The sequence below is a fragment of the Crossiella sp. SN42 genome (genome assembly GCF_023897065.1).
Classification (GTDB): Bacteria; Actinomycetota; Actinomycetes; order Mycobacteriales; family Pseudonocardiaceae; genus Crossiella.
In genome coordinates this window covers 1-57,671 of the sequence record NZ_JAMHIV010000027.1, presented here as the reverse complement: position 1 = coordinate 57,671, position 57,671 = coordinate 1, and the positions used below count along the sequence as shown (strand labels likewise).

Sequence of the window (57,671 nt, the reverse complement as noted above, 5' to 3'; positions counted from 1 at the left end):
CGATCCTGGCGGGCGCGGCCGCGCTGCCCGCGGCGAACACCGCGCACGGGTTCGCCGGTTCGCACTGACCTCGACCGGGCAGGGGGCCGTCTCGCTCCAGCGGCGAGGCGGCCCTTGCCTTGTGCCACAACGAAAGGGAAGAGCGCTGTCCGCCAAAGACCGGATCCTGGCCGCCGCGGAGACCCTGTTCGCCGAGTCCGGCTTCGACGCCACGCCCACGTCCAAGATCGCTGAGGCGGCCGGCGTGCCCAAGGCGCTGGTGCACTACTACTTCCGCCGCAAACCGGACCTGCTGGCCGCGCTGGTCGAGCGCCTGCCCGAGCATCCGGTTGACCTGGAAACCGTTGTCACGCCGGGAGATGTGGCCGCCAGCCTGCGCGCGCTGGTGGCCGAGCTGGACGCCCACCACGACGACTCCACCCTGCTGAGCCACCTGCTGTGGCGGGAGGCCGACACCCACCCCGCGGTGCGCGATGCCCTGCACGCCCGGTTCGGGCGCACCGAGGGGCACGCCAGGGCGGTGATCACCGCGGCCCGGCCGGACTGCCCCGCGGCGGCGGCGGAGGCGGCGGCCACCCTGGTCGCGCTGGCCGTGGGCTACCGGCACGCGGTGGCCCGGCACCACCCGGACTGGCCCGCCGCCCAGGCGGACCGGCTGGCCGCGGAGGTCGAGCTGATCGCCCGCGCGATCAACACCTTTGATCCACTTGTCAAGTAGGACTTAACAACCCCAAAACCGCCTGGCTCGTCACTTTGCGTACGGCTATCAATGGAGTCGTGTCCTTCCGTCATCCGATCAGGTGAATACGGACACGAACTGGGGCTGAGTTCTGCATGACACGCACAACACGATTCTTCTTGCGAGGTAAGAGAAAGGGGGCGTTGCTGCTGGCAGGCGTGCTGGCAGCTGGTGTGATCGGACCGAGCGCCCTCGCCGAACCAGCGGTGGCGCGGAACACCACCACGTTCCAGATCGCCGGGCTGACCGCGCCGGTGCGCACGGTGCTGGACAAGTGGGGCGTGCCGCACATCTACGCCACCAACACCGCCGACGTGTACCTGGGCCAGGGCTTCAACGCCGCCAGGGACCGCCTCTTCCAGCTCGACCTGTGGCGCCGCCGCGGGCTGGGCACGCTCTCCGAGGCGCTCGGCGGGGTCTACGCCGACCTGGACAAGGGCGCCCGCGCGATGCTCTACCGGGGTGACCTGGCCAAGGAGTGGGCCGCCTACCCGCCGCAGGCGAAGGAGGTGGCCACCAAGTTCGTCGCGGGCGTCAACGGCTACATCGAGTGGCTGGAACGCCACCCGGAGTCGCTGCCCGAGGAGTTCAAGGTGCTCGGCCACCGCCCCGCGCGGTGGCAGCCGGAGGACGTGGTGCGCATCCGGCACCACGCGCTGGTGACCAACGCCTACTACGAGGCACTGCGGGCGCTGACCACCTGCGCGGCCGGTCCGGAAGCGGACGCGATCCGGCAGAACCTGGAGCCCAAGCACGCCGTCACGGTCCCCCAGGGCCTGGACACCTGCGCGCTGGCCCAGGTGGTCGAACCGCTGCTGACCGCCTACGGCAACGCGGTGCTGCCGGTGACCTTCGACGCGGGCACCGGCAAGATCAGCACCACCCAGAAGCCGCCGGCCCAGGGCAGCAACAACTGGGCCATCTCCGCGGCGAAGTCGGCCACCGGGCGACCGGTGCTCGCCGATGACCCGCACCGGCTGATGAGCCTGCCCGCCTCGCGGTACCTGGCGCACCTGTCCGCGCCGGGGCTGGACATCATCGGCGCAGGTGAGCCGATGATCCCGGGGCTCTCCCTCGGCCACAACGGGACCTCGGCCTTCGGGCTGACCATGTTCCCGGCCGACCAGGAGGACCTCTACGTCTACGAGCTCGACCCGGCCGACCACAGCCGGTACAAGTACGGCAACGGGTACGAGGCCTTCCGCACGGTGACGGAGAAGCTGGCGGTCAAGGGCGAACAGCCCCGTGACCTCACGACCTCCTTCAGCAGGCACGGGCCGATCCTGTTCGTGGACGCGCAGCGCCACCTGGCCTACGGGTTGCGCAGCGTGTGGCTGGAGCCGGGCACCTCGCCGTACTTCGCCGCCCTGGGCTACCAGAACGCGAAGACCGCGGAGCAGTTCGGCGAGGCGCTGAAGAAGTGGCGCGCGCCCGGCGCGAACCACGTCTACGCCAACACGGCTGGTCAGATCGGCTGGCTGCCCGGCGCGCTGGTGCCCAAGCGGCCCAAGCACGACGGTCTGCTGCCGGTGCCCGGTGACGGGCGCTACGAGTGGAACGGCTTCTACTCCGGCGACGACCTGCCGCGCACGATCAACCCGGCCAGCGGCTGGGTGGCCACCGGCAACGAGATGAACGTGCCTGCCTCGCACCAGAACCTGGGGCTGGGCTACGACTCCTGGTCGGATCCGTACCGCTACCAGCGGATCGCGGAGGTGCTCAACAGCAAGGCCAAGCTGTCCTTCGAGGACTCGCTGAAGCTGCAGAACGACTTCCTGTCCATCCCGGCACGCAAGATCACCGGGGTGCTGAAGTCGCTGAGCAGCGAGGACCCGAAGGTCAAGGCCTCGCTGGCGCTGCTGACCGGCTGGAACCACGTGGCCGGTCCGGAGTCGGCCGCGGCCGCGCTGTACGAGCCGTGGTTCACCAAGCACCTCGGCCCGAAGTTCATCCAGGCGGTGCTGCCGGGCGTGGACTTCATCCAGCGGCCGGACACCCAGGTGCTGATCGACGCGCTGGAGCACCCGGAGAACTACTTCGGCGCGGACGGCAAGGCCAAGCGGGACAAGCTGCTGATCGACACCCTGGTCAGCGCACGGGCCGAGGTCGAGAAGCTGCTCGGCGCGGACCAGGCGAGCTGGCAGTGGGGCAAGCTGCAGCACACCAAGTTCGAGAACCCGGTCTCGCCGCTGGTGGACGAGGCCACGCGCAAGCGGCTCAACGTCGGGCCGTTCCCGCGCGGCGGGGCCTCGGACACGGTGAACAACTCCGAGTACGAGTCGGCCGACTTCCGGCACATCGGCGGCGCCTCGCTGCGAGTCGTCATCGACGTGGGCAACTGGGACGGCTCGAAGGCGGTCAACGCGCCGGGCCAGTCCGGCAACCCGGCTGACCCGCACTACAAGGACCTGGCCGAGACCTGGCGGAAGGGCGAGTACTTCCCGCTGGTCTACAGCAAGGTCGCGGTGGAGCGCAACGCCGAGCGGTACCTGATCCTGGTGCCGAAGTCCTCCTGAGTGATGGTGGCGTTCCCGGTGCCTGCCGGGAACGCCACGCCCAGGTCAGTGGCCGTGCTCGGCCGGTTGCACCAGCTCGACCAGCACGCCGCCGGCGTCCTTGGGGTGGATGAAGTTGACCCGGCTGTTCGAGGTGCCCCGCTTGGGCTCCTCGAACAGCACCCGCAGGCCCTTGGCCTTGATCGCCGCGCAGGCCGCGTCGATGTCGCTGACCCGGTAGGCCAGCTGCTGCAGGCCGGGGCCGCTGCGGCCGATGAACTTGGCGATGGTCGAGTCCGGCCGGGACGGCGCGAGCAGCTGGATCTGGGTCGCGCCGGAGACGTCGCCGGGCGCGCGCAGCATGGCCTCGCGCACCCCCTGCTCGTCATTGGTCTCCTCGTGCGCGACCTCCAGGCCGAAGGTCTCCCGGTGGAAGGCGATGGCCTCGTCCAGGTCGGGCACCGCGATGCCGACGTGGTCGATGGCGGTGACGAAGCTCTGGAGTTCTTCCTGCATAGGGGCAGACTAGTAACGGAGCGACCGGGATACGGGCACTTTCTGTGTGCGTCCTCACAAGGCCGGTTCCCGCATACCCCCGGTATGGTCCAAGAAACTCCCAACAGACCAATTCCCACCCGCAGTGTCGCTGGAGGCAGCCGTGTCTGGTTCGGTCATCGTCGCCGGAGCCCGTACCCCCATGGGACGGCTGCTCGGCTCGCTCAAGGACTTCTCCGGCGCCCAGCTCGGCGGGGTGGCCATCAAGGCCGCGCTGGAGCGGGCCGGGGTCGCGCCGGAGGCCGTGCAGTACGTGATCATGGGCCAGGTGCTCACCGCGGGCGCGGGGCAGATGCCCGCGCGGCAGGCCGCGGTGGCCGCGGGCATCCCGATGAGCGTGCCCTCGCTGACCATCAACAAGGTCTGCCTCTCCGGCCTGGACGCGATCGCGCTGGCCGACCAGCTGATCCGCGCCGGTGAGTTCGACATCGTGGTGGCCGGTGGCCAGGAGTCGATGACCCAGGCCCCGCACCTGCTGCCGAAGTCCCGCTCCGGCTTCAAGTACGGCGATGTGACGCTGACCGACCACATGGCGCACGACGGCCTGTTCTGCGCCTTCGACCAGGTCGCCATGGGCGCCTCCACGGAGAAGTACAACGCCCGCTACGGCCTGACCCGCGCCGAGCAGGACGCCTTCGCCGCCCGCTCGCACCAGCGCGCCGCCGCGGCCGCGGCCAACGGGATCTTCGAGCAGGAGATCGCGCCGGTGGCCATCCCGCAGCGCAAGGGCGACCCGGTGCTGTTCAGCACGGACGAGGGCGTGCGCGCGGACACCACCGTGGACACCCTGGGCAAGCTGCGCCCGGCCTTCGCCTCCGACGGCACCATCACCGCGGGCTCGGCCTCGCAGATCTCCGACGGCGCGGCCGCGGTCGTGGTGATGAGCAAGGCCAAGGCCGAAGAGCTGGGCCTGACCTGGCTGGCCGAGATCGGCGCGCACGGCGTGGTCGCCGGTCCCGACGCCAGCCTGCACGAACAGCCCTCGAACGCGATCAAGGCGGCCTGCGCCAAGGAGGGCATCGACCCCTCGGCGCTGGACCTGATCGAGATCAACGAGGCCTTCGCCGCGGTCGGCGTGGTCTCCGCCCGCCAGCTCGGCCTGGACGAGGCCGCGGCGGATGCCAAGGTCAACGTCAACGGTGGCGCGATCGCACTCGGCCACCCGATCGGCATGTCCGGCGCCCGCGTGGTGCTGCACCTGGCGCTGGAGCTCCAGCGGCGCGGTGGCGGCGTCGGCGCGGCCGCGCTGTGCGGCGGCGGCGGCCAGGGCGACGCGCTGGTGATCCGGGTACCGTCCGTGTAATGGTCGTCCCTGGCAAGCAGGACTCCGTCTGATGGTGGACATCACCGACCTCGTCGAGCGAGCACGGGAAGGTCAGCCGCGCGCGGTCGCGCGGCTGATCTCCCTGGTCGAGGACGCCAGCCCGCAGCTGCGCGAGGTGGCCGCAGCGCTGGCCCCGCACACCGGCCGGGCGCAGGTCATCGGCCTCACCGGCTCGCCCGGCGTCGGCAAGTCGACCTCCACCTCCGCGCTGGTCAGCGCCTTCCGCAAGGCGGGCAAGCGGGTCGGTGTGCTCGCGGTCGACCCCTCCTCGCCGTTCTCCGGCGGCGCGCTGCTCGGCGACCGGATCCGGATGCAGGAGCACGCCACCGACCCCGGCGTGTTCATCCGCTCCATGGCCACCCGCGGCCACCTGGGCGGCCTGTCCTGGGCCACCCCGCAGGCGCTGCGGGTGCTGGACGCGGCGGGCTGCGACGTGGTGCTGATCGAGACCGTCGGCGTCGGCCAGTCCGAGGTCGAGGTGGTCGCGCTGGCCGACACCACGGTGGTGCTGCTGGCCCCCGGCATGGGCGACGGCATCCAGGCGGCCAAGGCGGGCATCCTGGAGGTCGCCGACGTGTTCGTGGTGAACAAGGCCGACCGCGACGGCGCGGAGGCCACCGTCCGCGACCTCAAGTACATGATCTCGTTGGGCCGCAAGGAGATCCGCGGCGCGATGTGGCGCCAGCCGATCGTCAAGACGGTGGCCAGCCGCGCCGAGGGCGTGGCTGAGGTGGCCGAGGCCGTGCTCGCGCACCGCACCTGGATGACCGAGCACGGCGAGCTGGACCAGCGCCGCCGGCGCCGCGCCGAGGCCGAGATCGAGGCCATCGCCCTGGCCGAGCTGCGCAGCAGGCTGGGCGATGTCCGCGGCGGCACCGCGCTGACCGACCTGGGCAAGCGGGTCGCCGCGGCCGAGCTCGATCCCTACACCGCCGCGGACGAGCTGCTGGCCGGACTGCGCGGGTGAGCAGGCGCGCGCTGGTGATGCCACCCCGCGTGCGCGCCACCAGCCGGCCCCTGGTCGCCGCCGCCGAGGCCAGAGGCCTGCCGGTGACCACCCCGGACCAGGCCGTCCCCGGCCACTGCCACTACTACGGCGGTCCCGGCGTGGCCGACTCCCTCGCCCTGGACCTGGCCCTGCTCGAACCCCCGGACAGCTGGCTGCCCAGCGGTGCTGGACATCGGCCTGACCGGCCCACCGGCGGACCCGCGGCGCCGGCCGGCCGTGGTGGAGGCGAACCTGGCCTGGTTCACCGAGCCCTACCAGTCCGATCCGGACCGGGCGCTGGAGGTCATTCTGCGTGCGGCTGGTCCACGGGCTGACCTGCGTGGTCGCGACGCGCGGTTCGTGCGCGGCTGACCACTGTCACCGTGCCCAGGCCCTGTGGATGGAGCCTGCCGAGGCGATGTTCACCCGGCTACCCTGAGGACATGACACGGATGACTGAGGACCAGGAAGGAGGCCGATGAGCGAGCAACCGATCAGCGTCTCCGCGGACGACCTGCACGTGGCCAGCCAGCAGGCTGCCCGCTGGGAGGAGGCTGTCCGTCGCGCAGAACGCGGTGAGACCGTGGCCGTGATCGCCCATGGCGAGCATGTCGCCGACGTCGTGCCCTCCGGCGAACTCGATCGGCTTCGAGAGACCATCGAGGTGCTTTCCGACCTGGAGACCATGCAGGACCTGCGCGACACCGAACCTGAAGTGATCGGGATCGACGCCATCCGTGCCCTGGTCGCCGAACGACGGGCGCGCGAGAGCCAGTGACCGATCAGCACCATCGATACGAGGTCGACCTCACCCGAGCTGCTCGGCGTGCTCTTGCCGAACAGCTTCCGATGGACGTGGTGATGGGCGTCGCGGACTTCCTCGCCGGACCTCTGGCCGACAACCCACAGCGAGTCGGCAAGCCCCTCAACCCACCCCTGGGTGACAAGTACTCTGCCCGCCTTATGCGGGAGTACCGACTGCTGTACACCATCGACGAACAGCAGCGCCGGGTGAACGTGGAGAGCATCCGCCACCGTCGAGACGCCTACCGGTCGCCGTAGGCGGCTCCGCCCCCTCGTTGGCGCGCCACCACCGTCACCGCGACCAGCCCCGCCACCAGCACCGCGGTCAGGTGGATCGGCGCGCCGGAGAACGTCGACCCCAGCACCAGCACCGCGGTCACCGGATACCCGGCCGCGGCCACGCCCCGGTTGCGCGGTCCGATGTGCAGCAGCCACACGCTGAGCAGGAACACCGCCACCGGCACCGTGGTGGCCAGCCCGGCGGCCACCGTGGGGAGGTGCGCGCGGTGCAGGTCGTAGTCCACCGCCACGGACAGGCCCGCGCCCACCGCCGCGGCTGAGGCGAAGATCAGGTAGTGGCCGTAGCCCCAGCTCAGGGCCTTGCCGAGGCGGTCCAGGCCAGCGGGGGCGGGCTGGTCGAAGTAGAGCCACCACAGCGAGAACAGGATCACCAGGCCGGCGATGGCCACCGAGATCAGGATCGGGATGTGCTCCTGTGCGGCCAGGCCCGCCCGGATCGCGGTGGTCGCGGCCAGCACCGACTCGCCCAGCATGATCAGCGTGAACAGGCCGTAGCGCTCGGCCACGTGGTGCGGGTGCCAGCTGGTCGGGCCGCGCCGCTCGGCCCAGACCGGGACCAGCAGCTCCAGCGCCGCGAGCAGCAGGAACCCCGGCAGGAACAGGGACTCGGGCAGGAACAGCCTGCCGATCCAGCCCAGCTGCACCAGCGTGATGCCCAGCGCGAACCGGTGCGCGCAGGCCCGGCGCGGCGGGTCGGACCTGGCCGCGCGCAGCCACTGGACCACCATCGCCACCCGCATCACCAGGTAGCCGATGGTGATCACGGTGAAGTTCTGCTCGAAGGCCTGCGGCACCCCGGCGGCCATGATCAGGCCACCGGCGATCTGCACCAGGGTGGTCAGGCGGTAGGGGACGTCTGCGGAGCCCTGCTTGCCAGGGGCGACCATGCGCTCAGGGTCGTAGCTGGAGGCGAACCAGGTGAAGTTGATCCAGGCCCACCAGATCGCGAAGAACACCAGGGCGTAGGCGAGCACGGCGGAGCCGAGGTGGTTCTCGCTCAGGCCGTGGTGCAGACCAGCCGCGGCGGCGGCCACCGCGACCACAAAACACAGGTCGAACAACAGCTCCAGCGGCGTGGCCGCGCGGTGTGGCTCGTGCGCGTCGCGGGCGGCCATCGGCCGGTACCAGGTTCGCATGTGGTGATTCTGCGGCAGTTTCCGGCGATTGTCCTCTGTGGACACAACACCGGGCGACCGACGAAAGTCGGGGTGGAAAGCCACGAGCATCACGCGCGAGCACCCCTCGGACGGGCCTATGCTAGAAGGGTGAGTGGGCAACAGCGGGTATCGCAGGCGGACAACGTGACGGTCAGACTTCCCAAGGCGCGGCCCCGATCTCCTTATCCCACAACGAACTTCGGCGGCCGCGCGCCCGTGCACGTGCCCTCCGGCAACCCGCTCGGCCCGCGCGTGCCCACCGCGTCCACCGGCGTGCTGCTCGACCTCAGCTCCGGCTCCCGGCGCAAGGTCTTCGCCGGCGCGGTGATCGCCGGGGTGGCCGGTCTGCTCACCATGCTGCTGGCGATCTTCGGCGTGATCGGCGAGGGCGGCGTGCTCCGGGTGACCACCGGCGCGCTCGGCGCCGGGTTCCTCGGCCTGTCCCTGATCGCGGTCATGTGCTGGCGGGTGATCTCCCGCGAGCGGCGGCTGCGCGTCTCCCCGCACGGCCTGCGCTGGGACGAGGACCACGGCTCGCCGTTCAGCCTGCGCTGGGCCGAGCTGGGCGCGGTCGAGCTGACCCGCGGCGAGCGCCGCAAGCTGACCCTCGACCTGTACCCGGGCGACTCCGCCTTCCGTCAGCGCCACCCGGAGATGGAACACCTCTGGGGCGCCTACGGCATCGAGAACGGCTACCGCATCCAGCTCGGCGACTCGGTCCAGGTGCTGCCCCCGGTCGAGCTGGCCCTGCGCCGCTACTGCCCGACCCTGTACCGCGGCGTCCACTGACCCTGCGCGATCAGGCGATTACGCAGGTCAGACCCTGTGGATAGCGGCTCCGGCACTGGCCTGAACCGAGGTATGTTGAAGGTTCGAAGTCCAGCGCAAGACCGGAGCGGGAGCAAGACGACGATGAGCGCTATGTGGTGGGTGCTGCTGGCCTTGCCGGTGGGCCTGGCACTGGCCGTAGTGGTGCTGCGCCTCTGGCCGGCCGACCGCACCGGTCCCGGCCAGGTCTCGGTGGAGGAACTGCGCGAGCGGGAGGACGTCGACGCCCTGCCGTACTACCCGCCGACCACGACCGGGACGTTTCCGATCCCGAAGCTGGATGCGGAGCGGCTGAAGGAACGGCTGGACGAACGCGAGCCCGAGCGGGGCTGAGCACCCCACCCGGGCTCGCCGGTCACGCGGGCACTCAGCAAGCCGTCTTGTAGATGTACTGCTGCTTTGAGTCCAGGTCGTCCTTGGTCAGGGCGATCAGGTTGGTCTCGATCTCCTTCTGGGTGGGCTTGCCCTCCAGGGCGTTGACCACCTGCTGGACGCCCTGGCGGCCGATGCCTGCCGGGTCCTGGGCGATCAGGGCCTGGACGTCGCCGTTGCGCAGGCCGTCTACCTGCTTCGGGCTGGCGTCGAAGCCGATCAGCTTGACCTCGCCGCGCTTGTTCGCGTTGCGCAGGCCTGCCGCGGCACCCTCGCCGGAGTTGAGGTTGGTGGCGAAGACCCCGGCCAGGTCCGGGGTGGCGGCCAGCTGGGCGGAGACGATGTTGGCGGCCTGCGAGGGCTGGTTGTCGCTGTACTTCTGGCCCAGGTACTTGATGTTCGGGTACTTCTTGATCTCCTCCTCGAAGCCCGCGGCGCGGGCGTCCGTGGTGGAGGTGCCGGCCTTGGTGTTGATCACCAGTACCGAGCCCTTCTCACCGACCAGCTTGGCCAGGGTCTGCGCGGCGAGCTGTCCGCCCTGCTTGTTGTTGGAGGAGACCGCCGCGGCCGCGATGGAGCGGTCCTTCAGCTTGGTGTCCACCTCGACGACCTTGATCCCGGCGCTGGTCAGCTGCTTCATCGGGGTGCCCAGCGCGGTGTCGTCGGTCGGCGCGATCAGCACGCCGGAGGGCTTGGCGGCCAGCACGCTGTTCACGATCGGCACCTGCAGCGCCGCCTCGAAGGACTCCGGCGCCTGCACGCTCAGCTCGTAACCGAGCTTGCCCGCCTCCTCCTTGGCCCCGCACTCCATCGAGATGTAGAAGGGCTCGCCCTTCAGGCCCGGCAGCAGCGCGAGCTTCTTGTTGTTGGCCGGCTGCTGGCCGCCGGGGGTCTCCCCGATCTTGCCTCCGCCGCAGGCCGCGAGCGCGAGCACGGCAGCCAGCGCGGCACCCATCTTCAGCGCGGTCCGTGGTGCGTTCATCTTGTCCACCTTCACACTTCGTTGTGCTCCGAGACTCTCGTCATCTGCTGTTTCGCGCCCGTCGGCGAACCTGGTCGAACCAGACCGCCGCGACGAGCACCGCGCCGATCGCCACCGGCTGCCAGAACTGCGGGACGTCGATGATCAGGAAGCCCTTCTTCAGCACGGTCGGGATGAACACCCCGATCACCGTGCCGATCACCGAACCGACCCCGCCGAACAGGCTGGTGCCGCCCAGCACCACCGCCGCGATCGCGTTGAGGTTCTCCGTGGTGTGCCCGCTGATGGTGGTGGTGCCGTAGTAGGCCAGCGACATGAAGCCCGCGAGCCCGGCCAGCGCGCCCACGTAGGTGTAGATCAGCACCAGGTGCCGGTCCACCTTGATCCCGGAGCGGCGGGCCGCCTCCGGGCTGGAGCCGATCGCCAGGGTGTACCGGCCGAACCGGGTGGTGGCCAGCAGCCAGGCGCCGACCGCGGTGACCAGCACCGCGACGATCACGATGTTCGGCACGATCCAGGTCGCGCCGAAGCCCAGCCAGTCGCGCAGCTGAGCAGGCACGGTGCGCACGTCCACGCCATCGGTGAGCAGCTGGGCCGCGCCCAGCGCCGCGCCGAAGGAGCCGAGGGTGACGATCAGCGGCGGGATCTTGGCCTTGGCGATCAGCAGCCCGTTGAGCAGGCCCCAGGCCGCGCCGCCGACGATGGTGACTACAAAACCGACCAGGATGACCTCGGCGCCCGCGTTGGTGGCGTCGCCGCCGGGGCTCATCGCCTCCATCACCTGCGCGCCGACCACCCCGGCGAAGACCAGCACCGAGCCCACCGACAGGTCGATCCCGGCGGTGATGATCACGTAGGTCATGCCCACCGCGAGCACCAGCAGCACCGAGGCCTCGATGAACAGCTGCTGGAAGTTGAACAGGGTGAGGAAGTTGTCCGGCCGCAGCGCGCTGAAGACCACCAGCAGCGCGAGCAGCACCAGCGCGATCCACAGCGTGTTCGCACTGGCCAGCCGCTTGACCAGCGGACGGGTCTCGGTGTTGATGAACTGGCCGTCGCTCATGCCGCGTCCTCCTGGGTCAGCGCGCCGGTCATCGCGCCGACCAGTTCCTCCAGCGTGGTCTGCGCCGCGGTGAACCGGGCCACCCGGCGACCCAGCCGCAGCACCTCGATCCGGTCCGAGACCTTGAGCACCTCGGGCATGTTGTGGCTGATCAGCACCACCGCGATGCCGTTGTCCCTGACCCGGCGGATCACGTCGAGCACGCGTTCCCGCTGCACCACGCCGAGCGCGGCGGTGGGCTCGTCCATGAACACCAGCTTGCTGGCCCAGGCCACCGAGCGGGCCACCGCGACGCTCTGCCGCTGCCCGCCCGACAGCGAGCCGATCGGCACGTCCAGGCTCTGCAGGGACACCCCGAGCTGGGTGAAGTGGGTGGCCGCCTGGCGGCGCATCTCCTTCTTGTCCAGCATGCCGAGTGCGCCGAGCAGTCCCTTGCGGCGCAGCTCCCGGCCCAGGAACAGGTTGGCCGCCGGGTCCAGGTCCGGCGCGACCGCCAGGTCCTGGTAGACGGTCTCGATGCCCAGCTCCCGCGCCGCGGTCGGCCGGTCCAGCTGGACCTCCTTGCCGTCCAGCAGGATCTGCCCGGAGTCCGGCTGTTCCGCCCCGGAGAGGCACTTGACCAGGGTGGACTTGCCTGCGCCGTTGTCGCCGATGAGTGCGACGACCTCGCCCGGCCGCAGCTCGAAGGACGCGCCGCGCAGCGCCTCCACCGAGCCGTAGTGCTTGACCAGGTCGCGCGCTTCCAGCAGCGCGGTCATGACTGAGTACCTCCCACGATCGGCGGACGGCAGCGCACCAGCACCAGGTCACCGTCCACCCGGGACGATCCGGCGGCGTGCGGGACCAGCACGGTGTTGCCCCTGACCAGCTCCAGCGACCCGCCGTCGCTGGTGGACAGCCGCCCGCTGCCGTCCAGGGTGACCAGCACGGCGAAACCGGGCTCGAGCTCCACCGGCGACTCGGTGTGCACCCGGTCCGCGCGGAAGAACGTCAGCGACTGCTCGCCGAGCAGGTCCACCGAGGGACCCCGCTGGTCCGCGGTGTGCCGGATCAGCGGCTCCAGACGGCCGGGACCCCAGCCGGAGCGGTCCACGCAGCCCAGGGCGGCCTCGAAGCCGAGGCCCAGGTGCACCGAGGAGTCGCCCTCCTCGGCGAAACCGGTCCACTCCATCAGGACCGAGAAGTCGGTGGGCTGCTGCAACTCCACGATGAACACGCCCGCGCCGATCGCGTGCGGCAGCCCGGCAGGCACGAACACGGTGTCACCCGGCTTGACCGGCACCTCGTTCAGCGCGCCCAGCATGGTCGAGGTCTCCTGGCCCGCCACCCAGGCGGCCACCACCTCCGCGGGCACGTCCTCCCGGAAACCCACGTACACCACCGGGTTCGCCCCACTGGTGCCAACCACCACCCATGCCTCGGTCTTGCCGAAGCGGCAGTCCAGGTGACTGGCGGCGAAGGCGTCGGAGGGGTGGCAGTGCACCGGCAGCCGCTGCCCGGCGTCGAGCAGCTTCACCAGCAGCGCCGGGTTCGGGCCGTACTCGGCCACGTGCTCGGCCCCCAGCCAGGCCTGCGGCGCGGCCTCGATCGCGCTGCGCAACAGTTCGCCGCCGGGCAGCGCGGACAGCCCCGCGGTGTGCTGGCCGAACAGCGTGGTGGTGGAGCCGACCCAGTCCTCCGGCCCCCACTCCTCGGCGTTGCCAGCCCCGCGCAGCTCGGCGATGGCCGCACCGCCGCGGTAGAACCGTTCGGGCTGGTTGGCATCCAGCAGGACGGGCTTCACAGTCAGCGCCTGACCTCTCCTGATCCACGTGCGACTAACCGCGCCGGGAGAACCACCCGGCGGGGAGGTGAGTTGTCACCGTCGAGCCGGGCGAACAGCAGTTCCGCCGCGGCCCGCCCGAGCAGCGCGACGTCGTGCGCCACCACCGAGACCGGCGGGGAGAGCAGGTCGGCCAGCTCGAAGTCGTCGAAGCCCACCAACGCGGGGCGCTGCGGGCGCTGGGCGAAGTTGCGCAGCAGCAGCACGGTGATCCGGTTGTTGCCGGAGACGATCGCGGTGGCCGGGTTGCGGCCGTCCAGCAGCCTGCGCAGCGCGCTGGCCACGCTGTGCTCGTCGTGCGGGCCCATCACCACCAGGTCCTCCGGGTACTGCAACCCGGCCCTGGCGCAGCCCTCGCGGAACCCGCGCAGCCGCTCGGCCGCGGTGAAGATGTCCGGCGCGTCGCCGAGGAAGGCGATCCGGCGGTGGCCCTGCTCGGCCAGGTGCCGCACGGCCTCGGCGGAGCCGCCGATGTTGTCCACCAGCACCGTGTCCGCCACGACATCGCCCGCGGGCCGGTCCAGGAAGACCACCGGCATGCCCGCGCGCATCTCCGGCACCAGGTAGCCGTGCTGCATGCCGGCGGGCACCACCAGCAGGCCGTCCACCCGGCGCGCGCAGAACTCCAGCGCCAGCTCACGCTCCCGGCCGGGGTCCTCGTCGGAGGAGCCGGTCAGCACCTGGCGGCCGTGCGCCCGCGCGACCTCCTCCACCGCCCTGGTGAGCTGGGAGTAGAACGGGTTGGCGACGTCCTCCAGGATCAGCCCGAGGGTGCCGGTGGAGGAGCCGCGGCGCAGGTTGCGCGCGGACAGGTTGCGCCGGAAACCGAGTTGATCGATCGCGGCGAGCACGCGCTCAGCGGTCGCCGGATGCACTCCCGGCTCGTCGTTGACGACCCGGGACACCGTCTTGATGCTCACGCCGGCCAACCGCGCCACATCGCTCATGGTGGCGCGGCGCACTCGGCGGGCTCCTTCGGACAACGTTGTCATTTGACGCCGGATTGGACAGGGTCGCGCTGGGGGTTGTCAACGGTTCCGGGGTGACTCGTTACGCCGAACGGGATCTCAATCGGTTCCGTTCACCGGGCGGACAAGGATTGACCACCCATCGGCGCTTGACGTCGATCTCACACCATCACCAGGGTGTCGATCAGGGCCGAGCCATCCGACAAGGTTGTCAGGTGGGCCTGGCGACGTGGCCGGTCCCTCGGGAGGCGATCGACAAGATGACCGCTCGAAGAGTGCGCCTGCGCACGGCCTGCGCGGCCCTGCTCGGCGTGCTGGTGACCGTGGCGGGCCTGCCGGCCGCCGCCGCACCGGCCAACCGCGCAGCCGAGGACCTCGCGCAGTGGGTGAACCCGTTCGTCGGCACCAAACCCGGCGGCCCCGACCACGGCACCGGGGGCGGCGCCGGCAACAACTTCCCCGGCGCGGTGGCGCCCTTCGGCATGATGCAGTGGAGTCCGGACACGGTCACCCACCAGCACGGCGGCTACTACTACGACGACAACCGGATCAAGGGCTTCAGCCTGACCCACCTCTCCGGCGCGGGCTGTTCCACCTACCAGGACATCCCGATCATGCCCTTCGCCGGCGAGGTCACCACCTCACCGGCCACCGACCCCGGCCGCTACGTCTCGACCTTCTCCCACGAGAAGGAGAAGGCCAGCCCCGGCGCGTACTCGGTGCAGTTGGACGCAGGCCCCAAGGTCGAGCTGACCGCCACCCAGCGCACCGGCCTGGGCCGGGTCACCTTCCCCGAGGGCCGCCCCTCGACCATCCTGGTCAACTCCTCGGGCTCCATCGCCGGGGCCGACGACGCCGAGACGATCATCGGCAAGGACTCGGTGAGCGGCTGGGCCAGCAGCGGCCGGTTCTGCGGGCAGCAGCAGAACAAGTACCGGGTCTACTACCACGTCCAGTTCGACCGGCCGTTCGCCTCGGTCGGCACCTGGAAGAACGGCTCGGTCAACACCGGCCAGACCCGCGAGCGCGGCGGCTCGCAGCCCAAGGTGGACCTGGCCGCGGTGGACGCGCCCAAGGCCACCGCGAACAAGGGCAAGCGCTCCGCGCCGAAGGCGATGGCACCGCAGGACACCGTGGTCTCCGGGCCGGGCAGCGGCGGGTTCGTCACCTTCGACCCCTTCGACGGCGACACCGTGCACATGCGGGTCGGGCTGTCCTTCGTCTCGATGGACGGGGCCAGGAACAACCTGCTGGCGGAGAACACCGGCAAGTCCTTCGAGGGCATCGCCGCGGAGACCCGCGCGGCCTGGAACGAGCGGCTGAACACCATCCGGGTCAGCGGCGGCACCGACGCCCAGCGCACCACCTTCTACACCGCGCTCTACCACTCCCTGGTGCAGCCCAACGTGTTCTCCGACGCCGACGGCCGCTACATCGGCTTCGACGGGCGGTTGCACTCGGCCGAGCCAGGGCACGCGATCTACACCAACCTCTCCGGCTGGGACATCTACCGCTCGGAGATCCAGCTGCTCTCGGTGATCGCGCCCGCGGAGGCCTCCGACATCTCCCGGTCGATGATCGCCTTCGCCGAGCAGGGCGGGTCCTGGGACCGGTGGACGGTGGCCAACAGCTACACCGGGGTGATGGTCGGCGACCCGTACCACATCATGGTGGCCAGCTCGTATGCCTTTGGCGCCAAGGACTTCGACGCGCGCAAGGCGCTGCTGCTGATGCTGCGCGGAGCCACCCAGAAGACCCAGGGCTATGAGGAGCGGCCGGGGCTGGAGGACTACCTGAAGATCGGCTACGTGCCGCTGGGCGCGCCGAACGCCTGGGGCCCGCCCGCCACCACCCTGGAGTACACCAGCGCCGACTTCGCCATCGCGGACCTCGCCCGGCGGCTCGGCGACGGGGCGACCTGGAGCACCTTCAGCAAGCGGTCGCAGTACTGGCAGAACCTGTTCAACCCGGCCACCGGCTACATCCAGGCGCGCAACCGGGACGGCTCCTACGCCGAACCGTTCAACCCCGGCGACTCCAACAACTGGGTGGAGGGCAACGCGGCCCAGTACACCTGGATGGTGCCGCACAACGCGCAGGGCCTGTTCACCGCGATGGGCGGCAACGAGAACGTGGTGAAGCGGCTGGACCACTTCTTCACCAAGCTCAACGCCGGGCCCAACGAGCCGTACGCGTTCCTGGGCAACGAGCCGATCATGCACGCACCCTGGCTGTACAACTTCGCCGGCGCCCCGCACCGGACCCAGGAGGTCACCCGGCGCGCGGTCAACGACCTGTTCGGGCCCGGTCCGAACGGGTTGATGGGCAACGATGATCTCGGTCAGATGTCGTCCTGGTACGTGTGGGCGGCGATGGGCATGTACCCGGTGATCCCCGGCCGGGCCGAGCTGGTGCTGAACAGCCCGCTGTTCCCGGAGATCACGGTGCAGCGGCCGGGTGGCAGCACCTGGACCATCAAGGCTCCCGGCGCGGCGGCGAAGAACCAGTACGTGAGCGGGGTCAAGGTGAACGGGCGGGCGGTCAACAACACCTGGCTGCCGGAGTCCTTTGTGGAGCGTGGCGGCACGGTGGAGTTCGCCTTGCAGAACACGCCGAACACCAGCTGGGGCAGCAAACCGGAGAACGCGCCACCCTCCTTCCGCGAGGGGGAGACCGGGGCGCGTGGCTCGGTGGAGCCCGGGCGGCTGGTGCTGCCCGCCGGTGGGTCGGCGGCCGCGGTGATCGGGGCGCAGGACTTCTCCGGCAAGGGGACCAAGGTTCGGTGGGCAACGCAGGCTCCGGCCGGGCTGAGCGTCACTCCGGCCAGTGGGGAGCTGACGGTGCCGCCCGGCGGGAAGGCGGGGGCTACCGTGACGGTGGCCGTCGCGGCGGGCACACCTGAAGGGGCGCAACGGATTCCGGTTACTTTCACGGGACCTGGTGGCGCGAACATGTCGCCGGGGGCGTTGCAGGTGCTGGTGGCTGAGCCGAACAGTCTGCGGGCGGCCTACAACAACGCGGGTGTGTCGCCGGATGACGATCCGGCCTCGGCCAACTACGACGGGGGTGGGTGGAGCTACTCCCGGAATGCCTTGGCAGGGGCGGGTGTCCGTCCTGGTGGGACGGTCACTGTGGACGGTCTGGCGCACCAGTGGCCGGACATTCCCAAGGGGGAAGCCGACAACGCGACCATGGCCGGGCAGACGGTGAAGGTCAACGCGCCGGCTGGCGCTACCAAGCTGGCCCTGTTGGGTAGCGCCACCAACGGGAAGTCGACCGGCACGCTGTCGCTGAACTACGCCGACGGCAGCGTCGAGCGGGCCGACATCGCGTTCAACGACTGGGCGGTCAACGCCTCCGCGATCGAGTTCGGCAACCGGATCGCGGCCACCATGCCCTACCGCAACAAGAACGACGGACCGCAACAGCTGACCGTGCACCTGTTCGCGACAGCGCCGATCCCGCTGGCGGCAGGGAAACAGCTGGTCAGCGTGACCCTGCCGAACTCGGCGCAGGGTGGTTTGCTGCACGTTTTCACGGTGACAGCGGGGTAGCGGGCGTCGGGGGACTGAGCGTGCTCGGTCCCCCGATGTCAACCTACGAAGAGCCCTAACAAGACATGAATCTGTTGACTAGTTTCTTTCCTGTACCTGCTGCGGCGCGGGCCCAGAGGGCATAGACGCCCGTAGCAGCCACAGACTGCGGGCTGGGCCGGTCAACTATGGCGGCGGGATCGGCCCAGCCCGCACCTGTCACATTGGCGTGCTCCGCACGCGGGATTTTTTCGCTCCTGAGTCGTGCGTTCGTGACCCCGACACACGCGAAGCAAGCTTCGGAGTGTCGGGGTCACGAACGCACGACGCGAAAAAATCAACCCCACCGCGGAAGTTAAGAGCCCGGCGTGTCGCTGACGCGCCACGCCTCTTTCGCAACAAGTGTCGCTTGGTCTCTTGGCGCAACAAGTTGTCGCTGGGGCTCTTGGCGCGGCAAGTTTTTTGCTGGTTCTCTAGTTGTGCCAACGGTTCTCTAGCTGCACAGCACCAGGAGCGGGGTTACCACTGTGCAGCTCTTTGAGGCGGTGTTGTTGGCGGGGTTGGGGTCTGTGGGGGTGGAGGAGGTCAGGGTTACCGTGACCTTTTTTGCCACGCCGATGGTGAGCAGGCTCAAGGGGACTCTGAAGGTCACCTCGTCCGAGGCTCCTGCCGCGAGGCTGCCGCCGCCGCAGGTGACCGTCTGGCCCGCGATGGTGCAGCCGGGGTCGGCCTGGCTGGCGGTGAGGCCTGCGGGGAGCTGGGCCTTGACCACTACGCCCGAGGCGGTGCCGGGGCCCAGGTTGGTGGCCTTGACCGTGTACTCGATGGCGGGGATCACGACGCCCAGGATGGGGTTGGTGGACAGGCCGATCTTGATGTCCGGGCCTGCGGCGGGGGCGGCCTGGGCGGCTGGGGTGAGGATCGCGGCCAGGGCGAAGGTGCAGCCGATGGCCTTGGCGGGCAAGGAGAAGCGCATGAGATCCCTTGGGTTCGGTGTGTGACCGCGCCGGACCGCGGTGACGCTCTGCGTTCGGACGTGTTCACTCTGCTAGCAGGTGCGGCCGGGAACAAGCGACCATCCGGTCCCCGTGTGGTGCCTGCTCGCGGCGCACGGCCTAGCCCGCGAGCATTGCCGCGACCCGTCTGGCCTCGGCGGCCGCCTCGCAGGAGCGCAGCACCTCAATGGCCTCTTGCCAGCTGGTGCGGGCCGTGTGCGAGTCCGGGGCAGTCAGGCCGTGCACGGTGAGGGCCTGGCCGAGGAACAGGCGCTGGCCGGTTTCCCTGGCCAGTTCGACACTTGCGGTGGCCAGCCCGGTCGCGGCGCTGGTGTCGCCCTGGGCGAGCTTGGTGTGGGCCAGTTCGGTGAGGATGGGGGACTCCATGAAGCGGAGCTGTCCGGCGCGGGCCTCGGTCAGGGCTTCCTCGGCCAGGGCCAGTGCCTCGGTGGGTCTGCCGTCCTCGCGGGCGATGGTGGCCAGGTTGGTCATCGCGTGCACCCGGCCGGCCCGGAAGCCCATCTCCTCGGCGATCCGGATCGCGAGCTGGTAGTAGCCGGTGGCCACCGAGGTGTTGCCGCGCTTGCGGTGCAGCGAGGCCAGGATGCTCAGGCCGTTGGCCTCGATCCGGCGGTCGCCCAGCTCCCTGGCCAGCGCCACCGCCGAGGCCGCCAGGTGTTCGGCCACGGTGAGCTCGTCGCGGTCGCGGTGCACCGCGGCGACGCAGCTCAGCGTGGCGGCCTCGCCGACCCGGTTCTGGCGTTCGCGGTAACCGGTCAGCGCGAGGTCCTGCTGGGCCAGCGACTCCGCGGGGCGGCCCACCGAGGACAGCGCCACGCCGAGGTACAGGCGGGCGTCGGCGTTGCCCAGGGCCACGGCCTGCTCGTGCAGGCGGATCGCCTCGGCGAAGCGGCCCAGCTGCTGGTGCACCGCGCCAAGGTTGTTGAGCGCGCTGGCCTCGCCCGCCTGGTCGCCGGCTTCCCGGTACAGCACAAGGGATCTGGCCAGCTGTTCGGCCGCGGTCTGGGCCTGGCCGAGGCGGTGGTGGGCCAGGCCGAGGCCGTCCAGCGCGGCGGCCTGACCGCGTGGATCGCGCAGGGACCGGTACAGCTCCAGGGCTTTCCGCTGGTGCTCGGCGGCGGCGCGGAAGCCGCCCAGCCTGGTCTGGAACTGGCCGAGCAGCGCGTGCATCCCGGCCTGCGCCTGGCGGTCGTGCGCCGCGGTGGCCGCGGCCAGTCCGGCCTCGGCGGTGGCCACCGCCTCGCCGCCGCAGCCACGGGCGCCGAAGTAGCCGCGCAGCGCGTCCGCGATCCGCCAGGCGTACTGCGGCAGGCCGCGTTCGGCCGCACTGGTCGCGGCGGCCACCATGGTCGGCCGCTCACTGTCCACAATGGACTGTTCTTCGGTGGCGGCGTGGATGAGGAACTCGTAGACCCGGCACCGGGCCGCGTGCAGCTCCTCGGGCGCTTCGGTGTGCTCGGCGCGGTCCAGGGCGTACTCGCGCAGCAGGTCGTGGCACTGGAACCGGCCGGGAGTGCCGGGCTGCACCAGGTTCGCCGCGCTGAGCCGGTCCAGCAGCAGGGCGGTCTCCGGCAGCGGCCGCTCGGCCACGGAGGCGGCCAGGTGCAGGCCGAAGTCCGGGCCGGGTAACAGGCCGAGCAGGCGGAACAGCCGCTGCGCCAACGGGTCCAGGGTCTGGTAGGAGAGGTCGAAGGCGGCGTGCACGGCGGCCTCGCTGTCGCCGTCCACCGACAGCGCGTCCAGCCGGTTGCCCGCGCGCAGGTCGGTGACGTAGCGGGTCAGGTCGCGGTGCGGCCGTCCGGCGAAGTTGGCCCCGGCGATGCGCAGCGCCAGCGGCAACCGGGCGCACAGCGCGGCCAGCTCCAGCGCCGCGCCCGGTTCGCGGTGCACCAGGTCCGCGCCGAGCACGTCGCCGAGCAGGGCCACCGCCTCCGCCGAGGGCAGCACGTCCACCGTCAGCGTCGGCGCACCCAGCGCACGCAGGCTGTCCCTGCTGGTGACCAGCGCCGCGCTGCCAGGGGTGTCCGGCAGCAGCGGCCGGACCTCCGCCGCGCCCGCGGTGTTGTCCAGCACCACCAGCACCCGCTTGCCGGACAACGCCTTGCGGTACAACGCGGTCTGCTCGTCCAGCGCCGCGGGCACGTGGTCGGGGCGCACGCCCAGCGCGCGCAGCAGCCGGGCCAGCGCCTCGGTCGGCGGCATCGGCGGGCTGGTGGCGTAGCCGCGCAGGTTCACGTACAGCTGCCCGTCCGGGAACCGCCCGCGCGCGCCGTGCGCCCACTGCACCGCCACCGTCGTCTTGCCCACCCCCGGCGGACCGGCCAGCGCCGCCACCACCGCGGCCGGGCCCGGCACCAGCAGCGCGTCCAGCCGGTCCAGCAGCTCGGCGCGGCCGACAAAACCATTGGCCCCCGGCGGCAGCTGGCAGACCCCGGCCGGGCGGGGTGTGTCGATGGCCCGGTCCTGGCTGGACGGCGCGCCGCTGAGGATGGACTGGTGCAGCGCGCGCAGCTCGGCGTCCAGGCCGGTGCGGAACAACCCGTGCGCGAGCCGGTAGGTCTCCAGCGCCTCCGCCTGCCGCCCGGCCCGGTACAGCGCGAGCATCAGCTGGTACCAGAACCGGGGCCTGGTCGGATGATCCTTGGTCAGCGAGGTCAGCTCGCCGACCAGCTCGTGGTGCGCGCCCAGCCGCAGGTCCAGCTCGATCCGGCGCTCCAGGGCGTCCAGCAGCTCCCGCTCCAGCCGCGGCGCGAGCTCCTGCCGCACCCAGTCGAAGCGCAGGTCGGCCAGTGGCGCGCCACGCCAGAGCGCCAGCGCGTGGTGCAGCAGCGCGGCGGCCTGCTCGTCGCTCTGCCCCGCCCGCCCGGCCTCGGCGACCAGCGCGCGGAACCGGTGCAGGTCCACCAGCTGCGGATCCACCACCAGCTGGTACCCGGGTGGCCGGGTGAGCAGCTCGACGCCGGACTCCTCGGCCAGCACCTTGCGCAGCGCGGCGATCAGCCCGTGCACCGCGTTGCGCGCCGAGGCCGGCGGCGATGCGTCCCACAGCGCCTTGACCAGCCGGTCCACCGGCACCACCCGCCCGGCGTCGACCAGCAGCAGGCCGAGCAGCGCGCGGCGGCGGGGCGGACCAGGTGGCAGCGCCGTCCCGTCCCGCCATGCCTCCACCGACCCGAGCACGCCGAACCGCACGGGGTCAATGTCGCATCCCGCCCCGGCGGACGCCACGTTCGGCTAGCTTTTCCGGGGTGGCCGCCGAGATCGTCATCGAGGACCTTGCCGCGGGCCAGGCCCTGCTCGGCGTCTCCTGGCGGGTCGGTCCAGGGGAACGGTTCGCGGTCCACGGCGCGGGCGCTCCGCTGGCCGAGTTGCTGGCCGGACTCCGCCGCCCCGACCGGGGCACGGTGCACGCGGACGGCGGGATCGGCTTGGCCGCCGCGGAACCGGCTCTGTTCGACCGCCTGACCTGCCGGGAACAGCTCGCCGCCTTCGCCGCGCTGCACCGCCGCGAGCCGCCGGAGCTGCTGGCCACGGTCGGCCTGGCCGCCTTCGCCGACCACCGCGAGGACCGGCTCAGCCCGGAGCGCCGCCGCCGCCTCGGCCTGGCCTGCGCCCTGGTCGCCGAACCCGCCGCGCTGGTGCTGGACGCCGGTCCCGGCGAGCTGTGGCCGGTGCTGGCGACCCTGCCGCAGACCGTGCTGTTCACCACCGACGATCCGGCCGAGGCCGCCCGCGCCGACCGGGTCGCGCTGCTCGGGCACGGCCGCCTGCTCACCGTGGACCGCCCGGCGGACCTGGTGGCGGCCCTGGACGCGGAACGCCGCCTGCTGGACCCCACGGCATCCCCGGCCACCCTCGCTGATGTCCTCCGCCACCTGGGCGGCAGGGAGGCAATCCCATGACCGCCGCCTGCCCCGGCACTCGGGAGGCCGCCCCATGACCGCCGCCCCCAGCCCCAAGCCCGCCGTCCTCGGCCCGCTCGTGCTGGCCGCCGCCCGTGACCTGCTCCGCCACCGCGTCCTGCTCTTCTTCACCTTCTTCGCCCCGCTGGCCTACCTGAGCGCCTTCGCCCTGCTGTTCAGCTCCGCGGGCCCCGGCCCGCTCCAGACCACCGCCCCCGGCGTGCTCGGCTGGACCATCGCCAGCTCCGCCGCGCTCGGCGCCGCCGTCCCGCTGGCCGCCTGGCGGCGTTCCGGCCTGCTCCGCCAGGTCCGGCGCAGCCCGGCAGGCTGGCCGGCGGTGCTGCTGGCCCGGCTGCTCGCCCTGCTCGGGCACACCGCCTGGCAGGTCGCGGCGCAGCTGGCGATCGCGGTGGCGCTGGGCCTGCGGCCGGTGCGCTGGTGGCCGCTGCCGCTGTACCTGGTGGCGGGCACGCTGGCCTTCGCCGCGCTCGGACTACTGGTGGGAGCGCTCACCGCCACTGCGGAGCAGGCCGCCGCGGTGACCATGCTGATCCTCATCCCGATGGGCGCGACCAGCGGCACCTTCGTCACCGACGCCCCGGCCTGGGTGCACTCGGCGGTCGCGGTGCTGCCGATGCGGGTGCAGCGCAACGGTTTGCTCGCCGCGCTCAGCGAGACCGGGGCGGTCTGGCCGGTGGCGGTGCTGCTCGGTTTCGCCGTGGTGTTCGGCGGGCTCGCGCTGCTGCGCTGCCGCCTCAACCCTTGACCGCGCCGCCGGAGAGACCCTCCACGATGTAGCGCTGGGCGAAGGCGAACAGGATCATCGAGGGCACCAGCGAGACCACGGTGGCCGCCGACATCGAGCCCCAGTCGATGTCGTACTGGGTGATGAAGGAGTTCATCGCCACCGGGATGGTCTTGGCCTCCTCGTCGTCGATGAACATGATCGCCAGGAACAGCTCGTTCCAGCACTGGATGAAGGCGAAGACGAAGGTGGCCGCGATGCCCGGCAGCATCACCGGCACCACCACCCGGAACAGCGCCTGCAACCGCCCGCAGCCGTCGATCATGGCCGCTTCCTCGATGGCCACCGGGATCCGCTCGAAGAACCCGCGCAACATGATGGTGCAGAACGGGATCAGCATCGCCACGTACACCAGCACCAGTCCCGGCAACCGGTTCAACAGGTCCAGGGAGTTGAGCAGCAGGTACAACGGACCCAGCGCGATGAACAGCGGGATCATCTGCGTGACCAGGAAGGCCAGCATCACCTGGCCGCGCCCGCGGAAGGTGAACCGGGCCAGCACGTACCCGGCGAGCAGCCCGATCAGCAGCACGATCGCGGCCGCGGCCAGCGAGACCAGCAGGCTGTTGGCGATGTAGGTGCCGAAGCTGGCGAAGCCGAACAGCCGCTCGTAGTTGGCCAGCGTGGGCGAGCCGGGCAGGTAGGTCAGCGGCAGGGTGAAGATGTCGCCCTGCGGCTTCAGCGAGGTGACCACGATCCAGTACAGCGGGAAGATGGTGACCACCAGCCACACGCCGAGCACGGCGAAGCGGGCGAAGGCTGCTGCGCGCATCAGAAGTCCCTGCTCTTTTCCAGCCTGGTCGCGGCCAGGTAGAACACCGTGAACGCGAACAGCAGCACCAGCACGATCAGCCCGACCGCGGAGGCCTGCCCGTAGTCCTGGGCGCCGATGATCTTGTTGATCATGTAGGTGGTGATGATGTGCGTCTTGCCCGCCGGGCCGCCGTCGGTCATCGCGTAGATGATGTCCGGGAAGTTCAGGATCCAGATCACCCGCAGCAGCACCACCAGCACCAGGGTGGGCCGGATGAACGGGATCACCACCCGCAGCAGCGCCTGGGTGTAGCTCGCGCCGTCCAGCCGAGCCGCCTCGTACAGCTCCTGCGGCACCGACTGCAGGGCAGCCAAGATCATGATCGAGAAGAACGTGACGCCGTACCAGATGTTGGCGATGATCTGCCCGGTCTGCGCCCACTCCGGACTGGCCAGGAAGGCGATCGGCGCGTCCACCACGCCCAGCCGCAGCAGCAGGTCGTTGACCACGCCGAACTCGGCGTTGAACATCCACCGCCAGACCAGCCCGATCAGGAACCCGGACATGGCCCAGGGGAAGAACACCAGCGCCTGGTAGAGCCCCCGGCCGCGGAAAGCCTTCTGCAGCAACAGGGCCAGCGCGAAACCGAGCACGAACTGACCGGTGAGGGAGAACAGCACCCAGATGCCGGTGTTGGCCAGCGCGGTCCAGAACCCTGGCTCGGCAAGGACTTTCTCGAAGTTGCCCCAGCCGATGAAGTCGGTGCTGGACAGGTCGAACAGGGTGTAGTTCTGGAAGGAGATGACCCCGCCGCGGATCATCGGGTAGTAGGTGAACAGCCCGACCAGCAACAGCGCGGGCGCCAGGCAGGCGGTGATGAACAGCCCTCGGTTGCGGCGCAGCACGAAGGACGGGCGCGGGGTGGTCTCGGTCGTCACGCTCCACCGGCCTTCTTCTGCGCGGCCCAGAACTCGTCCCAGGAGCCCAGCACCTCGGCCACCGACTTCTCCCCGACCAGCAGCGACTGCACGTCGATGTCGGCCTGCTTCTGCCAGCGGCCCCAGCCCGGGTACTGGATCGGCCGCTCCACCACCACCTGCGCGGGGTCGTTGGCCATGTCCAGGTAGGCCTTGAACGCGCCGGTGGTGAACTGCGGATCAGTGGCCGCCGCGGTGTGCACCGGGATCAGCGAGTGCTCCTTGGCCCAGCGCAGGCCCTGTTCGGCCGAGCTGAGGAACTCCAGCAGTTGCACCGCCGCGTCCCGGTTGCGGCTGAAGGAGGTCACGCCCCAGCCCGCGTAACCGGTGGGCTGCAACGCGAGTCCGCTGGGCCCCTTCGGAATCGGCAGCGTGGTCCACGATCCCTTGGGCAGCCCGGTGGCCCGCTCGGTCGTCTTGATCACCTCGGGGTCCTGGATGAGCAGCGAGGTCACCCCGGAGGTGAAGCCCTGCACCATCTCCGGATAGCTCCAGCCCAGCGACCCCGGCGGCGACCCGGTCTTGAAGAGCTTGAGGAAGGCCTCCATCGCGGTGGCCGCCTCCGGCGCGGCGAAGATCGTGCCGCCGTCCTTGCGCCAGAACCCCTGCGCCGGATCGACCTTCGGCCCGACGTAGGCGGAGATGATGGACACCGCGTAGTGGAAGGTGCCGGCCCCGCCGCGGAAGGAGTAGCCGAACCGGTTCTTGCCGGGCTCGGTCAGCTGCACCGCCGCGTCGATCAGCTCCGGCCAGCTCGTCGGCGGCGCGATTCCCTTCTCCGCCAACCGGTCCGTCCGCGCGAACAGGGTGTTCTGGAAGAACCCGTACGGCACCAGGTACGGCTTGCCGCCCACTGAGGCCGCCTTCTGCCGGGCCAGCGGCGTCAGCTCTTGCCAGCCGGGCCAGCCCGCGACGTAGGGGGAGAGGTCGAGCAGGCTGTCGTTGTTGACGAACTGCTTGACCGTGTAGTCCCGCACCTCCACCAGGTCCACGTCGTTCTTGGCGCTGAGCACCTGCGCGATCTTCTGGTCCGCGCTCTGCAACGGCGGCGAGATCAGCCGTACGTCGACGTCCGGGTTGGCCGCCTCGAAGGCGGTGATCATGTCCCGCAGCAACGCGGTCCGCTCCGGACTGGTCAGGCTCTGGATCACCCGCAGCGTGGTCCCGCCACCAGGGCCGCAACCGGTCAGCACCGAGGTCAACGCCAGGGCCACCAGCCCGAACACGGCGGATCGTGGTCTGCGCATGCCACCCCCGGGGGCGTGTCAACGTTGTCAACACTGGCTGAGTCCGGCGAACGTAGCCGAGCCCCCGAGCCGCTGTCCAGGGTCATTAGCCGTGCGGTTGGGGCGGCAGCGACAGCCAGTCCTGGCTGGCCCTGCCGAACTGCAGCACGATCGCGGGCACCACCAACAGCAGCGGCCACAACCCGATGCACATGATCGCGCCCAGCACGGTCAACGGGATCCGGGTCCACCCCGCCCCGCCGCGCAGCAGCAGGCCGAAGACCAGGATGAGCACGCCGATCACCGCCATGACCAAGCTGAGCGGGTTGCCCGCGAACCGAGGGGAGCCGTACTGGTAGAGGCCGGAGAGCGCCAGCACCACGCCGAGCACGATCCACAGCACCGAGGCGATGGTCAGCGGCCGCGGCCGGGACACCAAGCGAGACATGGTCGCAGCATGGCGTTCCGGCCAGGGGCGTGCGCGCCGCCGACCGGAACCTGCCACCCGGCCACTAACCCAGCTGCTCGAACGCGGCGGCGAGGTCAGTCACCAGGGTCTCGCCGTCCTCCAGGCCCACCGACAGCCGGACCAGGCCGACCGGGATGCCCATGGTGGCCCGCACCGACTCCTCCACGGTCACCGCGGGCGCGTTCACCAGGCTCTCGTAGCCGCCCCAGGACACGCCGATCCTGAAGTGCCGCAACGCGTCCACCCATCGCTCCACCAGCGCGGGGTCCTCGGTGTCCAGCTCGAAGGCCAGCAGACCGGAGAAGCCGGCGAGCTGCCGCCTGGCCAGCTCGTGGTCCGGGTGCGAGGGCAGCCCCGGGTAGCGCACCGTGCGCACCCTCGGGTGCGACTCCAGGAACTCGGCCACCCGCTGCGCCCGCTCCCCGTGCGCGGCCATCCGCACCCCGAGCGTGCGCAGGCCCTTGACCGCCTTGGCCGCGTCGTGCGGGGACATCGCCGCGCCGTAGAGCTGGTACTCGGTCAGCGCCAGCGGCCGCACCAGCTCGGCCGAGCCGCAGACCACGCCGCCGACCAGGTCACTGTGCCCGCCGATGTACTTCGACAGCGAGTGCAGCACCAGGTCGACGCCCAGGGTGATCGGCTTCTGGTACAGCGGGGTGGCCCAGGTGTTGTCCATGATCGTGGTGGCGCCGTGTGCGCGGGCCAGCTCGACCACCGCGGCGATGTCCTGCACCCGGAAGGCCATGAAGGTCGGCGACTCGAAGTACACCACCGAGGTTTCCGGCCGGATCAGCTCGCGGGCTTCTGCCAGATCGGCGGCGTGCGTGTGGGTGACGCCGAACTTGCTCAGGTAGCGCAGGAAACTCGTGGTCGGCCCGTAGATCGCGCCCACCGCCAGCACGTGGTCGCCCGCGGCCACCCTGGAGGACAGGGTCGCGGAGATGGCGCCCATGCCGGAGCCGAAGCATTTCGCTCGCTCGGCCCGCTCCAGCGCGGCAAGCTTGTCCTGTAACAGCGCCACGGTCGGGTTGGTGCCGCGCCAGTAGACGAAGTTCTCGTCCTCGGCGCGCAGCGCCTTCCCGAGCGCGGCGGCGTTCGGGAAGGTGAAGAGCGAGTTCTCGTAGACCGGCGGGTGCACCGCGCCGAGGAAGTGCTGGGCGTCCTCACCCAACCGGGTGCAGATCCAGTCGTCGCTGTACACATCGGACACGAACGCGAAGGCTACTCCGGGGGAGGGGTGGGGCGATGACGGTGGAGTTCCGCCTGTTCGGCGCGGTGGAGGCCACCTGGGCGGGGCGTGCGCTGGCGCTGGGGCACGCGCGGCAGCGCAGCGTGCTCGCGGTGCTGCTGACCGAGGCCAACCGGCCGGTGCCCGCCGCGGTGCTGCTGGACCGGGTGTGGGGGCAGCGGCTGCCGGACACCGCGCGGGACACCCTGGGCAGCTACCTGTCCCGGCTGCGCCGCACCCTCGCGCCCACCGGCGTGACCCTGACCCGCGGCAACGGCGGCTACACGCTGAGCGTGCCGGAGTCCGCGGTGGACCTGCACCGCTTCCGCGCGCTGTGCGCCAAGGCCCGCACCGCGCCGGATGCGTTGCCGCTGCTGGCCGAGGCCCTCGCGCTGTGGCGCGGCGAGCCCTTCGCCGACCTGGACGCGCCCGGCCTGGAACCGCTGCGCACCGCGCTGGCCCAGGAACGCCACACCGCCGAGCTCGACCGCGACGAGCTGCTGCTGGCCGAGGGCAGGCACGCCGAGCTGCTGCCCGAGCTGACCACCGCCGCGGCCGCCGCCCCGCTGGACGAGCGCCGCGCCGGACAGCTGATGCTCGCGCTGTGCCGCCTCGGCCGCCAGGCGGACGCGCTGGCCCGCTACACCGAGCTGCGCGCCCGGCTGGCCGAGGAGCTCGGCATCGACCCCGGCCCCCGGCTGCGCGAGCTGTACCAGCGCATCCTCACCGCCGACCCGGGCCTCACCCCACCGGCGGGCACCACCCCGGCCCAGCTGCCCGCCGCGCCGAGGCTGTTCACCGGCCGCGCCGCCGAGCTGGCCGGGCTGGGCGTGGCCGGCACCAGCGTGGTGAGCGGGATCGGCGGTATCGGCAAGACCTCGCTGGTGCTGCACTGGGCGCACGCCAACCTGGCCGCCTTCCCGGACGGTCAGCTCTACGTGGACCTGCGCGGCTTCGACCCGGCCAGCCCGCCGATGCCGCCCGCGGTGGCGCTGCGCGGTTTCCTGGACGCGCTCGGCGTGCTGCCCGCCGCGGTGCCGGTGGACGAGCACGCGCAGGCCGCGCTGTACCGCAGCCTGGTCACCGGCCGCAGGTTGCTGGTGGTGCTGGACAACGCCCGCGACTCCGAACAGGTGCTGCCCCTGCTGCCGGGCAGCCCGTCCTGCACCGTGGTGATCACCAGCAGGCACCGGCTGGACGGCCTGCTGGCCACCCACGGCGCCCGCCCGGTCCCGCTGGACGCCCTCGCCGACCCCGACGCCCGCGACCTGCTCGCCCGGTACCTCGGCGAGTCCAGGCTGGCCGCCGAACCCGAGGCGGTCACCGCGCTGCTGGACCGTTGCGCCCGGCTGCCGCTGGCCCTGGGCATCGTGGCCGCCCGCGCCGCCACCCATCCCGGCTTCCCGCTGGCCGCACTGGCCGAGGAGCTGCGCGAGGACCGCCTGACCGCGCTGGACGCCGGCGAGCTGACCGCCAGCCTGCGCGCCGTCTTCGCCACCACCTACCAGGCGCTGACCCCCGAAGCGGCCACCCTCGCCTGCCTGATCGCGCACGCCCCCGGCCCGGACCTCAGCCGCCCCGCGCTGCTGGCCATGGCGGCGGACCCCCAGCCCGCCGCCACCGCGCCCCAGCCCGCCACCCGCGCCCTGCTCCGCGAGCTCACCGCCCTGCACCTGGTCCAGGAACACGCCCCGGCCCGCTACCGCATGCACGACCTGGTCCGCCTGCACGCCACCGAGCGCGCCGCCCCCGACGAGCCCGCGCTGCGCCGCCTGCTGGCCCACTACCTGCACGCTGACGACCTGGCCGTGGAGTGGCCGAACCTGTTCGCCGCCACCGAGCTGGCCGCCCAGCGCGACTGGCTGCCCGAGCTGACCGCGCTCTCCGCCCGGCTCTCCCGCCACCTCGACGAACGCGGCCACTACGACGCCGCCCTCGCCCTGCACACCCTGCTGCTGGGCACCGGCCACGCCGAGCTCGAAGGGCCGGCGCACATCGGCATCGGCCTGACCCACTGGCGCCGCGGCGACTTCGAACCGGCGATCACCAGCTTCACCCGCGCGCTGGAGGTCGGCCGCCGCCGCGCCGACGAGCTGGTCACCGGGCAGGCGCTCAACGGCCTCGGCCTGTCCCACTGGCGGCTGGGCCAGAGCGACACCGCGCTGGCCCGGCACACCGAGGCGCTGGCGCTGGGCCGGGCCGCCGGCATCCCGCACGTGGAGGGCTACGCGCTGGTCGGCATCGGCTTCGCCGCCCAGTGGCTCGGCGACTACCCGTCCGCGCTCAGCCACCACCGGATGGCGGTCACGGTGGCGGACTCCACCGGCGACGCGGACCTGGAATGCCACGCCCGCAACGGAATCGGCATCGCCTGCGTCGGCCTTGACCGGCTGGCGGAGGCGATCGCGCAGCACGAGCAGGCGCTGGCGCTGGCCCGCAGGCGGGAGAACCGGTACGCCCAGGCGCACAGCCTGACCTGCCTCGGCCTGGCCCGGCACCGGGCGGGCGACCGGGCGGGCGCGCTGGCCCCGCTGCGGCAGGGCCTGGCCACCGCGCTGGAGATCGGCGACGGGTACCAGCAGGCCCGCACCCACCAGCTGCTCGCCGCCCTGCACCAGGACCGCGGCGAGCCGGACCAGGCTGGCCACCACGAGCGCTCGGTGCGGGAGCTGCGCGACCGGCTCGACCTGCCGGACGCGGTGCACGCGATGTTCCCGCCCGCCAAGTGACGAGCCGGGCCCTGCTGCTGCGCAGGGCCCGGTCCCGGGTGGGCGAACGCCCCCTCGACCCCCTCGACGTCCGTTCGCCACACAGCCCCACCGTGCCCGCGCGCCCCTGCGGGAATCTTGCGCGTTCCTGGAACTCCCAGCTCACGCTCGTTGGCACCGCCCGCCGACCAGGTGACCGCGATCACCAACCACACTGGAGAGCGGACATTTCACCCGAGGGAGGGAGCGGCGTGTTCGCTACGCCCACAGCGCGTTTCCGTGCGGTAGCCATCGCCGAGGCGTTTTCCTGGGCCGGCCTGCTGGTCGGCATGTTCTTCAAGTACGTCATGGTCTTCAACGACCTGGGCGTGAAGATCTTCGGCCCGGTGCACGGAGTGATCTTCGTGCTCTACCTGTTCGTGGTGCTCATGGTGCGTGAGCCGCTGAACTGGGACGGGCGCACCACGACCTGGGCGCTGATCGCGAGCGTGCCGCCGTTCGGCACCATCGTGTTCGAGCGCTGGGTGAACAAGCGGACGGCGGCCGCGGTCACTCCGTGAAGTCGCCGGTGGCCAGCCGGACCTTGGCCAGCAGGGCGGTGAGCTGGACCGTCTCCGGTCCGCTCAGCCCCTGCAGGCCGAACCCGGCCTCCACCACCGCCTCGGTGGCCACCTTCATCCGGTCCCGGCCGGCGTCGGTGATGGCCACCAGGGTGGTGCGGCGGTCGGTCGGGTGCGGCTCGCGCTGCACCAGGCCGTCGCTCTCCAGGCGGTCGACGATGTTGGTCACGCTGGTCGGGTGCAGCTGCAACCGCTCGCCCATCACCCGCATCGGCAGGCTGCCCCGCCGGGAGAAGGTCAGCAGCACCAGCGCCTCGTACCTGGCGAAGGTCAGCCGGTGCGGCTTCAGCGAGGCGTCCACCGCCGACTGCACGATCTGCTGAACCCGCATCAGGCTGGTCACCGCGGCCATCGTCTCGGAAGGCCCGATGCGCTGGGTCCAGGATTCGGCGGCCCGCGCGATCGGGTCGAATGGGAGCGGATGGCCGGTCATGACTTCTGAAACTAGCAGTGCGTACTCAGCAGTAGCAGCCTAGATGGATCTTTTTTCACACCGTGGAACCCAGGGAGGCCCAGCCGATGCTCGTCGCGTTCAGTGTCAGCCCGTCCGGTGGTGCGGGCGGTGGCGTCAGCGAGGCGGTCGCCGCCGCGGTCAAGGTGGTCCGGGAATCGGGGCTGCCCAACGAAACCTCGTCCATGTTCACCACCATCGAGGGCGAGTGGGACGAGGTCATGGCGGTGGTGAAGCGGGCCGTGGACGCGGTGGCCGCCTACGGTCCCCGGGTTTCGCTGGTGCTCAAGGCCGACATCCGCCCCGGCTTCACCGGCCAGCTCACCGCGAAGGTCGAGCGGGTCGAGGCCCACCTGACCGAGGGCTGACCCGCTGGTCGGCCATGGTCGGTCGTCCTACTATTGGACTGCCGACCACGGTCTGGAGGCGCGGATGGACATCGAAGCCGGACGTGAGCGCTGGGTGCACCGCTACGCGGACGCACAGCGGAAGGGCCAGGTCAGGGACGCTGACTTCAGCACCCTGTCCGGCCTTGAGGTGGACCCGGTGTACGGGCCCCGCCCAGGCGATCAGGTGGCGGGCTTCGAGCGGATCGGCTGGCCGGGGGAGTACCCGTTCACCCGCGGCCTGTACCCGACCGGCTACCGCGGCCGGGAGTGGACCATCCGGCAGTTCGCCGGGTTCGGCAACGCCAGGCAGACCAACGAGCGCTACCGGATGATCCTGCGCAGGGGCGGCGGCGGGCTGTCGGTGGCCTTCGACATGCCCACGCTGATGGGCCGGGACTCCGACGACCCGCGCAGCCTCGGCGAGGTCGGGCACTGCGGGGTGGCCATCGACTCCGCCGCGGACATGGACATCCTGTTCGAGGGCATCCCGCTGGAGCAGGTCACCACCTCGATGACCATCTCCGGGCCCGCGGTGCCGATGTTCTGCATGTACCTGGTGGCCGCCGAGCGCCAGGGCGCGGACCTCGGGCGGCTCAACGGGACCCTGCAGACCGACATCTTCAAGGAGTACATCGCGCAGAAGGAGTGGCTGTTCGCGCCCGAACCGCACCTGCGGCTCATCGGCGACCTGATGGCCTACTGCGCGGAGCACATCCCGGCCTACAAGCCGCTGTCGGTCTCCGGCTACCACATCCGCGAAGCCGGCTCGACCGCCGCGCAGGAGCTGGCCTTCACCCTCGCCGACGGCTTCGGCTACGTGGAGCTGGGCCTGTCCCGGGGGCTGGACATCGAGAAGTTCGCGCCGGGGCTGAGCTTCTTCTTCGACGCGCACATCGACTTCTTCGAGGAGATCGCCAAGTTCCGCGCCGCCCGCCGGATCTGGGCCCGCTGGCTGCGCGAGGTCTACGGGGCCAAGACGGACAAGGCGCAGTGGCTGCGCTTCCACACCCAGACCGCGGGGGTGTCGCTGACCGCGCAGCAGCCGGACAACAACATCGTGCGCACCGCGATCGAGGCGCTGTCCGCGGTGCTCGGCGGCACCAACTCCTTGCACACCAACGCGCTGGACGAGGTGCTGGCACTGCCCAGCGAACGGGCCGCGCAGATCGCGCTGAGCACCCAGCAGGTGATCATGGCCGAGACCGGGGTGACCAACGTGGCCGACCCGCTCGGCGGCTCCTGGTACGTGGAGGCGCTCACCGACCGGCTGGAGGCCGAGGCCGAGCGCGTCTTCCAGCGGATCAAGGACCTGGCCGCGCTGGCCGTGCCCGCCGGCAACCACCCGATCGGCGAGATGACCTCGGGCATCCTGCGCGGCATCGAGGACGGCTACTTCACCGGCGAGATCGCCGACGCCGCCTTCGAGTACCAGCAGGCGCTGGAGAAGGGTGACAAGAAAATGGTCGGGGTCAACGTGCACACCGACGTCACCGCGGATTCTCTGGAGATTTTGCGGGTTAGTCACGAGGTTGAAATCGAACAGAGACAAACCCTGGCCGAACGCCGCGCCCAGCGCGACCGGTCAGCCGTTGATGGGACCCTTGCCGAACTCCGCGCGGTCGCCAGGGGCGAAGGCAGTCTGATCGAACCGATGCTCGCCGCGGCCCGCGCCGAGGCCACTCTCGGCGAAATCTGCGACGTGCTCCGTGAGGAATGGGGCACCTATACCGAGCCCGCCCGGTTCTGATCAGGGCCATTACCGCGCCACTTCCACCTCCTGGAAGCTCCTTGTAGTCGGGGCGTCACCCCCGGCTTAATGGAGGCATGCCTCCTCGCACAGCAGATCCGGTAGCGCTCGCCTACCAGGCGGTGGTCGACCACATCTCGGCCGAGGACTTCGCCTGTCTCGGCGCTCGGGCGGCGCTGCGCAAGAACGCCATTACGCACCACCACTACGGGGATTTCGGTGACGTGTCCGAAATCGCAGCTCTACATCACGACCTGGTCACTTACGCGAAGGAGACGAAGTTCAGCAACAAGAGCTTCGCGAGCTTCCTGGCCACCTTCGACGAGCTGGAGTGTCCCAGCGAGCAGCACTTCGAGCGGCTGCTGTGGGGACAGCTGCAGGCGCTGCACGACTACGACGTGACCCAGGGCACGCGCTGGTACCGCCTGTACAGCAGCGACCCTGGTAGCAGCGACTTCGCCTACTGCGTCGGCGGGCACCCGTTCTTCGTCATCGGCATGCACCCCAACGCCTCCCGGCCGGGCCGCCGGTTCCCCCGGCCCGCCGTGGTGTTCAACTCGCACGTGCAGTTCAACGCGCTGCGTGAGAAGTTCTTCACCATGCGTGAGCGGATCCGGGAGCGCGAGATGGAGTTCCACGGGTCGGTCAACCCCAGCTTCCTGGCCTACGAGGATGAGTCCAGGCATTACGGGGGTCGTTTTACCGAGCCCGACTGGGTGTGTCCGTTCACCCCCAGGGTGACTGGCAAAACTGCCGGTTCTGTCAGTCTGCCCAAGAAGCTGCCCCCGCAGGAGTGACAACCGTCATAGTGCCAACTGTACACAATTCCACCCCGGCGCCGGTCCAGCCATTCCGGCCGGTAATCCACTCCCGCCCGTGAACTCCTCCCGCGAAGGCATGGAAAAGTACCGCGCATGACCAACCGCACCCGGCCGATTCCGTTTCCCCGGGTGCGGTCCGCTTTTCCTGGAAATCCACACCCCGCCCGCCGCGAATTGCCGCTCAGTGCTCTTTCAGCGCACCGCGGCGAGCGGCCGAACCACCACACGACCCCGCCGCCGCCAACCCGGATCGCCGGGCGGGCGGCGCGACATACCCGGGTCGTGTCAGGATGGAAACCGTGACAAGGCCCGATCCTCGTAAGACCGCCGCACTGTCCGCCGCGCTCGCCGGAGCGGTGGACCTGTCCGCGCTCAAGGCCAGGGCCGACGCGGCAGCCCGTCAGCCGGCCGGCCCCGCCCAGTCCGAGCCCGGCGCCCCCGCGGCCGGTGGTGGCGGTGGCGAGTGGGTCATCGACGTCACCGAGGCCGACTTCCAGGCCAAGGTGGTCGAGCGCTCACTCCAGATCCCGGTCGTGGTCGACCTGTGGGCCACCTGGTGCGGCCCGTGCAAGCAGCTGTCCCCGGTGCTGGAACGCCTGGCCGAGGCCAGCGGCGGCACCTGGCTGCTGGCCAAGGTCGACGTCGACACCAACCCCCGCATCGCCCAGCTCTTCGGCGTCCAGTCGGTGCCCACGGTGGTCGCCATCGCCGGCGGCCAGCCCGTGGACGCCTTCGCCGGAGCCCTGCCCGAGCCGCAGATCCGCGAGTGGCTGACCACCCTGATCGACGCCCTGCGCGACCGTTTGCCCGGCATCGCCGCGGCGGAGGCCAACCGAGGCGCCGCCGCCGAGCAGCCGGCGGAAGAGGAGCCGGAAGACCCGCGCTTTGTCGCCGCCGAAGAAGCCTTCGACCAGGGCGACTACGCTGCAGCCGAGGCCGCCTACCAGGAGATCCTCACCGCCGAACCGGCCAACGAGATGGCAAAGGCCGCCCTCGCCCAGGTCCGCTTCACGGCTCGCGCCGAGTCCGCGGACCCCGCCGCCATCGCCAAGGCCGACGCCACCCCGGACGACCTGGACGCCCAGCTCGCCGCCGCCGACGCCGAACTGGCCGCCTCCCAGGTCGAAGAGGCCTTCACCCGCCTGATCAACGCGGTCCGCCGCACCGCAGGCGAAGACCGAGACCGAGCCCGCAAACACCTCGTCGACCTGTTCGAGCTCTTCGACCCAGCCGACGACCGAGTGATGAAGGCCCGCCGAAACCTGGCCAGCGCCCTGTTCTGACCCGCGGACATCCCCCGGGAGCCACCACACGGCCCACCCGGGGGATTCCCATGCCCAGCCCAGGCGTCCCGCCAGCAGCCGCCCCGCCAGCCCAAACCCGGCTGGCGCCAGCCCGCGCGGCCCGTAGCCCAGCCTCGGCTGCCGCGAGCCCGCGCGGCCCGTAGCCCAGCCTGGTCCGAACCCGCTCTGACCGCAGCTTCCGCCCAACCCAGCCCTGCCCAGCCGCCCAGCCCGGTCCTGCCCAGCCCCCAGCCTCAACCCGGCCCAGCCCGGCCCCGCCCAGCCCAGCCCGGCCCCGCCCCGCCCAGCCCGGCGCTGTGCAGCCCCGCCCCGCCCCCAGCCTGGCCCGGCCCATTACCCAGCCCTGCCCCAGCTCCAGCCGAGCCCCGGTGGCAGCCCATCCCCAGCCCTGGCGGCAGCCCATCCGCAGCCCCAGCCCGGCCCAGCTCGAGCCCGGTCCTACCTGGCCCGGCTTGCCTCGCTCAGGCTCCGAAGTCCTCGACGCACGGCGGGCTGCCCTCCATGAACCCGATCCGGAACGCCTCGATCCGCGCGAACCCGGACGGCACATGCGTCCCGTTCACATCCGCCGCGATCAGGCTCTTCCCGGACAGCAGCTCGGCCACCGCCTCGTCCAGGTCCCCCGCCGAGATCCGGATGGTCCCCACCGGGTTGCGTCCCCCGCTGGGCCGTTCCAGCAACGCCCCGGCCCAGGAGCCGACCAGGCAGGCGGTGCGCAGCCCCGCGTTGGTGTCGCTGAGCGGGAAGCCGGTCGCCTTCTGCACCGAGAGCACGTACCGCGACGCCACCTCGGCGAACGCCGCGAAGTCCCCGATCGCCATGCCCTTCTTCGCCCCGCGCTGCGGCGCCGCGCCGATCTGCGCGAGCTGTTCCACTTCCAGGCTGATCGAGTTGGTCGCTGGGCAGTAGGAGGCAGGCTGGGTCACCTTGCCGTCCGGGCAGCTCACCGAGCCGTTGAGCACGTCGGGCGGCTGCGCCCCGGACTCCTTGAACACCAGCTTGAGGTTTTCCACGATGGTCAGCAGGTTCTCCGCCGTGATCGGCAGGTTCCCGCGGAAGCTGTCCGTCGCCTTGAACGGCAGCTCGGTGATCCGCCGCTGGATCTCCGCCGCATCGATCTGCGCGCACCGCGCCGGCCCCTGGCTGAACCCGAACTGGAAGGCCGACACCCGGTCGAAGGCGTTGCCGTGCGCGTTCTTGTTGGTGAAGGAGGAGCCGACCTGGTCCCGCAACGAGAACATCGTCTGCAGCACGTTGTTCAGGCCCTCACCGGTGGACACCACGAAGTGCGGGGTCTTGCCGTCAGCCATGTGTTTGAAGAAGGCCCCGGTGAAGCAGTCGGCCTGCTGCTCACTGACGATCGTCGGCGTCCCCGGCTTCGCCAGCCCTGCTCGTTGCGACACGGCGTGCCCGATCTCGTGCGCCAACACGGTCACCACGGCCAACTCGCCGAACCGATCGGCCAGCTGGGGCAGCAGCTGCCCCCGGTCCCACGCGATGGTGTCCTCGGACGGACAGAAGAACGCGTTCACCATTTGCTTGGTATTGGTCCGGCACAGCTGGAGGTTCGTCCCGTCCGAGTCGTAGGAGACGTACCGCGACACCGCCTGGAACGGCTTCCCGAAGTCCTTCGGAAACCGCTCGATCCAGTAGTCCTGGACATCGGCGACCGCGTTGCGCGCCAACGTGTCCATCGGCCCACTGTCGCTGTTGTCCACCTGGATGGTGGCCACCGGCGCACCACCCCGAGCCCCACTGGGCCCCTCGGTAACCGGTAGCCCAGCGACCTTCCCAGGATCAAGAACGGCCCCAGCCCGCTTGGCCTCCCCACCAACCTTGACGGCGCACCCACCAACAAGCGCCACCAGCGCCAACGCGCCCACCGCGCGCAAGACCGTGTGCCGAACCGAGGGCCTGACCACCCAGAAGCTCCTTCTCACCGACTCCGCAGACCGTACCGCGAGCACCCCTCACCTCCGGTCGCGATTCGGACAACCTCCACCACGGTCCCGAGAACCCCAATCGCTACCCGACCCAGTGGCCCGCCCGCGAGCCCCATCCACACCGACGCGCCCCCACTCCCGCCGGTTCACCCACCCCCGCCGCTTCACCCGACCCGCCACCAGCCACAAGCTCGGCCCCAGCCCCGGCCCACGCAGACGATCAGGTCCGCCGGCAGCCAGGCAGCTTTCCCACTGCCAACGCCCACCACTGCCAGCGGCCACTCACCGCCCAGCGTCCCCCACCACCCAGCGGTCACTCACTGCCCAGCGGGCCATCCACCGCCCGGCGACTCTCGTTTCCCAGCGGCCTTTCGCTGCCCAGCCGCCAGCCGCCGCCCAGCTGCCACTCGTTGAAGTGGTCGCTGTCCGATGGCCGCCGCACTCTGGTCCTCCGCACAGCGGTCGTTCGCCCACTGGTCGCCCGCTCAAGCGGTGATCCGGCCCGGTGGTCGCCTGGCCTTCTCGCAGGTCGCAGCGCAACTCGGCACAACCGGCCTGGTGTGCTGTTACCGGGTGCCCACGCCTGCCTGGTTGTTCGAGCGCGCACAACGCGTCCGTCGGCGCGTGTGGCGACTTGCCACGCCCGGCTCGCCCACAGCGGGCCGCGGAGCTGGACGCGCTTGCCCGAGCTCAGGACACGCCGCAGGCGTCCGCGCCCTGGAGGGTGCCGGTGCGGAACACCCCGACCCGCTCGAAGCCGGTCGGCAGCCCGTGACCGCCGGTGTCCCGGGCCGCGTAGTCGAGGCCCAGCAACACCTGCACGGCCTCGTCCAGGTCGCCCGGCGAGAGCCCGAAGGAGCTGTCGGACGGCCGCAGCACCGAGCCGGTGTACGCCCCGGCCAGGCACAGCGCCTGCTGTCCGGCCCGCTGCTCACCGACCGGGCGACCCATAGCCGCTATCGCGGCCAGGCCGTACCGGGTCGCCAGCAGCATGCCGGTGGCGTAGTCGCCGATGTCGTTGTGCAGCACGGTCGCCCGGTCCACGTCGATCGCGATCGACCCGTCCTGGCAGTAGGCGATCGGGCCCTGTGTTCCTGGCGAGCACTCGCCGTTAACCGTGCCCCGCCGCACCAAGGGCGTCTGCCACGTGCGGCCGGCCTTGGTGACCAGGTTGCCGAAGAAGGCGGACAGGTTCGGCGTGACCGCGTCGAGCATGTCCTTGAACGGCAGGTTGCCGCCGCGCGCCCGGTCCACGAAGTCGGTGAAGGCTCGCTGGGTGAACTGGCGGTTCTGCGCGGTCATCCGTCCGCACAGTGCTGCCCCTTCCCGGTAGCCGTCCTGGAAGGCGGACACCCGGTCGAAGGCGTTGCCGTGCGCCGCGTCGTCCCTTTCCGAGGTGCCCACGGGGTCCCGGAAACTGATCAACGCTTGCAGTGCGGCGTCCAGTTGGTCGGCGGTGATCCGCAGGTGCGGAGCCTTGCCGTCGGCCACCCAGCGGACGAACGTTCCGGCATAGCAATCGGCCATGGCCTCCATGAGGATCGTGGGGTACTGCGCGGGTTGCTTGCGTTGTTCCTCCGCGCCCACCCCAGCCCGGTGGTGCACGGCGTGCCCGACCTCGTGTGCGAGGACCAGTACGACAGCGGCGTCGCCGTACTTGTCCCGCAGCACCGGCAGCAGAGCCGAGCGGTCCCAGGCGATCGCATCCACCGAGGCGCAGTAGAAGGCGTTGCCCTCCACTTCGATGGCCTGCGACGCACAGGGTGGCGGCTTGGCGGACCGGTCGGTCGTGTCGACCGAGTAGTAGCCGCCAGCCAGCTCCTGCCACGGCTTGCCGAACGTGGCCGGATAGGCCTGCCGCCAGTACTCGCCGATGTCGGTCACCGCCGTCGCGGCCAGCCGGTCGACCAGCCCGCCGTCGGTGCCGCGGACAAATCCGGGATCCACCGCGACCGAGTTGGTGGCGGCGACCGGACTGCCCGCCACGGCCACGCTGCACCCGGCGACCAGCGCCGTGGTCAGGGCGAGCACGGCGAGACTGGGCCGCAACGATCGACGCCGGAGTGGTGGCCGCACTGGACCATTGTGCCGAGAACGGCGGCTGTTGTGGCCGATGCGGTGGCCACGAACATTCGCCACGCCCAGCTGTTGGCCCGGCTGGCCGGTCTGTTCAGGCGCTCCGCCAGAGGTGCGGACTGCTGGCGGAAGCGGCGGAAACCTGAATGGACACGGCCTGTGGCGCGATGTGGCTGGAGAGGGTGGTGGACTCCTCAGCCTCGGCGTCTACCGGCGGAGGTCAGGCTGGTTGGGCTGCGCGAATTGGGGTCTCGGGCGTGTCGGTCACCTCCTCTCTGGCGAGGATGCGGCGCAGGGCGGTGGTCAGCGCCGCGGTCGGGTCGCCGGGTGCGGTGTCGGCGCGCCAGGCGACAAAGCCGTCCGGGCGGATGAGCAACGCGCCGTCCGGGCGGATGAGCAACGCGCCGTCCGGGGAAAGCTTGGTTGCAGCGAGCCACCTTCCGTTCTCGTCGATCACTGGACCGTGGTGCGGGTGCAGCAGCCGTGCCGTCACCGGCACATCGAGGGAGCCGGCCGCTGCCTCCGCGGCAACGCACCACGTGCGTCCCGCCGGGCCGGTCAGGACGGTGAACTGGGACTCCACCAGATCAAGCGTGGAGACCCGGGTCCCGTTGTGGCGTACCCAGACGTGTGGCGCCCTGGTGCCAGGGGAACCGTCGAGGACGACCTCGGTCAGTGACGGCAGGTCGGTGCGTGGTGCGATCACCGCACCCGCGCCGTAGTGGTGGCCGACCTGCGCCACCAGGATCTCCGCGATGCCGAGTTCGCTGCGCTCGGTGACCTTGCTGAAGTCCCAGTGCAGGCGCCGGTTGATGCTGCGTAACAGGACCTGCTCCATGGTGAACAGCGCCAGTGGCCTGCGTTCGACGTCATAGGTGTCGAGCAGGGCCGATCCCGCCTGACCGCGGTGCACCGCCGCGAGCTTCCACGCGAGGTTCTCCGCGTCGGCTATCCCGGTGTTCAGGCCGAAGCCGCCGGTTGGCGGGAGCACGTGGGCGGCATCGCCGATCAAGAACACCCGTCCGGCGGCGAAGCGGTCGGCCACCAGCGCGGTGGACTGCCAGGGCAGCACGCTGAGGATCTCGACCGCGACGCCGGCCTGGCCGATCGCCGCTTCGACCAGCTCCAGGCATCGTTCCGGCGGGAAGTCAGCTGGGCTCTGGCCGTTCGCCGGGTCGTACGGGATGTGGAAGGCGTACCGGTCCTGGCCGTCCACCGAGAACAGGGGGCCGGATGCCCGTGGGTTCCTGATGTCGTAGAGACCACCTGGCCGGTTGGCTAGCAGTGAGCCCAGGTCGGCGCGGAACAGAATGTTGATCATGTGTCCGCCCAGTGGGCCCGGCCCGGTGGTGGTGATGCCGGCCCAGGAGCGGATGCGGCTGTGCGCGCCGTCCGCGGCCACCAGGTAGCCGGCGCGAATCCGGCCGCGTTCGCCGGTGGCGTGATCGAGGACGATCGCGGTCACGCCCTGCTCGTCCGGCTCTATCGCGCACACCTCGACGCCGAAGCGCACGGTGGCGCCCTGGCTGACCGCGGCCTCGAACAGCACCGGGTCCAACTGGTCCTGCGCGCGGTCGCCGCCGGTGACCGGACTGATCTCCTCGGCGGCGGCTTCCAAGCCGGAGAACCCGGACTCCGCGGTCTCAGGCGGACCCAGCGCGGCTACCTCGGCGAGGGTGGAGACGGTGACCCGGCCGGTCGGCGGCGGTCGTCGCGGCGTGGTGTGGATCGCCGGTTCGAGGCCGGCCGCACGCAGGGGTTCGAGTCCTCGCAAGCTCACGCCGAGCGCGCGTGGATGGTTGGACAAGCCCGCTCTTCGTTCGACGACCAACGGCCTCATCCCTTGTCTGGCAAGGAAAACCGCCATTGACAGGCCGACCGTGCCCGCGCCGGTCACCAGCACGTTGACTTCTTCGTTGAACATATCCACCCTCTCGTTGGGCACGGTGTTCCCGACTTGGCAACACTGTGCCCGTCGGCTAGGGTGGCTGTCAACCCGGCTGGACTGAGGACGAGCAATGAGTGGTGCGGACAACCCATTGCCCAGGGCTGACGTGGTGTGGACCCGGATCCCGGTGGTGGTGGAGCGGGTCCGCCGACCAAGCCTGACGGTGGAACGGATGGTGGACGCGGCAGTGCGGGTCGCGGACGCCGAAGGAGTGGACGCGGTGTCGATGCGACGCCTGGCCACCGAGTTGGAGACAGGTACGACATCGCTGTACCGGCAACTGTCCGGAAAGGAGGATCTGCTTGAACTGATGGTCGACAGCGCCTACGGCGAATGCGCGTTGCCGGAGCAGCCCTCCGGTGACTGGCGGACAGACCTGCGCCTGGTCGCCACTGAAGGACGTCAGCTGATGCTGCGGCACTCCTGGCTTGTGTCCGTGGTCGGCAGCCGTCCGCCGATCGGGCCGAACGCCTTGCGGTACATGGACTTCGCACTCGCGGCGGCGCGCGGGGCAACGAAGGACGCCACCGAGGCGAGCGGGCTGGTCGACGCCGTGTCGAGCATGGTGCTCGGCGGAGTGGTGAACGAGGTCGCTGAGCGAGAGGCTCAGCGCCGCAGTGGCCAGGATGAGCGGCAGTGGCGCGAGACCGTGCAGCCGTACATCCAGCAGGTGGTTGAGAGCGGCCGGTATCCGGAGGTCACGCGACGGGTGCTGGACGCGGTGGACCGGACGCATGAGCAGCAGTTCGAGCTTGGGCTTGAGTTGCTGTTGAACGGCATCGCGGCGCGGATCGGCGCTGGTCAGCAGGCTTAGCATCCTCGCTGCGGGCTGCGGGCTGCGGGCTGCGGGCTGCGGGCTGCGGGCTGCGGGCTGCGGGCTGCGGGCTGCGGGCTGCGGGCTGCGGGCCATGACGGCCTGGCTCGGCCTGGCGCTGACCCGGGCGCGGCTGGCGTGCCCGCTGGGGCGATGCTGGAGCGCGGGCTGGATGGCGGGCCCGAGTGAGTCCGTGGAGCGGGGCTCGGTGCCGCTTGCGGTAGCGGGCCTGACTGTGTCCGCGAGTTTTGACCGCACCGTGGCGTTCCTCGCGATCAAGTGTGGCGGCTTCTCGACGCACCTTCCGGCCGTTCGTCCTCAGCTTGGCTCCGGGCGCTCCACCTGTGCCGCTTGCCTCTTGTGGGACACCACGTTGCCAGTCATGGGGCCACCGACAGCCGCACAGAAGTGGAACAGGTTGTCGCGCTGGCGATGTGGTGAACGCTGCGTTCCCGAACGACCGATAAGCGGCATGAGCGGCGGATATTGTGTTCCCGGTGATGATCAAGTGGGTCAGATGTCACGCGGTTGACGTGGATTCTTTTGACCGGGGACAACGCGCGTGGTCCGCGCTGTCAGGTCTGCCGGGCTTCCTCGGTCAGTTCGGCGGCTGGAGCCGTCGCAAACCCGGCGTGGCGCACGTCTTCGCGTGGTGGAACAGCCAACGGGACCATCAGGAGTTCATGGCCGGAGCACACGACCACCTCGCGGCCAACCAGGTGGGCACCTACGACACGATCGAGGCCCGCCTCTGGGAGCATTGCCTGGACATCGGTGCGGGCTTGCCCACCGGCTTCTCATCCGGTTCGGTGGTGCGACTCGCACACTGCCGGGTGAAGGCCGGTCGCCAGGAACACTTCGTCCGGGCGCAGGCCAACGTGTGGAACCCGGGTATGGGGGCCGCGTCCGGCATGCTGGGCGGAGCGTTCGCTCGACGTGGCCAGACCGAGTTTCTGGTGCTCTCGCTGTGGAACTCGGTGGCGGACCACGAGCGCTACCGCACCGATCGTTTCCCCGATCTGCACCACAGGGCGCGAGCGACCGAGGATCTCGACGACATCACCGGCGACCAGATCGAGCTCAATCCCGCCTGGACCGTCGTCGGCTGAGGACGAACCGGGACCTCGCCTGGCCCCTCATCGGCATTTCCGGACGTTCGATTGCCGTCGCCATGCTCGGTCCGCAAGGTGGATCTGGAACATGTTCTTCCGGTGGATCGCCTGCTGTTGGTGGTCCACCGACTGGTAATGACACCGCCTGGACCTGCGCCTTCGTGACAGCCAAGGGCGGCAAGGATCGAGGAAAGGCGGAGTGTGCCCGCCTCACGAGCCGGGGATCGGGCTCGGTCGGACCTCACGAACACGAGCCTCCCCGCCGAACCGGGTGCGGTCGGATGTCACGGAGAAACGCAGTCGCATCAGGGATCTGGCCCACTTTTGGTGAATGCGCGTGCTGGGAGGCGACCAGGGTCAGTGGCGGACCGCGGTGAGGAGAACTCGTTTGCGCAGCAGCGCAAGACCGGCCCGGCCGAACATCTGTCGTTTGATCATCTTGATGTGGTTGACGCGACCTTCGACCGGGCCTGAGTTCCAGGGCGTGGTCAGGCCGGCGGTGACGGCGTCGAGATCGGACTGCAAGCCGTTGGCGAACGACGTCAGGCCCGGCAAATCGTCGGCTCGGACGGCGGCGATCCACTCTGGCAAGAGTTCGCCCTGCAGATACGGCTTGAAGGGGTCGAGCTTGCTGGAGCGTGGGCCTTTCCACTTGCCGTCCACTATGTCCTGCCAGGTGGCGGCGCGGGCGTAGCGCTGAACGGCTTTCTGTCCCCAGCCCAGGCCTCGGGCGATGCCGCGGATGCTGTGGCCTTGAGCGAGCAGTTCGTGCACCTTCGCGTGGTGCAGACGGGCACGTTGAGCGAATCTCCCTGCTGGCTCCTCCTGCTGGGAGTGCAGGTGTGCCGTGTCCGAGTCTGGAGCCCCTGGCTCTGTGGCGCGTAAGCAGCCGCGGTGGCGTGTGACGCAGCGTTCGACGGCCTTGGCGATGTTCTGCCAGAGTTGGAACCTGTCAGCGACCTGGGTGGCAGCAGGTGCTCCGAGTCGGACACCGTCCGCATATGCCCCGGAGCGGTCCCGGCACACGACCTCGACCCCTGGATGTGCTGTCAACCAGTCCGCCAACGTCTGGGAGTCGCGGCCGGGCAGCAACTCCAGCGGCTCGCCGGTTTCACAGTCGATCAGAACAGTGCCGTAGTGCTGACCGCCTCGCAACGCGAAGTCGTCTACTCCCAACACCTTCGGTGTCACGGCGGATGGACCCGGTAACGACATGACCAGCCGAAGCAGAGTCGACCTGCTCGCCGGAGCGGACAAGGAGGTGGCAAGCCGTGACCCGGCCCGTCCGGCCAGCGCCACCGCGATGCGCTCCAGCATCGCCCGCAGCAGTGGCCTCCGCCGCCCGTCTCGCACCGTCAACCCGTCGACCTGTTCGGCAAACGTCTTGACCAGACAGGCAGTGCCGTCGCAGAACCACCGGCGCACCCGCAGCCGGAGCACCAACTTCCGGCCAGCGACTGGCGAGTCGGCCAAGCGGCGCTCGTATCGGCTGTGCACGCCAGTCGCCGGATCACCGCACCTCGGGCAGGGCACTGCCTCCGCTCGCGGCGACGCCCACATCCACACCGCCCCGCCGACGACCTCGACCCGATCGACCAGCACTCCAGTCAGATGCGGCAACAGCACCGCTAACCCTTGATCAACACACGCTCAACATGATCACAGAGGCCGACCTTCGCCCACGCCGAGGCCAGATCCATCACCAAAAGTGGGCCAGATCCCGCATCAGACGAACAAACCATGGGCCGGGCGGCTGGGGTGTGGGTATTTCGGTGGCTGCTGATCGATTGCGGCTGGTGTGATGCCCGCGCGGCTACTGGACGGCCGCTTGCGACTAGGGAGGGTGGCGGTGGCCAAGTTTGTGGCTGAGGCGGGGCTGGCGGCGTATCTGGGCGACGACGAGGTGATCGACTTTCGTAGGCCGGTGGTGGGCTCGGTGGTGGAGCGGTTGCGTGAGTCGTACGGGGATGGGTATGCGCGGGCGGCGTTTGAGTGGGTCCGGGATGCGGTGACGCATTCGATGGATGCCGGGGACCGGCGGGTCAACTGGCGGGCTTCGGATGTGGTGGAGGCGGGGACTGGGCTTTGTTACGCCAAGTCGCATCTGCTGGTGGCCTTGTTGCGGGGGAACGGGATTCCGGCTGGGCTTTGCTATCAGCGGTTGGCTGATGGGGCCGGGGGGTTTGTGTTGCACGGGTTGGTGGGGGTCTGGGTGGCGGGGGAGGGGCGTTGGGCTCGGGTGGATCCTCGGGGGAACAAACCGGGGGTGTGGACCGAGTACTCGTTGGGGGAAGAGCGGGTTGCGTACGTCGTGGATGAGGCGGCGGGGGAGGTCGACTATCCGGCCGTGTACGTGACGGGGCATCCCTTGGTGGTGGGGGCGTTGAAGAACAGTTCGGATTGTGTGGAGCTGTGCGCGGGTGGGCTGCCCGGGGAACTGTGACGAGAGCAGGGGCAGGGCGCGTTGGGGCGTGGAGAGGCATGGGGAGTGTGACTTTGGGCTACGGCGGGCCAGGGCAGCGCTGAACCAGGTGGGCAGGGCGAGGCTGGATCAGCTGAAGGCCGGGCGAGGGTGGAGCAGGCGGATGGCTGGCCTGGCGGGGTTGGCTAGTGGAGCGACTGGCAGGCGGGGCTGACGAGGCGGGCGACTGGCCAGGGGGCGGGCGGCGTGGCGCGGGGCGGGCACACAGGCGATGTTGCGCGGTGTGGTGGGTCGGCGCACGAGTGACGTTGCGCGGTGTGACGCGGGGGCGAGCGCGGAGCGATGTCGCGTGGTGTGGCGTGGGCCAGTGCGAGCGACGTTGCGCGGGCGGCGTGGGCATCTTCCCGAACGACGCTAGGCGACGCGGTGCGGGCCGGGTGCGAGCGAGCGCAAGGCGGGCTTGGCGCGGGTGGCTGGGCGGCACGGAGCGGAGCTCGGATGGGGCAGGGCTGGGAGCAGAGCCCGGAGCGCGCGAGCCCAGGCGGGTGGCCTCGGCTCGCGGCGGGTGGAGTGGGTGGGGTGGCTGGTTCGGGCGTGGCGCCCCCCCGGTCAACTCGGGTCAGGCGCCTTCGTAGGCGAGCCAGATGACGCCGTTGGGGGGGAGTTGGAGTTTGGCGGAGGCTGGGCGGCCGTGGTGGGGGTGGAGGGTGGCTTGGACGCCGCCCAGGTTTCCTACGCCGGAGCCGCCGTAGGTTTCGGCGTCTGTGTTGAGGATTTCTCGCCAGTGGCCGGCCAGGGGGAGGCCGATTCGGTAGTCGTGGTGGGGGTTGCCTGCGAAGTTGGTGATGCAGGCGACGGGGTTGCCGGTGTGGGTGTCGTAGCGGAGGAAGCTCAGGACGTTGCCGGCCGAGTCGTTGGCGTCGATCCAGGCGAAGCCTTCGGGGCTGGTGTCCTGGGTGTGCAGGGGCGGGTGGGCGCGGTAGGTGTGGTTGAGGTCCGCGACCAGGCGTTGCAGGCCCGCGTGCAGGGGGTCTTCCAGGAGGTGCCAGTCCAGGGAACGCGACTCCGACCACTCCGCGATCTGGCCGAACTCGCCGCCCATGAACAGCAGCTGCTTGCCGGGGTGGGCCCACATGAAGGCGAGCAGGGTGCGCAGGCCGGCTGCCTTGTTCCAGTTGTCGCCGGGCATGCGGGTCCACAGGGAGCCCTTGCCGTGCACGACCTCGTCGTGGGACAGCGGCAGGACGAAGTTCTCGCTCCAGGCGTAGACCAGGGCGAAGGTGACCTCGTTGTGGTGATAAGACCTGTGCACCGGGTCGTGCTGGAGGTAGCGCAGGGTGTCGTGCATCCAGCCCATGTTCCACTTGAAGCCGAAGCCCAGGCCGCCGAGATGGGTCGGGCGGGTGACGCCGGGCCAGGAGGTGGACTCCTCGGCGATCATGAGAACGCCGGGGTGTCGCTTGTAGACGGTGGCGTTGAGCTCCTGGAGGAACTGCACCGCGTCCAGGTTCTCCCGGCCGCCGTGGGCGTTGGGCAGCCACTGGCCCTCTTCGCGGGAGTAGTCCAGGTACAGCATCGAGGCGACCGCGTCCACGCGCAGGCCGTCGATGTGGAACTCCTCGATCCAGTACAGCGCGTTGGCCACCAGGAAGTTGCGGACCTCGGTGCGGCCGAAGTCGAAGACCAGCGTGCCCCAGTCGGGGTGTTCGCCGCGGCGCGGGTCGGCGTGCTCGTACAGCGGCTCGCCGTCGAAGCGGGCCAGGGCCCAGGCGTCCTTCGGGAAGTGGGCCGGGACCCAGTCGACGATGACGCCGATGCCGCGGGAGTGCAGGTGGTCGACGAAGTAGCGGAAGTCGTCCGGGGAGCCGAAGCGGGAGGTCGGCGCGTAGTAGCTGGTGACCTGGTAGCCCCAGGAGCCGCCGAAGGGGTGCTCGGCCACCGGCATCAGCTCGACGTGGGTGAAGCCGGTCTGCTCCAGGTAGTCGCCCAGCTCCTTGGCCAGCTCACGGTAGTCCAGGCCCGGCTTCCAGGAACCCAGGTGCACCTCGTACACGCTGATCGCGCTGCGGCTCCAGTCGGTGGCCTCCCGCTTGACCAGCCACTCCGCGTCCACCCACTCGTGCCGGTCGACCGTGACCACCGACGCCGTGGCGGGCGGGACCTCGGCGGCGAAGGCCAGCGGGTCGGCCTTCTCGTGCCAGGAGCCGTCGCGGCCCAGCAGCTTGAACTTGTACTTGGTGCCGGGCTGCACGCCGGGCACGAAGACCTCCCACACGCCGCTGGAACCCAGCGAGCGCATCGGGGTGGCCAGGCCGCTCCAGCCGTCGAAGTCGCCGCACACCCGGACGCCGCGGGCATTGGGCGCCCACACGGCGAACGAGGTGCCGGTGACCAGGCCGTTGGGGGTCTCGTACCGGCGGTAGTGCGCGCCCAGGGCGTCCCACAGCCGTTCGTGCCTGCCCTCGCCGATCAGGTGCAGGTCGAGCTCGCCGAGGGTGGGCAGCCAGCGGTACGGGTCGTCCACGGTCTCGCTGTGGTCGCCGTAGGTGACTTCGAGGCGGTAGTCGCCGGGCGGGTGCGGCACCTGGCCGGAGAACAGGCCGTTGTCACCGACCGGCGTCAGCGGGTACCGGCCGCCGTCCTGGAGCACCGCGACGGCGCTGGCTTGCGGTTTCAGCGCGCGCACCACCGTCCCGTCCTCGTGCGGGTGCGCGCCCAGCACCGAGTGCGGGTCGTGGTGCGAGCCGGTCAGCAGCCGCCGCACCTCGTCCGGGGGCGGGGCACAGGCGTCCAGGCTGGTCACGACGGTTCCTCTCCGGAGGTGATCCTGGCGATGGAGGACAGCGGGATGGGCAGCCACTCCGGCCGGTTGGCGTGCTCGTAGGCCACCTCGTAGACGGCCTTGTCCAGCTCGAGCGCGCGCAACAGCTCGGCGTGCTCCCTCGGATCGCCCGCGACCTCGGCGTAGCCCGCGCAGAACGCGGTCCGGTTGCGCTGCGCCCACTCCAGTGCGCGCACGGTCAGCTGGTGGTCGTCGGGGTGCCCGACCAGCCGCTGGTGCGCGGCGTAGTCGAAGGACCGCAGCATGCCCGCGACATCGCGCAGCGGCGAGCGCAGCTTGGCCCGTTCGGCCGCGGGGGCGGCGGGCTCGCCCTCGAAGTCGATCAGCACCCAGCCGGTGACCGTGCGCAGGCACTGGCCCAGGTGCAGGTCACCGTGCACGTGCTGGACCTCGACCGGCTCCTCGGCGTCCAGCGCCGCGTCGAAGGCCTTGCGCAGCGCCTCGGCGTGCTCGGCCAGCTCCGGCACGGACTCCAGCATGGTGTCCAGTCTGCGGTGCATCGCCGCGACCAGCGCGGTGAGCTCCTCGGCCGTGGCGAGCCTGCTCTCCGCCGCGCGGCGCAGGTCCGCGTGCACCTCGGCCACCGCGTGACCCAGCCGCTGGGCCTCGCCTGCGAAGTCGCCGCCGACCTCGTCGGCGTGTAAATCCGCCTCGGCCATCAGGTCCCGCACGCTCGCGGTGGCCATCGCCCAGCCGTCCGCCGCACCCTCCACAAAGGACTGCAACAGGCCGAGCGTGCCGTCGGGGGCGCTGATCGAGCCCAGCGGCGGCGCGATGTGCTCGCAGTCCACCGAGGCCAGCGCCCGGTGCAGGGTCAGGTCCCGGTTCTCGCCGGGCACCAGCTTGCGGAACAGCTTGAGGATGTACTGGCTGCCGTAGACCAGCGAGGTGTTGCTCTGCTCCGCGCCCACCGGCCGCCCGCGCAGGCCGGTGCTCAGTTCCACCCCCGGCTCCGGGGTGAACCGCAGGTCCTCGACCTCGCGGCCGGCCGCGATCAGCGTGAGCAGCTCACCGGCCAGCTCCGGGTCCTGGCTGGCGTCGTAGCAGTCCCAGCCGTCCCAGGTGCAGACCCGGTGCGGCAGCAGCCAGTCCGGCAGTTCGGGCCGCGCGCCCAGCAGCAGCTGGTAGCGCTCCGCTGTGGTGCCCTGGTCGACCTCCACGATGGCCAGCACCAGCGTGGGGTCGTCGGCCAGCAGCGGGGTGAGCCGTTGCGTGCGCACCCCGAGCACCGGCCGGTCCTTGCCGGCGAACCACCGCTGCCCCGGTAGCCAGTCGGGCAGCGCGCCGGTCAGGGCTTCCGGGAGGACGGTGAGGTCGAGCCGGGCTGAGGTCAACGGGCGTCACCACTTTCTGCCGTGGCGGCGATCTGGAACCAGTAGAAACCGTGCCCCGGCAAGGTGAGCAGGTACGGCAGCTCACCGATCGCCGGGAAGTGCACACCGCCGGTCAGCTCGATCGGGGTGCAGCCCGCGTACGCGGACAGGTCCAGCTCCACCGGCTGCGGGAACCGGGAGAGGTTGTTCACGCAGATGACCACGTCCTCCGGCTCACCCTCCTCCTCCGGAGTCCAGCGCCGCAGGTAGGCCAGCACACTCGGGTTGGAGGAGCCCAGCTCGGTGAAGGTGCCCAGGCCGAAGGCCGGGTGCTCCTTGCGCACCTCGATCATCCGCCGGGTCCAGTGCAGCAGCGAGGAGGTGTTGTTCAGCTGCGCCTCGACGTTGACCGCCTGGTAGCCGTACACCGGGTCGTTGATCACCGGCAGGTTGACCCGGTTCGGGTCGCACTTGGAGAAGCCGGCGTTGCGGTCGGGCGTCCACTGCATCGGCGTGCGCACGCCGTCGCGGTCGCCGAGCCAGATGTTGTCGCCCATGCCGATCTCGTCGCCGTAGTACAGCACCGGCGAGCCCGGCAGGGACAGCAGCAGCGCGGTGAACAGCTCCTGCTGGTTGCGGTCGTTCTCCAGCAGCGGGGCCAGCCGTCGCCGGATGCCGATGTTCGCCTTCATCCGAGGATCCTTGGCGTACTCGGCGTACATGTAGTCGCGTTCCTCGTCGGTGACCATCTCCAGGGTCAGCTCGTCGTGGTTGCGCAGGAAGATGCCCCACTGGCAGCCGGAGGGGATCGCGGGGGTCTGGGCCAGGATCTCCGAGATGGGGAAACGGCTTTCCCTGCGCACCGCCATGAAGATCCGTGGCATCAGCGGGAAGTGGAAGGCCATGTGGCACTCGTCGCCGCCCAGCTCGGTGTCGCCGAAGTAGGGCACCACGTCGGCAGGCCACTGGTTCGCCTCGGCCAGCAGCACCCGGCCCGGGTACTCGTCGTCGACCACCTTGCGGCAGCGCTGCAGGAACGCGTGCGTCTTGGGCAGGTTCTCGCAGTTGGTGCCCTCCTCCTCGAACAGGTAGGGCACCGCGTCCAGCCGGAAACCGTCGATGCCGAGGTCCAGCCAGAACCGCAGCACGTCCAGCATGGCCTCCTGCACCTCGGGGTTCTCGTAGTTGAGGTCCGGCTGGTGGGAGAAGAACCGGTGCCAGTAGAACTGCCCGCGCACCGGGTCGTAGGTCCAGTTCGAGGTCTCGGTGTCGACGAAGATGATCCGCGCGTCGGCGTAGCGGGAGTCGTCGTCGCTCCAGACGTAGAAGTCGCCGTAGGGCCCGTCCGGGTCGCTGCGGGACTGCTGGAACCACGGGTGCGCGTCCGAGGTGTGGTTGAGCACCAGGTCGGTGATCACCCGGATGCCCCGCCGGTGCGCCTCGTCGAGCAGGTAGACGAAGTCGTCCACGTCGCCGAACTCCGGCAGCACCGCGCGGTAGTCGCTGATGTCGTACCCGCCGTCACGCAGCGGCGAGGCGTAGAACGGCGGCAGCCACAGGCAGTCCACCCCGAGCCAGCGCAGGTAGTCCAGCCGGCCAGCCAGCCCACGCAGGTCCCCCGAGCCGTCCCCGTTGGAGTCGGAGAAGGCCCGGACCAGCGCCTCGTAGAACACCGCGCGCTGGTACCAGCCGGGCTCGCGCGGGGCCAGCCGGGCATGCCGGAAGTCCTCCGCCTGGGGCTCGACCAGATGGCCGTCCGCGGTCAGCGTCTCACCGGTGTGCGGGACACCCGCCAGGCCGGGCACTGCGGTCATGGACGCCTCCACGCGGGTTTGGGTGGGCTTGGGCAATGACGACCAGCCTTCGTCAACTACGTGATCAACAGGTTTCGGCTCAGTAGCGTTGGATCGTCACGACATGGGCGACCGCGTGGTGCGGCTCCAGGCGGATGAAGTTCCCCTGGCCCCAGTCCCAGATGTCCCCGGTGACCTCATCGCGCGCGACAAAACGCTCTCCCCAGTCCATACCCAAAGCGGGCAGGTCCAACCACAACGTGCCCTCCTGGCCGTTGTTCGGGTCGAGGTTGACCACGACCACCACGGTGTCCCCGGTGGCCGGGTCCTGCTTGGAGTAGGCGATCAGCGCGTCGTTGTCCACGTGGTGGAAGTGCAGCGTGCGCAGCTGGTGCAGGGCCGGGTGCGCGCGGCGGATGCCGTTGAGGCGGCGCAGCCACGGCTCCAGCGAGCGGCCCTCGGCCAGCGCGGCGGCGAAGTCGCGCGGGCGCAGCTCGTACTTCTCCGAGTCCAGGTACTCCTCGCTGCCCTCGCGCACCGCGGTGCCCTCGAAGAGCTCATAACCGGAGTAGACGCCCCAGCTCGGCGACAGCGTGGCGGCCAGCGCGGCCCTGATGGCGAACATCGCCGGGCCGCCGTGCTGCAGCGACTCGTGCAGGATGTCCGGGGTGTTGACGAACAGGTTCGGCGTGGCCTCATCGGCGTGCTCGACCAGGCTGACCCCGAAGTCGATCAGCTCCTGCTTGGCGGTGCGCCAGGTGAAGTAGGTGTAGTACTGGGTGAAACCGCGGCGGGCCAGGCCGTACATCCGGGCCGGGCGGGTGAACGCCTCGGACAGGAACAGCACGTCCGGGTGGGACTGCTTGACCTGCCAGATCAGCCAGTGCCAGAAGTCCGGCGGCTTGGTGTGCGGGTTGTCCACCCGGAAGATCCGCACCCCGTGCTCGACCCAGTGCAGCACCACCCGCAGCACCTCGGCGTAGATGCCCTGCGGGTCGTTGTCGAAGTTGACCGGGTAGATGTCCTGGTACTTCTTCGGCGGGTTCTCCGCATAGGCGATGGTGCCGTCCGGGCGCACGGTGAACCACTCCGGGTGCTCCTTGGCCCACGGATGGTCCGGCGCGCACTGCAACGCCAGGTCCAGCGCGATCTCCATGCCCAGCTCGCCTGCCCGGTGCACGAAGCCCTTGAAGTCCTCCAGGGTGCCCAGGTCCGGGTGGATGGCGTCGTGGCCACCCTCCTCCGCACCGATCGCCCACGGCGAGCCCGGGTCCTCCGGCACCGAGACCAGGCTGTTGTTCGGCCCCTTGCGGTTGACCCGGCCGATCGGGTGGATCGGCGGCAGGTAGACCACGTCGAAGCCCATGCCCGCGACCCGGTCCAGCGCCGCGGTGGCGGTGGTGAAGGTGCCGTGCACCGGCTTGCCGAACTCGTCCCAGCCGCCGGTGGAGCGCGGGAACAGCTCGTACCAGGAGCTGTACCTGGCGCGCTGGCGGTCCACCCACAGCTGCTGCCACTTGCCCTTGGTCAGCAGCTCGCGCACCGGGTACTCGTGCATGATCCGGCTGACCGGCTCCGACAGCGCGGCCGCGATCCGCTCCGGCAGCTGCCGGGCGGAGTCCCGCAGGCCGAGCGCGGCCGACATCAGCTGGGCCCGTTCGTTACGCCGATCGGGTCGTTTGGCCACCCGTTCGAGCAGCCGGGCGCCGATCTCCAGGTCGTTCTCCAGCTCAGCCGCGGCCTGACCAGCGCCGACCTTGACCTCCACCGCGTGCCGCCAGGTGGCCCAGGGGTCGCTCCAGGCGTCGATCCGGAAGGTCCACATGCCGGGACGGTCGGGGGTGATCACCGCCGCCCAGCGGTCCAGGCCGACGCCCTCGGGCACCATCCGGGTCTGCCGGGCCACCCGGTCGCCGGGGCCCTTCCACACCACGGTCGCGGCGATCGCGTCGTGGCCCTCCCGCCAGACCGTGGCCTGCACCGGAACATGTTCGCCGGCAACGGTTTTGGCGGGGAATCGTCCGCAGTCGATGAGGGGGGAGACCTCGTCGATACCGAGCCGACCAGTCACCGGCGCCGCCCTTCGTCACGCTGGGGAATTGGGTAGTTGCAAGTCTGCCTGACTCGATCAAGCGCACCGTCACCGGGTTCGGCGGCTTGATTCACACGTATTGGGTAGCCCGTTGTGCGGTGGCGCACACTCATCATGAGTGGGTTCCCCCGAGCGGTCCAGTCGGCAAACCAGGGCCTTGTGGACAGATTTCAGCCTGTGGATGGTGCAATTGTTTGCAGGCTGCGCTGGGAATGTTGCCATCGGTGCGGGGGTGCGGGATATGGTCCGCGTCCGTGAGAGCTCTGCGTCGCTTCACCGTCCGCGCCAGTCTGCCCGAGCCGATCGCCGCACTGGGGCGACTGGCGACCAACCTCCGCTGGGCCTGGCATCCACCGACCCAGGACCTGTTCGCCGCGGTCGACGAGACCATCTGGCAGGAGACCGGCGGCGACCCCATCCGGCTGCTCGCCCAGGTGCCGGTGGAACGGCTCCAGCGGCTGGCCACCGACGAGAGCTTCCTCACCCGGCTCCGGGCCATCGACGACGACCTGCAGCGCTACCTCGGCCAGCCGCGCTGGTACCAGCGGCGGCAGGAGGAGATCGAGGGCGCCCAGGGCCTCGGCGAGCAGGGCCTGCCCAGCTCCATCGCCTACTTCTCGATGGAGTTCGGCGTCACCGAGGCGCTGCCCAACTACTCCGGCGGCCTCGGCGTGCTGGCGGGCGACCACCTCAAGGCCGCCTCCGACCTGGGCGTGCCGCTGATCGGCGTCGGGCTGCTCTACCGCTCCGGCTACTTCCGCCAGTCGCTGTCCCTGGACGGCTGGCAGGTCGAGCACTACCCGGTGCTGGACCCGCGCGGCCTGCCGCTGGAGCCGCTCACCGAGCCCTCCGGCGCGCCGATCCTGGTGCACGTGGCCATGCCGGCCGGCCGGGTGCTGCGCGCCCGGATCTGGAAGGCGCAGGTCGGCCGGGTGCCGCTGCTGCTGCTGGACTCCGACGTCGAGGACAACGACGACGACCTGCGCGGGGTCACCGACCGGCTCTACGGCGGCGACCAGAACCACCGCATCCGGCAGGAGATCCTGGCCGGGATCGGCGGGGTGCGCGCGGTGCGGGTCTTCTGCGAGCTGACCGGCCACCCGCAGCCCGAGGTCTTCCACACCAACGAGGGCCACGCCGGCTTCCTCGGCCTCGAACGCATCCGCGAACTGGTCACCAGCGAGAACCTGGACTTCGACCAGGCGCTGTCCACCGTGCGCGCGGGCACCGTGTTCACCACGCACACCCCGGTGCCCGCCGGTATCGACCGCTTCCCGGTGGACCTGGTGCAGCACTACTTCGGCGCGCCGGGCAACGAGTCGGGCGGGCTGCTGCCCGGCATCCCGTCCGAGCGGGTGCTCGCGCTGGGCGCCGAGCAGAACCCCGGCATGTTCAACATGGCGCACATGGGCCTGCGGCTGGGCCAGCGCGCCAACGGCGTCTCCCGGTTGCACGGCAAGGTCAGCCGGGAGATGTTCAGCGGCCTGTGGCCGGGCTTCGACGTCAGCGAGGTGCCGATCGGCTCGGTGACCAACGGCGTGCACGGCCCGACTTGGGCGGCCACCGAGATCAGCAAGCTGCTCGGTGAGTCCGAAGTGGACAGTGGCGTCGGCCTGCGCGGCTTCGAGCCGGTCACCGACGCGCTGCTGTGGGAGCTGCGCTGCACGCTGCGCTCCCGCCTGGTGGAGGAGATCCGCCGCCGGGTCAAGGCCTCCTGGCTGCAGCGCGGGGCCTCGGCGCTGGAGCTGGGCTGGACCGACTCGGTGTTCGACCCCGAGGTGCTCACCGTCGGTTTCGCCCGCCGGGTGCCCACCTACAAGCGGCTCACCCTGATGCTGCGCGACGCCGACCGGCTGCGCGAGCTGCTGCTGCACCCGGAACGCCCGGTGCAGCTGGTGGTCGCGGGCAAGTCGCACCCGGCCGACGACGGCGGCAAGGCGCTGATCCAGCAGATCGTGCGCTTCGCCGACGACGCGGGCGTGCGGCACCGGATCGTGTTCCTGCCCGACTACGACATGTCCATGGCCCGGTACCTGTACTGGGGCTGCGACGTGTGGCTGAACAACCCGCTGCGCCCGCTGGAGGCCTGCGGCACCTCCGGCATGAAGTCCGCGCTCAACGGCGGCCTCAACCTGTCCATCAGGGACGGCTGGTGGGACGAGTTCCACGACGGCAGCAACGGCTGGGCCATCCCCACCGCGGACGGCGTCAGCGACCCCAACCGCCGCGACGACCTGGAGGCCACCGCGCTCTACGAGCTGCTCGGCAACCAGGTGTCCCCGCTGTTCTACGACCGCGGCGAGGACGGCGTGCCCGCGCAGTGGATGGCCATGGTGCGGCACACGCTGGCCTCGCTCGGCCCGAACGTGCAGGCCTCCCGGATGGTCAAGGAGTACGTGGAGAACTACTACGCGCCGGCCGGCCGTTCGGCGCACGCGGTGCGGGACAACGGTTTCGCCGGGGCCAGGGAGCTGACCGACTACCGGCACCGGATGCAGGCCGCGTGGAGCAGGGTGAAGGTGCTCGACACCGAGTTCGCCAGCAACGGCAGCTCGGCCACCCCGGTGCTCGGCGCGACCGTGCCGGTGACCGCCAGGGTCGAGCTGGCCGGGCTGGAACCGGCCGAGGTCGAGGTGCAGGCCGTGGTCGGCCGGGTGGACGACGCGGACGAGCTGCGCGACGTGGTGACCGTGCCGATGCGCTACGACGGCGACGGGCGCTACTTCGCCGAGGTGGAGCTGCCGTACGCGGGCTCGGCGGGGTACACGGTGCGCGTGCTGCCGCGGCACCCGCTGCTGGCCTCGGCGGCCGAGCTGGGCCGGGTGGTCCTGGCAGGCTGAGAGCTCACGGGTCGAGGCGCAAGAGCCCAGGAACGGCTCGCGAAAGAGGCGTGGCGCGCCAGCGACACGCCGGGCTCTGAACCCAGCGGTGGGGTTGATTTTTTCGCGTCGTGCGTTCGTGACCCCGAC

At 70.6% G+C, this 57,671-nt stretch carries 46 protein-coding genes (1 of these 46 running past the window's edge); 23 read left to right on the top strand and 23 right to left on the bottom strand.

Translation table 11 applies throughout. From position 1 onward, the window contains the following. The 3 genes from M8C13_RS29700 to M8C13_RS29690 all read left to right on the top strand — a co-directional run. Positions 1-68, top strand: the 3' end of a protein-coding gene (locus M8C13_RS29700) for an SPW repeat protein (RefSeq protein ID WP_252484035.1). Its footprint begins 292 nt before the window's first position; the window shows 68 of its 360 coding nt (coding positions 293-360); the start codon falls outside the window, past its left edge; its stop codon occupies positions 66-68. Positions 69-121: 53 nt separating this feature from the next. After that, positions 122-718 (top strand): TetR/AcrR family transcriptional regulator, encoded by a 597-nt coding sequence (locus M8C13_RS29695; RefSeq protein WP_252484034.1) that lies wholly within the window; start codon positions 122-124, stop codon positions 716-718. A gap of 140 nt (positions 719-858) precedes the next feature. Further along, complete coding sequence (locus M8C13_RS29690; protein ID WP_252484033.1) at positions 859-3,255, top strand: penicillin acylase family protein; 2,397 nt, start codon at positions 859-861, stop codon at positions 3,253-3,255. 45 nt (positions 3,256-3,300) lie between these two features. On the opposite strand, the gene mce is transcribed toward M8C13_RS29690, so the two are convergent. Next, entirely contained in the window at positions 3,301-3,750 is a 450-nt protein-coding gene (gene mce / locus M8C13_RS29685; RefSeq protein ID WP_252484032.1) for a methylmalonyl-CoA epimerase, read from the bottom strand. A gap of 142 nt (positions 3,751-3,892) precedes the next feature. On the opposite strand from mce, the gene M8C13_RS29680 reads away from it, so the two are divergent. From M8C13_RS29680 to M8C13_RS29660, 5 genes are all read left to right on the top strand, one after another. After that, positions 3,893-5,092 (top strand): acetyl-CoA C-acetyltransferase, encoded by a 1,200-nt coding sequence (locus M8C13_RS29680; RefSeq protein WP_252484031.1) that lies wholly within the window; start codon positions 3,893-3,895, stop codon positions 5,090-5,092. Between the two features lie 31 nt (positions 5,093-5,123). Then, complete coding sequence (meaB, locus tag M8C13_RS29675; protein ID WP_252484030.1) at positions 5,124-6,080, top strand: methylmalonyl Co-A mutase-associated GTPase MeaB; 957 nt, start codon at positions 5,124-5,126, stop codon at positions 6,078-6,080. 204 nt (positions 6,081-6,284) lie between these two features. Continuing rightward, a complete protein-coding gene (locus M8C13_RS29670) occupies positions 6,285-6,473 on the top strand; it encodes a hypothetical protein (protein WP_252484029.1) in 189 nt (62 codons plus the stop codon). Between the two features lie 106 nt (positions 6,474-6,579). Continuing rightward, entirely contained in the window at positions 6,580-6,879 is a 300-nt protein-coding gene (locus M8C13_RS29665; protein WP_252484028.1) for a hypothetical protein, read from the top strand. Then, the gene (locus M8C13_RS29660) at positions 6,876-7,163 is read left to right on the top strand and encodes a type II toxin-antitoxin system RelE/ParE family toxin (RefSeq protein ID WP_252484027.1); all 288 of its coding nucleotides are present in this window, start codon (positions 6,876-6,878) and stop codon (positions 7,161-7,163) included. The genes M8C13_RS29665 and M8C13_RS29660 overlap by 4 nt, the downstream gene beginning before the upstream one ends. On the opposite strand, the gene M8C13_RS29655 is transcribed toward M8C13_RS29660, so the two are convergent. Then, positions 7,148-8,341, bottom strand: coding sequence for a low temperature requirement protein A (locus tag M8C13_RS29655; protein WP_252484026.1), 1,194 nt, complete (start codon positions 8,339-8,341; stop codon positions 7,148-7,150). The two genes, M8C13_RS29660 and M8C13_RS29655, sit on opposite strands and share 16 nt — an antisense overlap. 165 nt (positions 8,342-8,506) lie before the next feature. Here M8C13_RS29655 and M8C13_RS29650 point away from each other — a divergent pair, with 165 nt between their 5' ends. Both M8C13_RS29650 and M8C13_RS29645 read left to right on the top strand, forming a co-directional pair. After that, the gene (locus tag M8C13_RS29650) at positions 8,507-9,151 is read left to right on the top strand and encodes a hypothetical protein (protein WP_252484025.1); all 645 of its coding nucleotides are present in this window, start codon (positions 8,507-8,509) and stop codon (positions 9,149-9,151) included. Between the two features lie 123 nt (positions 9,152-9,274). After that, the gene (locus M8C13_RS29645) at positions 9,275-9,523 is read left to right on the top strand and encodes a hypothetical protein (RefSeq protein ID WP_252484024.1); all 249 of its coding nucleotides are present in this window, start codon (positions 9,275-9,277) and stop codon (positions 9,521-9,523) included. Positions 9,524-9,557: 34 nt separating this feature from the next. Here M8C13_RS29645 and M8C13_RS29640 read toward each other — a convergent pair whose 3' ends face one another. From M8C13_RS29640 to M8C13_RS29620, 5 genes are read right to left on the bottom strand one after another with little or no spacing between them, the layout of a single operon-like run. After that, entirely contained in the window at positions 9,558-10,544 is a 987-nt protein-coding gene (locus M8C13_RS29640) for an ABC transporter substrate-binding protein (RefSeq protein WP_252484023.1), read from the bottom strand. A gap of 40 nt (positions 10,545-10,584) precedes the next feature. Further along, a complete protein-coding gene (locus M8C13_RS29635) occupies positions 10,585-11,607 on the bottom strand; it encodes an ABC transporter permease (RefSeq protein ID WP_252484022.1) in 1,023 nt (340 codons plus the stop codon). Next, complete coding sequence (locus M8C13_RS29630; RefSeq protein WP_252484021.1) at positions 11,604-12,365, bottom strand: ATP-binding cassette domain-containing protein; 762 nt, start codon at positions 12,363-12,365, stop codon at positions 11,604-11,606. Before M8C13_RS29630 ends, M8C13_RS29635 begins: the two co-directional genes overlap by 4 nt. Continuing rightward, positions 12,362-13,396: a class I mannose-6-phosphate isomerase gene (locus M8C13_RS29625; protein WP_252484145.1), complete on the bottom strand. Its 1,035-nt coding sequence runs from the start codon at positions 13,394-13,396 to the stop codon at positions 12,362-12,364. The genes M8C13_RS29630 and M8C13_RS29625 overlap by 4 nt, the downstream gene beginning before the upstream one ends. Next, positions 13,393-14,376 carry a LacI family DNA-binding transcriptional regulator gene (locus tag M8C13_RS29620; RefSeq protein ID WP_252484144.1) on the bottom strand — a complete coding sequence of 328 codons (984 nt, stop codon included), beginning with the start codon at positions 14,374-14,376 and terminating at the stop codon, positions 13,393-13,395. The genes M8C13_RS29625 and M8C13_RS29620 overlap by 4 nt, the downstream gene beginning before the upstream one ends. Before the next feature lie 281 nt (positions 14,377-14,657). On the opposite strand from M8C13_RS29620, the gene M8C13_RS29615 reads away from it, so the two are divergent. Next, positions 14,658-17,951 (top strand): GH92 family glycosyl hydrolase, encoded by a 3,294-nt coding sequence (locus tag M8C13_RS29615; protein WP_252484020.1) that lies wholly within the window; start codon positions 14,658-14,660, stop codon positions 17,949-17,951. Between the two features lie 472 nt (positions 17,952-18,423). Here the strand turns inward: M8C13_RS29615 and M8C13_RS29610 are convergent, their stop codons facing one another. Then, positions 18,424-18,906: a DUF11 domain-containing protein gene (locus M8C13_RS29610; RefSeq protein WP_252484019.1), complete on the bottom strand. Its 483-nt coding sequence runs from the start codon at positions 18,904-18,906 to the stop codon at positions 18,424-18,426. A gap of 139 nt (positions 18,907-19,045) precedes the next feature. Further along, entirely contained in the window at positions 19,046-22,138 is a 3,093-nt protein-coding gene (locus tag M8C13_RS29605) for a BTAD domain-containing putative transcriptional regulator (protein WP_252484018.1), read from the bottom strand. Between the two features lie 56 nt (positions 22,139-22,194). On the opposite strand from M8C13_RS29605, the gene M8C13_RS29600 reads away from it, so the two are divergent. Beyond that, positions 22,195-22,848 (top strand): ATP-binding cassette domain-containing protein, encoded by a 654-nt coding sequence (locus M8C13_RS29600; RefSeq protein ID WP_252484017.1) that lies wholly within the window; start codon positions 22,195-22,197, stop codon positions 22,846-22,848. A 34-nt stretch (positions 22,849-22,882) separates the two neighbouring features. Beyond that, positions 22,883-23,614 carry an ABC transporter permease gene (locus M8C13_RS29595; protein ID WP_252484016.1) on the top strand — a complete coding sequence of 244 codons (732 nt, stop codon included), beginning with the start codon at positions 22,883-22,885 and terminating at the stop codon, positions 23,612-23,614. Here the strand turns inward: M8C13_RS29595 and M8C13_RS29590 are convergent. The 5 genes from M8C13_RS29590 to M8C13_RS29570 all read right to left on the bottom strand — a co-directional run bounded on the left by M8C13_RS29590 (position 23,604) and on the right by M8C13_RS29570 (position 28,289). Continuing rightward, positions 23,604-24,425, bottom strand: coding sequence for a carbohydrate ABC transporter permease (locus M8C13_RS29590; RefSeq protein WP_252484015.1), 822 nt, complete (start codon positions 24,423-24,425; stop codon positions 23,604-23,606). The genes M8C13_RS29595 and M8C13_RS29590 overlap by 11 nt on opposite strands. Next, positions 24,425-25,345, bottom strand: a complete 921-nt coding sequence (locus M8C13_RS29585; protein ID WP_252484014.1) for a carbohydrate ABC transporter permease — start codon at positions 25,343-25,345, stop codon at positions 24,425-24,427. The genes M8C13_RS29590 and M8C13_RS29585 overlap by 1 nt, the downstream gene beginning before the upstream one ends. Further along, positions 25,342-26,631: a sugar ABC transporter substrate-binding protein gene (locus M8C13_RS29580; protein WP_252484013.1), complete on the bottom strand. Its 1,290-nt coding sequence runs from the start codon at positions 26,629-26,631 to the stop codon at positions 25,342-25,344. The genes M8C13_RS29585 and M8C13_RS29580 overlap by 4 nt, the downstream gene beginning before the upstream one ends. Before the next feature lie 85 nt (positions 26,632-26,716). Beyond that, positions 26,717-27,058 (bottom strand): hypothetical protein, encoded by a 342-nt coding sequence (locus M8C13_RS29575; protein WP_252484012.1) that lies wholly within the window; start codon positions 27,056-27,058, stop codon positions 26,717-26,719. Positions 27,059-27,122: 64 nt separating this feature from the next. Continuing rightward, a complete protein-coding gene (locus M8C13_RS29570) occupies positions 27,123-28,289 on the bottom strand; it encodes a PLP-dependent aspartate aminotransferase family protein (RefSeq protein WP_252484011.1) in 1,167 nt (388 codons plus the stop codon). Between the two features lie 35 nt (positions 28,290-28,324). Here M8C13_RS29570 and M8C13_RS29565 point away from each other — a divergent pair, with 35 nt between their 5' ends. Then, positions 28,325-31,036 (top strand): BTAD domain-containing putative transcriptional regulator, encoded by a 2,712-nt coding sequence (locus M8C13_RS29565; protein WP_252484010.1) that lies wholly within the window; start codon positions 28,325-28,327, stop codon positions 31,034-31,036. Positions 31,037-31,266: 230 nt separating this feature from the next. After that, the gene (locus tag M8C13_RS29560) at positions 31,267-31,575 is read left to right on the top strand and encodes a DUF3817 domain-containing protein (protein ID WP_252484009.1); all 309 of its coding nucleotides are present in this window, start codon (positions 31,267-31,269) and stop codon (positions 31,573-31,575) included. Here the strand turns inward: M8C13_RS29560 and M8C13_RS29555 are convergent. Continuing rightward, positions 31,565-32,068 carry a MarR family winged helix-turn-helix transcriptional regulator gene (locus M8C13_RS29555; protein ID WP_252484008.1) on the bottom strand — a complete coding sequence of 168 codons (504 nt, stop codon included), beginning with the start codon at positions 32,066-32,068 and terminating at the stop codon, positions 31,565-31,567. The genes M8C13_RS29560 and M8C13_RS29555 overlap by 11 nt on opposite strands. Positions 32,069-32,154: 86 nt before the next feature. On the opposite strand from M8C13_RS29555, the gene M8C13_RS29550 reads away from it, so the two are divergent. The 4 genes from M8C13_RS29550 (at position 32,155) to M8C13_RS29535 (ending at position 36,326) form a co-directional block, all read left to right on the top strand. Next, positions 32,155-32,454 (top strand): MTH1187 family thiamine-binding protein, encoded by a 300-nt coding sequence (locus tag M8C13_RS29550; RefSeq protein WP_252484007.1) that lies wholly within the window; start codon positions 32,155-32,157, stop codon positions 32,452-32,454. Positions 32,455-32,518: 64 nt separating this feature from the next. Then, a complete protein-coding gene (locus M8C13_RS29545) occupies positions 32,519-34,222 on the top strand; it encodes a methylmalonyl-CoA mutase (RefSeq protein ID WP_252484006.1) in 1,704 nt (567 codons plus the stop codon). A gap of 77 nt (positions 34,223-34,299) precedes the next feature. Next, entirely contained in the window at positions 34,300-35,019 is a 720-nt protein-coding gene (gene gntA / locus M8C13_RS29540; protein WP_252484005.1) for a guanitoxin biosynthesis heme-dependent pre-guanitoxin N-hydroxylase GntA, read from the top strand. A gap of 314 nt (positions 35,020-35,333) precedes the next feature. Then, positions 35,334-36,326: a tetratricopeptide repeat protein gene (locus M8C13_RS29535; RefSeq protein WP_252484004.1), complete on the top strand. Its 993-nt coding sequence runs from the start codon at positions 35,334-35,336 to the stop codon at positions 36,324-36,326. Between the two features lie 482 nt (positions 36,327-36,808). Here M8C13_RS29535 and M8C13_RS29525 read toward each other — a convergent pair whose 3' ends face one another. From M8C13_RS29525 to M8C13_RS29515, 3 genes are all read right to left on the bottom strand, one after another. After that, positions 36,809-38,080, bottom strand: coding sequence for a neutral zinc metallopeptidase (locus M8C13_RS29525; RefSeq protein ID WP_252484003.1), 1,272 nt, complete (start codon positions 38,078-38,080; stop codon positions 36,809-36,811). Positions 38,081-38,980: 900 nt separating this feature from the next. Beyond that, positions 38,981-40,366: a neutral zinc metallopeptidase gene (locus M8C13_RS29520; protein WP_252484002.1), complete on the bottom strand. Its 1,386-nt coding sequence runs from the start codon at positions 40,364-40,366 to the stop codon at positions 38,981-38,983. A 220-nt stretch (positions 40,367-40,586) separates the two neighbouring features. Beyond that, the gene (locus M8C13_RS29515; RefSeq protein WP_256509927.1) at positions 40,587-42,290 is read right to left on the bottom strand and encodes an FAD-dependent oxidoreductase; all 1,704 of its coding nucleotides are present in this window, start codon (positions 42,288-42,290) and stop codon (positions 40,587-40,589) included. A 94-nt stretch (positions 42,291-42,384) separates the two neighbouring features. Here M8C13_RS29515 and M8C13_RS29510 point away from each other — a divergent pair, with 94 nt between their 5' ends. Next, positions 42,385-43,128 (top strand): TetR/AcrR family transcriptional regulator, encoded by a 744-nt coding sequence (locus M8C13_RS29510; RefSeq protein ID WP_252484001.1) that lies wholly within the window; start codon positions 42,385-42,387, stop codon positions 43,126-43,128. A gap of 500 nt (positions 43,129-43,628) precedes the next feature. Continuing rightward, the gene (locus M8C13_RS29505; RefSeq protein ID WP_252484142.1) at positions 43,629-44,237 is read left to right on the top strand and encodes a DUF4937 domain-containing protein; all 609 of its coding nucleotides are present in this window, start codon (positions 43,629-43,631) and stop codon (positions 44,235-44,237) included. Between the two features lie 360 nt (positions 44,238-44,597). On the opposite strand, the gene M8C13_RS29500 is transcribed toward M8C13_RS29505, so the two are convergent. Beyond that, positions 44,598-45,800 (bottom strand): ISL3 family transposase, encoded by a 1,203-nt coding sequence (locus M8C13_RS29500; protein ID WP_252484141.1) that lies wholly within the window; start codon positions 45,798-45,800, stop codon positions 44,598-44,600. A 289-nt stretch (positions 45,801-46,089) separates the two neighbouring features. Between M8C13_RS29500 and M8C13_RS29495 the strand changes: the two genes are divergently transcribed. Continuing rightward, entirely contained in the window at positions 46,090-46,683 is a 594-nt protein-coding gene (locus M8C13_RS29495; RefSeq protein ID WP_252484000.1) for a transglutaminase family protein, read from the top strand. Positions 46,684-47,281: 598 nt separating this feature from the next. Here M8C13_RS29495 and glgB read toward each other — a convergent pair. The 4 genes from glgB to M8C13_RS29475 form a co-directional block, all read right to left on the bottom strand. Beyond that, complete coding sequence (gene glgB / locus M8C13_RS29490; protein WP_252483999.1) at positions 47,282-49,465, bottom strand: 1,4-alpha-glucan branching protein GlgB; 2,184 nt, start codon at positions 49,463-49,465, stop codon at positions 47,282-47,284. Then, the gene (locus tag M8C13_RS29485; protein ID WP_305884021.1) at positions 49,462-50,838 is read right to left on the bottom strand and encodes an aminoglycoside phosphotransferase; all 1,377 of its coding nucleotides are present in this window, start codon (positions 50,836-50,838) and stop codon (positions 49,462-49,464) included. Before M8C13_RS29485 ends, glgB begins: the two co-directional genes overlap by 4 nt. Further along, positions 50,835-52,631, bottom strand: a complete 1,797-nt coding sequence (treS, locus tag M8C13_RS29480; protein ID WP_252483998.1) for a maltose alpha-D-glucosyltransferase — start codon at positions 52,629-52,631, stop codon at positions 50,835-50,837. Before treS ends, M8C13_RS29485 begins: the two co-directional genes overlap by 4 nt. A gap of 79 nt (positions 52,632-52,710) precedes the next feature. Continuing rightward, positions 52,711-54,681, bottom strand: coding sequence for an alpha-1,4-glucan--maltose-1-phosphate maltosyltransferase (locus tag M8C13_RS29475; protein WP_252483997.1), 1,971 nt, complete (start codon positions 54,679-54,681; stop codon positions 52,711-52,713). A 275-nt stretch (positions 54,682-54,956) separates the two neighbouring features. Here M8C13_RS29475 and glgP point away from each other — a divergent pair, with 275 nt between their 5' ends. Continuing rightward, on the top strand, positions 54,957-57,542 hold the full coding sequence (glgP, locus tag M8C13_RS29470) for an alpha-glucan family phosphorylase (protein WP_252483996.1): 2,586 nt from the start codon (positions 54,957-54,959) through the stop codon (positions 57,540-57,542). Positions 57,543-57,671 lie beyond the last annotated feature (129 nt).

Coding starts and splice junctions, on each gene's coding strand:
- mce (WP_252484032.1), bottom strand. CDS start 3,750: ATGCAGGAAGAACTCCAGAGCTTCGTCACCGCCATCGACCACGTCGGC.
- meaB (WP_252484030.1), top strand. CDS start 5,124: ATGGTGGACATCACCGACCTCGTCGAGCGAGCACGGGAAGGTCAGCCG.
- M8C13_RS29665 (WP_252484028.1), top strand. CDS start 6,580: ATGAGCGAGCAACCGATCAGCGTCTCCGCGGACGACCTGCACGTGGCC.
- M8C13_RS29655 (WP_252484026.1), bottom strand. CDS start 8,341: ATGCGAACCTGGTACCGGCCGATGGCCGCCCGCGACGCGCACGAGCCA.
- M8C13_RS29645 (WP_252484024.1), top strand. CDS start 9,275: ATGAGCGCTATGTGGTGGGTGCTGCTGGCCTTGCCGGTGGGCCTGGCA.
- M8C13_RS29640 (WP_252484023.1), bottom strand. CDS start 10,544: ATGAACGCACCACGGACCGCGCTGAAGATGGGTGCCGCGCTGGCTGCC.
- M8C13_RS29635 (WP_252484022.1), bottom strand. CDS start 11,607: ATGAGCGACGGCCAGTTCATCAACACCGAGACCCGTCCGCTGGTCAAG.
- M8C13_RS29630 (WP_252484021.1), bottom strand. CDS start 12,365: ATGACCGCGCTGCTGGAAGCGCGCGACCTGGTCAAGCACTACGGCTCG.
- M8C13_RS29620 (WP_252484144.1), bottom strand. CDS start 14,376: ATGAGCGATGTGGCGCGGTTGGCCGGCGTGAGCATCAAGACGGTGTCC.
- M8C13_RS29615 (WP_252484020.1), top strand. CDS start 14,658: ATGACCGCTCGAAGAGTGCGCCTGCGCACGGCCTGCGCGGCCCTGCTC.
- M8C13_RS29610 (WP_252484019.1), bottom strand. CDS start 18,906: ATGCGCTTCTCCTTGCCCGCCAAGGCCATCGGCTGCACCTTCGCCCTG.
- M8C13_RS29595 (WP_252484016.1), top strand. CDS start 22,883: ATGACCGCCGCCCCCAGCCCCAAGCCCGCCGTCCTCGGCCCGCTCGTG.
- M8C13_RS29590 (WP_252484015.1), bottom strand. CDS start 24,425: ATGCGCGCAGCAGCCTTCGCCCGCTTCGCCGTGCTCGGCGTGTGGCTG.
- M8C13_RS29580 (WP_252484013.1), bottom strand. CDS start 26,631: ATGCGCAGACCACGATCCGCCGTGTTCGGGCTGGTGGCCCTGGCGTTG.
- M8C13_RS29575 (WP_252484012.1), bottom strand. CDS start 27,058: ATGTCTCGCTTGGTGTCCCGGCCGCGGCCGCTGACCATCGCCTCGGTG.
- M8C13_RS29565 (WP_252484010.1), top strand. CDS start 28,325: ATGACGGTGGAGTTCCGCCTGTTCGGCGCGGTGGAGGCCACCTGGGCG.
- M8C13_RS29555 (WP_252484008.1), bottom strand. CDS start 32,068: ATGACCGGCCATCCGCTCCCATTCGACCCGATCGCGCGGGCCGCCGAA.
- M8C13_RS29550 (WP_252484007.1), top strand. CDS start 32,155: ATGCTCGTCGCGTTCAGTGTCAGCCCGTCCGGTGGTGCGGGCGGTGGC.
- M8C13_RS29545 (WP_252484006.1), top strand. CDS start 32,519: ATGGACATCGAAGCCGGACGTGAGCGCTGGGTGCACCGCTACGCGGAC.
- gntA (WP_252484005.1), top strand. CDS start 34,300: ATGCCTCCTCGCACAGCAGATCCGGTAGCGCTCGCCTACCAGGCGGTG.
- M8C13_RS29535 (WP_252484004.1), top strand. CDS start 35,334: ATGGAAACCGTGACAAGGCCCGATCCTCGTAAGACCGCCGCACTGTCC.
- M8C13_RS29515 (WP_256509927.1), bottom strand. CDS start 42,290: ATGTTCAACGAAGAAGTCAACGTGCTGGTGACCGGCGCGGGCACGGTC.
- M8C13_RS29510 (WP_252484001.1), top strand. CDS start 42,385: ATGAGTGGTGCGGACAACCCATTGCCCAGGGCTGACGTGGTGTGGACC.
- M8C13_RS29505 (WP_252484142.1), top strand. CDS start 43,629: ATGATCAAGTGGGTCAGATGTCACGCGGTTGACGTGGATTCTTTTGAC.
- M8C13_RS29500 (WP_252484141.1), bottom strand. CDS start 45,800: ATGTGGGCGTCGCCGCGAGCGGAGGCAGTGCCCTGCCCGAGGTGCGGT.
- treS (WP_252483998.1), bottom strand. CDS start 52,631: ATGACCGCAGTGCCCGGCCTGGCGGGTGTCCCGCACACCGGTGAGACG.